Below are 54,355 nucleotides of genomic sequence, written 5' to 3'. Positions count from 1 at the left end.
TTTTCTCAAGGGTTCTACCAAGCCCTTGAGGCCGAAGGTTTTTCCTTCCGCATCGTAGATGACCTGTCGCCCGACCCGCGTAGGCGGGCGGGGTAGAATGGTCGTGAGAATGCCGAGCCCCGCAAGGCGGGCGGGCAGAACCTTCTCCGTTTTGCGCGTACGCTCCCTGTGATTTCCAAGAGCGTCTGAAAATGAGCGCCGAAAGGCCGCAAGACGGCTCCTGTTCCCGTCGCCGCGCGCGCCTTCCAACATGATTCGGATCTTCTCCGGCCTCCAAGATCCGCAGCGCGCTTTCGCCCAGACGGAACGTTGAGCGATGCGCGCTACCGGCTCCATGACGATCTTGCTACGACGATCCCAGCGCAATGGCAGCATTGTCGATCGGAGGTCGCTTGAGCATCCGTCGCCATCTCGGTTCCTGGGACTATGTCATCGTCGGCGCGGGGTCGGCGGGCTGCGTGCTCGCCAATCGCCTCAGCGCCGATCCGCGCAAGCGCGTGCTGCTGCTCGAGGCCGGCGGCTCGGATAATTACCACTGGATCCATATCCCGGTCGGCTATCTCTACTGCATGGGCAATCCCAGGACCGACTGGGGCTACAGCACGGCGCAGGAAAAGGGCCTCAACGGCCGCTCGCTCGCCTATCCGCGCGGCAAGGTCCTCGGCGGCTGCTCGTCGATCAACGGCATGATCTACATGCGCGGTCAGGCGGCCGACTATGACGGCTGGCGCCAGCTCGGCAATCCCGGCTGGGGCTGGGACGAGGTCCTGCCGCTGTTCCGAAAATCCGAGCGGCATCACAGCCTGGGCGGTGCGTTCCATGGCCAGGAGGGCGAGCTGCGGGTCGAGCGCCAGCGCCTGTCCTGGCCGATCCTCGATGCCGTGCGCGAGGCCGCCGAGGAAATCGGCGTGCCGAAGATCGACGATTTCAACGCCGGCGACAATTTCGGCTCGGCCTATTTCGAGGTGAACCAGAAGGCCGGCTTCCGCTTCAACGCGGTGCGCGCCTTCCTGAACCCGGTGCGCAAGCGCAGCAATCTGACGGTGCTGACGCAGGCGCAGGCCGAGCGCATCGTCTTCTCCGGCAAACGCGCGAGCGGGCTCGAGCTGCGCCTCAAGGGCGAGCCTGTCCAGGTCGATGCCGCCGGCGAGCTGATCCTCTCGGCCGGCGCGATCGGCACGCCGCAATTGCTGCAGCTCTCCGGCGTCGGGCCTGGCGCGCTGCTGTCGCAGCACGGCATCGCCGTCCAGCACGAGCTGGCTGGCGTCGGCGAGAACCTGCAGGACCATCTCCAGATCCGCACCGTCTTCAGGATCACGGGCGCGAAGACGCTGAACGAGCGTCAGGCGAGCCTGTTCGGCAAGGCCGGCATCGCTCTCGAATATGCCCTGCGCCGTTCGGGACCGATGGCGATGGCGCCGAGCCAGCTCGGCATCTTCATGCGCTCCGATGAGCGTTTCGCCACGCCCAACATCGAATTTCATGTCCAGCCGCTCTCGCTGGAACGCTTCGGCCAACCCCTCGACGCCTTTCCGGCGATCACGGTCTCGGTCTGCAATCTCCGGCCGGATTCGCGCGGCCATGTTCGGATCGCCTCGGCCGATCCGTTCGCGCATCCGAACATTGCGCCGAATTATCTCTCCGCCGACAGCGATCGCGAGGTGGCCGCCGCCTCGATCACAGCGGCGCGACGCCTGATGGCGACACAGCGGATGCAGGCGTTCAAGCCGGAAGAGCTCAAGCCCGGGATCGCCGTTCAGGAGCCCAATGAGCTCGCCCAGGCAGCAGGCGACATCGCCACCACCATCTTCCATCCGGTCGGAACCGCGAAAATGGGCACCGATGCGATGGCGGTGGTCGATCCTGAGCTGCGCGTGCACGGTCTCGAAGGCTTGCGCGTCGTCGATTGCTCGATCATGCCGACGATCGTCTCGGGCAACACCCACGCACCGGCAGTGATGATCGCCGAAAAGGCGGCGCAGCTCATGACTTCGCGTGCGTAGCAGCTCTGCGCCCGCGATTGCGGGGCGTCAAACTCACTTGCCCTGCCCGGTGTAAGCGCTATCATCGCTTCTCCGCATGGAGGCATTGGGGTGTGACACCGTTGAAAACCATTCGCGGCCCGGGCCTGTTCATTGCCCAATATCTTGGCCCGGCGCCTTTATTTTCCGATATAGACGGCGTTTCCCGCTTCGCGATACAGGAAGGCTTCAAGGCCCTGCAGGTGCCGGTCCACGACAGGGCAATCGTCGACACGGAGCGCTTGGAAGAGAGCGGTTACATCGACAGCTTGCGCGCGATCATCGAGCGCCGCGGCCTGGTGGTGAGCGAGATCGCGGCCCATCGCGCCGGCCAATTGCTGGCGGTCCATCCGGCCTATGATGGCGTCATGGACGCGTTCGCACCCGCCGACTTGCGCGGCAGTCCGGCGGCGCGCCAACAATGGGCCGAGCAGGAGTTGCAGCGCGCCATCACGCTCGCGGCACGCATCGGCGCCGGCAAGCTCGCGACCTTTTCGGGAAGCCTGCTCTGGCCGTTCTTCTATCCCTATCCGCCGACCCCGCCCGGCCTGATCGAGCGCGGCTTTGCGGCGCTGGCGGCGCGCTGGCGCCCGCTGCTCGATTACGCCGACAGCCTCGATGTCGACATCTGCTTCGAGCTGCATCCGGGGCAGGACCTGCATGACGGCGCGACCTTTGCCGCCTTCCTCGAGCGCGTCGACCATCATCCCCGCGCCAGGCTGCTCTACGATCCCAGTCATCTCAGGCTGCAGCATCTCGACTATCTCGGCTTCATCGACCGCTGGCACGCCCGCATCGCGGCCTTCCACGTCAAGGACGCCGAATTCCGCCCGAGCCCGGATCGTGGCGTCTATGGCGGCTATGGCGACTGGATCGACCGCCCCGGCCGTTTCCGCAGCCTGGGCGACGGCGACATCGACTTTGCCGGCATCTTCAGCAGCCTGACCCGCTACGGCTATGACGGCTGGGCCGTGCTCGAATGGGAGTGCTGCCTGAAGAACGCCTTCGACGGTGCCCGCGAAGGCGCGCGCTTCATCGCCGATCACATCATCCGGACCACACAGCGCGACTTCGACGCAGGCATGCGCCGCTCCGCGCCATCAGACGAGCTCGACCGCATTCTGGGGCTGAAACCATGAGCGAAGGCAATCCCGTCCTCACCGCCCTCGGGCGGCCGATCCGCCTCGGCATTCTCGGCGGCGCCCCGCCCTCGATGATCGGCCCGGCGCATCGCATGGCGGCTGCGCTCGACGGCCGCTTCAGCCTCGTCGCCGGCATGATGTCGTCGAAGCCCGAGCGCTCGCGTCGCGAAGGTCTCGCCATCGGCCTCCCCGAAGAGCGCTGCTATGGTTCGCTCGACGAGTTGCTGGCGCGGGAGAAAGCGCGCGCGGATGGCATCGAGGCCCTCGCCATCATCACGCCGAACGACAGCCACACCGCCTATTGCAAGGTCGCCTTCGCGGCCGGGCTCGACGTCATGGTCGAGAAGCCGCTGTGCAACGATCTCGCCGAGGCGCGCGAGCTTGCAGCGCTGGCGCGCCAGAGCGGCGTCGCGGTGGCGCTGACGCACACCTATTCCGGCTATCCGATGCTGCGCGAGATGCGCGCGCGCATCCTCGACGGGCAGATCGGAGCGGTGCGCCTCATCCAGATCGACTACCTCGCCGGCGGCAATGCCACACTGGTCGAGGCGACGCCCGAGGGCGCGGCACGCTGGCGCCTCAATCCCGAGATCAGCGGCCCCTCGCTCGTCCTCGGCGATATCGGCACCCATGCGCATCATCTTGTTAGCTTTGTCACCGGCGAGGCGATGGCAACGGTCTCGGCCGACGTCGGGACGCTGGTCCCCGGCCGCAAGGTCCACGACATCGCGCAGATCCGCTTCCGGCAGGCCGGCGGCGCTCGCGGCCGGATCGAAGTCAGTAATGCCGCCGCCGGCGCCTCCAACCTGTTCGTCATCAGGGTCTTCGGCGAGACCGGCCATCTCGCCTGGAGCCATGGCGCCCCCAATGAACTGCTGCTGGGCCGGCTCAACGGCGACATCGTCGTGACCGGCGCCGGCAGGCCCGATCTCTCGGCCGCAGCGCGGGACGCGACCCGGCTGTCGCGCCCCGGTCATCCTGAGGGGCTGATCGAGGCGATCGCCAATCTCTATTGCGGCTTCGCCGACCTCATCCTGGCGCGGCGCGGCCTCAAGCCCATCACGGACATGGCGAAGCTGACGCCCTCGATCGAGGACGGCGTTGCCGGCCTCGCCTTCATCATGGCCTGCCTCGAAAGCTCTGCCGCCGGCGGCGCCTCCACTCCCCTCGCCTCCAGCCTCTAGCGGACCTCACATGGCAACGATCGTCATCACCGGCTGCGACACCGGCCTCGGCGTCGAATTCGCCCGGCAATATGCGGCTGAGGGCCACAAGGTCTATGCGACCTGCCTCTCCCCCGAGACCGCGCATGAGACCCGCGCCATCGCGGGAGATGTCGAGGTCAAAAAACTCGACATGACCGATCATGCCGGCATCGCGGCCTTCGCCGCCTCGCTCGGCGGGCGCCCGGTCGACATCCTGCTCAACAATGCCGGCATCGGCCGGCCGCACCCGCCCTTCGGCGAGACCGACTACGCCAACTGGCGGCGCATTCTCGAAACCAACCTGATCGGCCCGATGAAGCTGGTCGAGACGTTGGTCGAGAACGTCGCGGCGAGCGAACTGAAGATCATGGCCTTCGTCTCCAGCCGCATGGGCTCGATCGCGCTGAACCAGAGCGGCGGCTCCTATGCCTACCGCTCGAGCAAGGCGGGCCTGAACATGGTGGTCAAGGGCCTCGCGATCGACCTGGCGCCGCGCCATATCAGTGTCATTGCCCTGCATCCGGGCTGGGCCGCGACCGAGCCGGGTGGGCGCGTGCCGGTCGAAGAGAGCGTCGCCGGCATGCGCGGCGTGATCCACCGCGCCGGACGGCACCACACCGGCATCTTCCAGACCTATCACGATCAGCCCCTGCCTTGGTGACGCCGATGAAGCCTGAGATCGAAACCATCCTGCCCGGCCCTTTCGCTCTAGGCGAAGGCCCGTGCTGGCATGGCGGTGAAGGCGCGCTCTATTTCGTCGACGCGCTCAGGCCGGCGATCCATCGCTGGCATCCGGCGGAGGGGCTCGCCAGCTGGGTGATGCCGGCGATCGTCGGCTCCTTCGCCATCCGGCGCGGCGGCGGGCTAATTGCCTCGCTGCAGACCGGCTTCGCTGCGGTCGATCTCGCAACCGGCGCGGTGACGCCGCTGGTCGATCCCGAACCGGAGAAGCCTGCCAACGTCCTCAATGACGGCAAATGCGACAGGCGCGGCCGCTTCTGGTGCGGCTCGCGTGACGGCGCGCTCAAGGACCCAAGCGGTGCGCTCTATCGGCTCGATCCCGACCTCCGCGCCCGCCGCATGGACCAGGGCTTCATCGTCTCCAACGGCATCGCCTTCTCGCCTGATGACCGCATCATGTACTTCGCGGATTCACGGGCCGAGACCGTCTTCGCCTATGACTTCGACATCGATAGCGGCGCCATCTCCAACCGCCGCGTCTTCTTCTCGACCCGCGAGATCGAAGGCCGCTGCGACGGTGCGACGGTCGATGCCGAAGGCTTCTACTGGTGCGCGCTGGTGCATGGCGGCAAGATCGCCCGGGTCGACCCGAAGGGTCGCTTCGACCGGCTGATCGACATGCCGGTCAAGCACCCGACCATGTGCACCTTCGGCGGCGACGGGCTCGATGTGCTCTACGTCACCAGCGCCGCCTCGATGCTGAGCGAGGAGGAGCAGGCGCAGGTTCCGCAGGCCGGAAACCTCTTCGCCATCCACGGCCTCGGCGTGAAGGGCCTGCCGGAACCGATGTTCGCGGGGTGAATCAACCCTTGCCCGACAACACGAGCGGGGCCGCGAGCTTGGTGTTCTGCGAGCGGAAATAGAGCCGGATCGGGATGCGTTGGGACGAGCCGACGCCGGGCTTCACCGCGCTGAGCTGGATATGGTGCGATGGGTTGCCGGTGATGCGGAAGCTGCCGTCCGCGCCCGTTTTCACGCTGCGGTTCTCGGCGAAAGTGGTGAAGCTGAAGACCCAGAGCGTGACGTCGGCCCCTTCGACCGGTTTGCCCTGCGCGTCCAGAACCTGCCCAACGACGAGGCCGTCATCATGCGTCGAGGCATAGAGATCCCAGGCACCGGCGATGGCGACGATGGCGGCTGGGACCAGGACGAAGCGGTTGAGCAGCCACTTCCTCCAGCCGCTCGAGCGATTGCCAGAATAAGCTTCCATCGCCTAACCCTTCGTCGCGCCGGAGGTGAGGCCCTGGATGAACTCCTTCTGCGCCAGCAGGAACAGGAGAATGCCGGGCGCCAGCACCATGATGCAGAAGGCATACAGCGCCCCGGTCGTATCCTCCTGATAGGACAGGAAGCGCGCAAGGCCGAGCGGCAGTGTCTGCATCTCCGGGGTCCGCGTCATGATCAGCGGCCAGAGGAAATTGTTCCAGGACCAGATGAAGGAGAGGATCACATTGGTTGCCATGGCGGACTTGGCCAGCGGCAGCATGATCGTCCAGACGATGCGCCATTCCGGCAGGCCATCGACCTTGGCCGCATCGATCAGCGAGCCCGGGATCGCATCGAAGCTCGCCTTGAACACGAAGATGCAGATGATCGTCGAGAACTGCGGCAGGGCGAGGCCGACATAGGAGTTCAGCAGCCCGAGCTGTCCGGTGATCAGATAGGCCGGGATGATCGTCGCCTGGAACGGCACCATCATGCAGGACAGGAACAGGATCAGGATGAAGCCCTTGCCCCGGAACTCGCGAGTCAGCGCATAGCCTGCCATCGCGTTGAAGACGATGTTGGCCGCGATCGTGATGGCCGAGACGATGACGCTGTTCAGGAAGTAGCGGGCGAACGGGATGGCGTACCAGACATCGACATAATAGAAGAGGTTCGGGTTCTGCGGGACGATGTTGGGCGGATAGGTGAAGATGTTCTCGCCCGAGACGGACGTCTTCATCACCCAGTAGAACGGCACCAGCATCACGAAGCACACCGCCATCAGGGCGAGGTGGATCGGCCAGGTCGGGGAACGGCGCATCATTCCATGTCCCTCGCGCCGGCATTGCCGCCGGAGAGCCGGTTCGCCGCCCAGGCGATCGTGATCAGGAAGACGAAGAACACGACCGTCACCGCAGCCGCATAGTCGAAGCGCGTCTGCACGAAGCCGAGCTTGTAGATGTAGGTGACGAGGATCTCGGTGGCGCGCCCGGGGCCTCCGCCGGTCATGACGTAGACCAGGTCGAAGCTGGTCACCGAGTTCAGCATGCCGATGACGAAGCACAGGAAGATCGAGGGGCGCAGCAGCGGCAGGATGATGCGCCAGAAGCGATCCCCGGCAGTGGCGCCGTCGATCTCGGCCGCCTCGAACAGCGAGCTCGGGATGTTCTGCAGCCCGGTCAAGAGGATGATCATGTAGAAGCCGAGCATCTGCCAGATATTGGCTGCGACGACCGAAGGCAGCGCCCAGAAGAACGAGTTCAGGAACGGAATCGGCGTATCCGTGAGGTGCAGCAGCCTTGCGACATAGTTCAAGAGGCCGACGCGCTCGTCATACATCCAGCGCCAGATGATCGCGACCGCGACCGTCATCAGCGGATAGGACAGGAAGATCAGCGTGCGATAGATGTTGCGGCCGCTGATGTTGGAGTTGACCAGCAAAGCGAGGCCGAGCGCCATCGCGATCCCGACCGGCGCCGACAGGATGATGAAGACGGTGTTCCAGAGCGATTGCCAGAACACCTCGTCCGTCAGCATCTCCTCGTAATTTTCGAGGCCGATGAAGACCGCCGGCTTCAGCGGCGACCAGGCCTGGAACGAGAGCACGATGTTCCAGGCCAGCGGCAGGATGCGATAGAGCAGGAAGATCAGCAGCGACGGCGCGAGGAAGCACCAGACCAGGATGGCCTGGCGCGTCGTCGCCCTGCGCAGGAACGAGATACGCCGCCGTTCGGGCGCGGCGGACATAGCCATTGCCATAACCGGCGCCGCTCCCCTCTCAGGACCGGCGCATGACGCGCGTCACGGCGCGCTCGGCGTCGGCCAGCGCCGTCTTGGCGTCCTTGCGGCCGAGCACCGCATTCTGGACCTCGGCCCAGAAGGCGTCCTTGACCTGCGCATCGTTGGGCAGGGGCCAGTTGCCGCACATCTTGTCGGTGTGTTCGAGCTGCGTCAGCAGCACGGCATGGGCCAGCGGGTCCTCGGCCTTGACCTTCTCCAGCCCGACCTTGTCCGCGGCGAGGTTGCCGGTGAGGATGCGGCGGCGCAGCGAGAACTCGGTCGCCCATTTATTGCCGGTCATATGCTTGACCAGCGCCCAGGCGAGATCGGGATTCTTCGACGATTTCGAGATAGCGAAGCCGTGATTGGTCGGGGTCGACCAGTTGCCGGGGTTCTGGGCCGCGCCAAGCGTGTCGGGATTGACCCAGGGCGCCTGGCCCTTGACGAAGAAATACGAGGCCGAATGGGCCTGCAGCATGCCGACATTGCCGGAAGCGAAGGCGCCGTTGGGCTCGACCCAGCGCCCGGTCCATGCGATCTTGTTGATCCCGCCCGAGGCCGTCGCCTTGGCCAGCTTCTCCAGCACCTCGATCGTCTTGGGGGTATTGAAGGCCGGCGCCTTCATGTCCGGCTTCAGCAGCTCGACGCCGTTCATCTGCATCAGCGGCCAATAGAGCCAGTCGAAATTGAGCGTCAGGAAGCCGGTCTTCTCACCCTTCGCCATCGCCTGGCTGAAATTGACGATCTCGTCGAAGGACTTGGGCGCATCCGTCAGACCCGCCTCCTTGAACATCGTCTTATTGTAGAACAGCAGCGTCTTGGCGATGTAGAAGGGCACGACATAGTTCTTCTTGTCGTAGACGAAGCTCCCCAGGTAATCCTGGTTGTAGAGCTTGGCGACGTCAGGCTCCTTCTGCATATACGGCGTCAGGTCGAGCAGCGCGCCATTCGCCGCCCACTCCACCCAGATCGCGCCCTGGAGATCGATGATGTCGGGTGCCGTCCCGGCGACGAGCTGCGTCTGGTAGAAGGCCGGCAGCTCAGGCCCCTTCTTGTCGAGCCACTCGATCTCGACGCCCGGATTCTGTGCCTTGAAGTCGGCGAACTCCTCTTTGAACAGCGCCTCCTGGTCGGCGATGTTCCAGGTCAGGATGCTGAGCTTGCGGTTCGACTGCGCCCGCAGATAGGCCGGCATCGCGACCGTTCCCGCCGCAGCTAGGCCGCTCTTGATGAGTGTTCTGCGGTCCATGCCGCCCTCCCTGAAATGATTTGGTACCTTGCCTCTCCGGGCAAGTTTCGATGGCGATGATAGCGGTTACATTCACTCGGTCAAGGCGGGTTCATGCCAGCACAAATTTCCCATTTTTATGCAACTTCCAGCGCATTTCGTTCGATTGACAGGGTTATGAAAGCGATGTCATCTAACGTGTCGCCCCGCCGAAGGAGTTCATGCCGTTGCCGTCCCGCCGCCCTGAAGAATTGCGCAGCGCGCGCTGGTATTCGGCTGAAGGCATGCGTGCCTTCGCCCATCGCCAGCGCATGCAGCAGATGGGCCTGCGCCGCGAGGAGTTCATGGGCCGGCCGGTGATCGCGATCCTCAACACCTGGAGCGATCTCTCGCCCTGCCACGCGCATCTGCGCGAGCGCGCCGAGGCGGTGAAGCGCGGTGTCATCCGCGCCGGCGGGCACCCGGTCGAATTGCCGGCCCTGTCGCTCGGCGAGGTCATGGTGAAGCCGACCACCATGCTCTACCGCAATCTCCTCGCCATGGAGGCGGAGGAGCTGCTGCGCCAGCACCCGATCGACGGCGCCATGCTGCTCGGCGGCTGCGACAAGACCACGCCCGGCCTGTTGATGGGCGCGCTCAGCATGGACCTGCCGGCGATCTTCTGCCCGGCGGGGCCGATGCTCAACAGCAGCTGGCAGGGCACACGCGTCGGCGCCGGCACGCACACCATGAAATACTGGAACGAGTACCGAGCCGGAAAGCTCAGCGAGACCGAGCTGGTCGAGATCGAGGGCATTTCGACGCGCTCGCCCGGCACCTGCAACACCATGGGCACGGCCTCGACGATGACCGCGATCGCCGATGCGCTCGGGCTGACGCTGCCCTTCGCCTCCAGCATCCCCGCCATGGACTCGGCCCATACCCGTATGGCTTCCGCCAGCGGCGAGCGGATCGTCGAGATGGTCTGGGAGGACCTCAAGCCCTCGCGGATCCTGACGCAGGGCTCGGTCCGCAACGCGCTGCATGTCGATGTCGCCCTGTCGGGCTCGACCAATGCGGCGATCCATCTCATCGCCATGGCGCGGCGTGCGGGTTTGTCGATCTCACTCGACGATTTCGATGCGATCGCCCGGCAGACGCCGATCCTCGCCAACATCTTCCCGGCCGGGTACTTCCTGATGGAGGATTTCTACTTCGCCGGCGGCCTTGGCGGGCTGATGTCACGGCTGACGGACCGGCTCGACCTTTCCGCCCGCAATGTGCTCGGGCAGACCTTGGGCGAGGCGCTGGAGCGGACGCGGATCGTCGATGAGGACATCATCCGGCCGCTCTCGAACCCGGTCAGCCAGGCGCCCGCCATCGCTGTGCTACGCGGCAATCTCGCGCCCGATGGCGCCGTCATCAAGCCGTCAGCCGCGACGCCGGAGCTGCTGGTCCATCGCGGTCGGGCGGTCGTCTTCGACGGCCCCGTCGCCCTCGCCAAGGGCGTCGAGGACCCCGACCTCGACGTCGACGAGAACAGCGTGCTCATCCTGCGCGGCGCCGGCCCGGTCGGTGCGCCCGGCATGCCGGAATGGGGCGCGCTCGCCCTGCCGAAGAAGCTGCTCGCCAAGGGCGTACGCGACATGGTCCGCATCTCCGATGCGCGCATGAGCGGCACCCATTATGGCACCTGCGTCCTGCATGTCGCGCCGGAATCGCATGTCGGCGGGCCGTTGGCGCTGGTCCAGACCGGCGACGAGATCGTGCTCGACGTGCCGAACCGGCGCCTCGACATGCTGGTCGACGAGGCCGAGCTCGCTCGGCGCCGGGCCGCCTGGAAAGAGCCGCCGCCGCTCTATGGCCGCGGCTACGGCATGCTGTTCCAGCGCACAGTGACCCAGGCCGACAAGGGCTGCGATTTCGACTTTCTCGAATACGGCCCGCCAACGGCCGAACCGGGCATCTTCTGATGAAGAGCGGCAAGAAAGCCGAGGGAACGAAGCCGGCGCCAGCTTTGCGTGAGCGCTCCGGCACGGCGCGCCCGCGCATGGCCGATGTCGCGCGCATCGCCGGCGTCTCGACCGCGACCGTCTCGCGCGCGCTGCGCCAGCCCGAGCTCGTCTCGCCGGAGGTCCGCGGCAAGATCGCGGCGGCGGTCGAGCACCTCTCCTATCGGCCGAACCTGATGGCCGGCGCACTCGCCAGCGCCCGCAGCAAGACGATCGGCGTGATCATCCCCTCGATGATCAACGCCTTCTTCTCGGTGACGCTGGAGGCCATCGAGGAAGGGCTGGCCGGCGCCGGCTACCAGCTTTTGATCGGCAACAGCCATTACGAGATGGAGACCGAGGAGCGGCTGATCGCCTCGATGCTGGCCTGGTCGCCAGCCGCGCTGGTCGTCACCGGCTGCCGGCACAGCCGCGGCGCGATGCGCGCTCTGCTCGACACCGATGTTCCGATCGTCGAGATGTGGGAGCTCACCGACAACCCGATCGACACCGCCATCGGTTTCTCCCAGCGCGACATCGGCGTCGCGGTCGCCCGACATTTCAAGGAGCGCGGCGCCAGGCGCCTCGGCTTCGTCGGTGCCATGCACCAGCGCGATTACCGCGCCGATTCCAGGCGCGCCGGCTTCTTCGAGACGGCGCTGAGCATCGGCTATGAGCCTCCGGCCGAAGTGCAGCTTCCCGGCCTGCCGACCTCCGTCAGAGGTGCCAAGGCCTTTGCCGAGCTGATGGCCGGCCATCCCGATGTCGACGCCGTGCTCTGTACCAACGATATCGTCGCGCTCGGCGCCCTGTTCGAGGCGCAGCGACTGGGCTGGTCGGTGCCCGACCGGCTGAAGATCTGCGGTGTCGGCGATGTCGACTTCGCCGCCGCCTGCGAGCCCGGCCTCAGCACGGTCAGCCTGCCGCGGCGGGCGATCGGCCTCAAGATCGCCGAGGTGCTGCGCGAGCGCATCGCCGGCCGCCTGCCGACCGGCGGCGTTCACGACCTCGGTTTCGAGCTGGTGAGGCGGGGCAGCACGTGAGCTTTCCCGCAAATGCTGTCGACGGTTGGCGCGGCGGATTCGGGCAAGCCGTCCTGCGTCATTCCGGGGCAGGCCAGAGGCCTGAGCCCGGAACCCAGAACCGATGCGGCTTCCAAGAAGAGCGCGGCAGCAGAAGCGGATTCCGAGCCGACGGCATCGGTTCTGGGTTCCGGGCTCGACGCTACGCGCCGCCCCGGAATGACGGCGGAGGTTCCATCGCCGACAAGAGCTGCGGTCTGCTCGCCCTACACCGCGCGCGCGACGATATCATCGAGATCGCCGGCCAGACCGATGCCCGGCCGCTCGCTCAGCGTCACCCGACCGGCCGAAAGCGGCATCAGGCCGGCGATGAGGTTGTCGCGCAGCGGGTTCGGGTTTGTGTCGATCTCCAGCAGGCCCTCGCCGCCCGCCGCCGCCAGCAGATGGGCCGAGGCAAGCAGGCCGATCCCGCCACCGAGATAATGCGGGCAGTAGACGAGGCCGACCGCGCGCGCGGCCCTGGCCACTGCCAGGCAACCGCTGAGGCCGCCCCATTTCGCCGCATCCGGCTGCAGGAAGCGGAAGAGCCCCGAGGCGATGGCTTCCTCGAATTCCGCGACCGCGTTCATGTTCTCGCCGGCCGCGATCGCGATCGGCATCGCCTCATACAGGGCGCGCCATTCCTCAAGCGGGCGGTCGGCCCGCAAGGGCTCCTCCAGCCAGTCCAGCCGGTAGTCGGCGAAGCGTCTGCCATGTGCGATAGCCTGGTCGAGGTTCCAGCCCTGATTGGCGTCGATCATCAGGCGGCGTTCGCCGATCGCGCCGCGGATCGCATCAAGGGAGCGCGTGTCGGTTTCCGTGCCGAAGCCGACCTTCAGCTTGAAGCACTCATGCCCGCGAGCAAGCTCGCGTACCGCGACATCCGCCGGCGCTTCCGGGCCGATACCGCTGGCATAGGCGCCGACCGAGCCCGAGGCCTGCCCGTCGAGATAGGCATAGAGCGGCAGCCCCGCGCGCCGGGCCGCCAGGTCATGGCAGGCGATGTCGAGCCCGGCACAGACCTGCCGCAGCGGCCCCCATTCGCCGGACTGGATGGCGAGGACATGCAACCTGTCCATCAGCCGCGCGAAGACCTCGCCGACCGGCAGTGGCGAGAGCTGCTGGAGCAGCGGCCCGGCCATCTCCAGCACGAGGCGGGCCCGGTGCTCGGCCCCGACCGAGGGGAAATTGCACCAGATCTCGCCGAGGCCGCGCTGGCCGCTGGAGTCCTCGACCTCGACGAAGACCGCGGGCCGGTCGCGCATGATGCCGAAGGAGGTCCGCACATGCGTCTCGATCGGCGCGCGCACCGCCACTGCCCTGACAGCAACGATGACGACCTCATCCGACGGGTAGGCCATGTCTTCAGCACTCCGGCTCGTCCTCGTGCCGGCTTAGACCGCGCCAAAGGCCGGGCGCCAGCTTTTTCACGCCCACCGATCAGACCTCGCCAGTTCCGGGAGAGACGCCTATGACCGCCAGCGACAGCCACGCCACCCGGCCCAACCCGTTCCGCAAGGCGATGCGCCAGGGCCGCCCGCTGGTCGGCATCTGGTCGATGCTGAACTCGGTCGATGCCACGGAAGCGCTCGGCTGGTCGGGCTATGACTGGTTGCTCGTCGACGGCGAGCATGCGCCGGTCTCGCTGCATGACGCGATGGCGCATTGCCGCGCCATCGCCGCGACGCCGACCGTGCCGATCGTGCGGCTGCTCTGGAACGATCCGCTGCTGATCAAGCAGCATCTCGACGCCGGCATCGCCACGCTGATGCTGCCCTTCGTGCAGACGCCGGAAGAGGCTGCCCGCGCCGTCCAGTCGCTGCGCTATCCACCGCACGGCATCCGCGGCATTGCGGCGATGCACCGAGCCAGCCGCTATACCCGCTTCAGGGACTATGCGGCGCAGGCGAGCCAGTCGCTCTTCCTGATCGTCCAGATCGAGACCAGGGAGGCGCTCGACCGCTGCGAGGAGATCGCGGCGGTGGACGGGGTCGATGCCGTCTTCTTCGGGCCGGGCGATCTTGCCGCCAGCATGGGCATGCCTGGACAGGCCGCCCATCCCGATGTCACGGCAGCGATCGAGGACGGGCTCAGGCGCTGCCGGCCCTCCGGCAAGGCGGTCGGCGCGCTCGCGCCCAATGACGAGATCGCCGAGCACCATATCCGCTCGGGCTTCGACTTCGTCTCGGTCGCCAACGACTTCTCGCTGCTCCTGCGCAATGCCGACGCTGCCGCGAACCGCTTCCGCAGCGTCGCCGACGGCATCACCACGAAGAAGGCTTGACCGTCATGCGGGTCGGGCTCGCAGGGTTCGGCGCCTGGGGGCGCCTGCATGCGCGGGTCTATGCGCAGCTGCCGGGCGCCGAGCTCGCAGCCATCTTCTGCCATGGCGATGCGACCGCCGAGGCTGCCGCGTCCGCTTATCCCGAGGCCCGCCTCGTCCGCAGCTTCGAGGACCTGATCACCCTGCCGCTCGACGTCGTCGCGATCGCCGTGCCGAACCATCTGCATGCGCGCCACGCCGTCGCGGCCCTGAGGGCCGGCAAGCATGTCATCCTGGAAAAGCCGCTCGGCGTCACTCTGGCCGAATGCGACGCGGTGCTCGCCGCGGCACAGGCGAGCGGCCGCAAGGTTGCGGTCAATCATGAATTGCGGGTGTCGCAGCAATGGCGGCAGGTGCGCGAGATCATCGCCGGTGGCGAGATCGGGCGCGTGACGCATCAGCACCTCTCGCTCTTCCGCCGCCCGTTTCGGCCGGGCTCGGGCGGCTGGCGGCAGGACGAGGCGCGGGTCGGCTCCTACAGCCTGGAGGAGCTCGTCCACTTCGTCGATCTCGTGATGTGGTACGCTAGGGAGAACGGCCTGCCCCACCGCGTCACGGCGCGCGCCAGCGACGGCTCGGCGATGCCGCAGACGCTCTCGGCCCTGCTCGACTGGCCGGATGGCTCGAGCGCGCTGGTGACGCAGTGCCTTGCCGGCTTCCAGCACCATTCCCTGCTCGAGATCGCCGGCAGCGCGGGCGCGATCCGCACCAGCTGGAGCGGCGCCTTCGACCGCGCCGAGCATCCGAGCTTCTCGCTCTGGGTCCAGGCGGCCGGCGAGAGCGATGCCGGCGAGCGCGCGATCGCCTTCTCGGGAGAGCTGTTCGAGCTCGAACAAAACCTTGCTTCGGCACTCGCCTCCTTCGCCGGCGAAGGCGAGCCATCGCTCAGCCTGATCGAAGCGCGCAACGCCGTGGCCCTCTGCCTCGCCATCCAGGAAGCCGGGCAAGCAGCGAGGCCGGTCTCGCTCGCCAACTACTGGACCGCGCCTGAATAGCAGCATCGCGACGGTGACACGGCCGCGCCGCTGTTCGAACGCTCGGATTGACAGCATCGCATGGCTTGCTAACCAAGCTCCCGAGGTAACGTCCTCGCTCCCCTCTAGGGGAGTTCAATGTCCGGGAACGGCCCGGCCCTTTTCGCTGGGGCCGGCCCATGACGATTGCCACGACCAGGACGGCAAGCTCAGTGCCGCTGATTCGCTGGTTCATCTCCTCCGCGACCCTGACCGTCCCGCAAGCCGCCGGGCCGGTCGCCTTTGCACTGGTCGCCTTGGCGCTGACGGGAGACACCAGCGGCGGGGCGGGGATGATCCTGGCGATGACGCTGGCCCAGGTCGCCGGTGCGATCCCGATTACCCGGGCAGGGCGGGGCCTGCCGCCAGCGAGCTTTCTGCGGCTGCTGATACTGTTCCGCACGGTGTCCCTCGGCGCCGTCGCCTTGCTGGCGTACTACTCGGCGCCCTTCGTCTGGCTGGTGGCGTTCTCGGCGCTGGCAGGGGCGGTGAACGGCGCGGCGTTCGGATATCTTCGGACCATCCTCAACCAGCTCACGCCGCCAACGAAGCTACCGAGGGCGCTCGGCATCGCGGCCACGCTGAACGAGGTGACGTTCGTCCTGGCTCCCGTAGCGGCTTCCGGACTGGGCACCATGTCCCCCGTATTCGCCGTTCTGGTCATCGCAGCCCTTGGCGCAATCCCGGCCCTGCTCGTTCCGACCGTGATGTCGACGCCGACGGAAGAGGTCCATCGGGCCGACGCCTCGGTCATCAGCCCGGCAATCCTGCTCTGGCTGGTCTGCGCCGCGGCAGGCAGCTCCACCGTGGCGGCATTGGAGATCGGCGCCGTCGCCCTGGCGCTGCATTTCGGCTACGCCCCTGCTCTGGCAATCCTCTTCACCGTCCCGCTCTGCATCGCCTCGGTGGCCGGCGGCATCTGGGTCAGCGTCCGCAACCGCATGGGAAGCCGCCGCGCCGTCCTGATCCAGTTGATGATCATGACGGCCGGGGCCATCCTCGGCGCGGCCCAGCTCTCGATGGCTGCGACAGTCCTTGGCGCCGTGTTGGTCGGAGCGGTTCTTGCTCCGTTAGGCACCCACTATTCGCTTGCCCTCGATTCCCTCGCACCGCCCGAAAAGCGGCCCGAAGTCTTCGCATTGCTGCGCACCGCAAATGCCACCGGGATCATCCTCGCCAGCGCGGTCATGACCGCCGTCTCGCTGGCAACGGCCCTGATCGTGGTGAGCTCGCTGATGGTCGCCGTCGTGATCGTCGTCGCCATGGCCTCGCGCCGGCATAGTCGCGCCTGATCGCAGCCGCTATCGCCCGGCCCTGATCCCGTCGAGCAGGGTCGCGATGGCCAGCGCCGCAACCTGGTCGCTGCTGGCGCCGCTGGCGCGCATCCATTCCGGCACGCGGTTTAGCCCGCCGAGGAAATACGGCACCAGCAGCTGCAGGTCGATGCTGGCATCGACCTCGCCACTGGCGACGCCGCCGGCGAAGAGATCGTGCCAGAGCTGGGCATAGGTTTCGCGCATCTTGCGGCTGCGCCGTTTGATGACTGGCGGCAGGTGCTCGTAGACGTGCATGTAGTTCTGGTCCTTGCCGACCAGACTCGAAATATGCACCCCGACCGCCGCGGACAGCCGGCCCGCGAACGGCGCGTCGGTCGGCAGGCTGCGGATCGCCTCCGCCACCCGGGCATGGAGCGTTTCGATGCCCTGGTTGAGGATCTCCTCGACGATCTCGTCCTTCGACTTGAAGTGATAATAGAGGCTGCCGGCCTTCATATCGATCAGCGCCGCCACCGCCCGCATCGTGCAGGCGCCATAGCCTTTGCGTACGATGATCTCGGCAGCGGCGGCGAGGATCTCGCCGCGCATCGGGCTTGGCTTCGTCACCTCCGCCGTCGCGGTCCGGGCCGGCTTTCTCGCGCTGCGTGCTCTCATGCCCTGCCTCGAGCGCCCTCGGCTCTCGCGGCGGCCGCATTCCGGCCGAATGCCCGTTCCGCGACGGGACGCAGGCTTTCGTCACTATCGCCCCTCGGGGCACTGATCAAGGCGACCCATCAAACGTTCGTTTCAGGTCGACTCACGCCACCGGCGCCGATCTTCTTGCCGTCCTTCACCGGGATCGTCCCCGGCACGGCGCGTCACTATCCCCAAGCCGATGGAACTTCTCCCACGGCGAAGTTCAGTGCTGGCTGCCCCTCCCTCAGAACAGGAAGTAGCGCTGCGTCATCGGCAGCGAGGTCGCGGGTTCGCAAGTGATCAGCTCGCCGTCGACGCGCACCTGGTAATTCTGCGGGTCGACCTCGATCTTCGGTGTCAGCGCGTTGTGGATCATGTCCTTCTTACGGACCCCACGCGTGCCCTTCACCGCCACCAGCTGCTTCTGCAGGCCGAGCCTGTCGCCGATCCCGTCATCGAGCGCCGCCTGCGAGACGAAGGTGACCCCGGTCTTGCCGCGGGCGCGCCCGAGCACGCCGAACATGGGCCGGTAATGGACCGGCTGCGGCGTCGAGATCGAGGCGTTCGGATCGCCCATCGGGGCGGTGGCGATCATCCCGCCCACCAGCACGAGCGACGGCTTGACGCCGAAGAAGGCCGGCTTCCAGAGCGCGAGGTCAGCACGCTTGCCGATCTCGATCGAGCCGACCTCATGGGCAAAGCCGTGGGTGATCGCCGGGTTGATCGTGTATTTGGCGACATAGCGCTTGCAGCGGAAATTGTCGTTGCGCGCGTTGTCTTCGGGCAGTGGCCCGCGCTGGACCTTCATCTTGTGGGCCGTCTGCCAGCAGCGCAGGATCGTCTCCCCAACGCGACCCATCGCCTGCGAATCCGACGACATCATCGAGAAGGCGCCGAGATCGTGGAGGATGTCCTCGGCTGCGATCGTCTCCTTGCGGATTCGCGATTCGGCGAAGGCCACGTCCTCGGGGATCCGCGGGCTGAGATGGTGGCACACCATCAGCATGTCCAGATGCTCGTCGATGGTGTTGACGGTGTAGGGGCGGGTCGGATTGGTCGAGGAGGGCAGGATGTTCTCCTGGCCGGCCGCTGTGATGATGTCCGGCGCATGGCCGCCGCCGGCTCCTTCCGTATGGAAGGAGTGGATCGCGCGGCCTTTCGTCGCCGCAAAGGTGTCACCGACGAAGCCGCTCTCGTTCAACGTGTCGGAATGCAGCCCGACCTGAACGTCCATCTCGTCGGCGACGGACAGACAATTGTCGATCGCCGCCGGAGTCGTGCCCCAGTCCTCATGCAGCTTGAGGCCGATGACGCCGGCCCGGACCTGCTCGCGCAACGGCTCGGGCAGGCTTGCATTACCCTTGCCGAGCAGGCCGATATTGAGCGGCAGGTCCTCGATCGCCTCGAGCATGCGGTGAATGTACCATGGGCCCGGCGTCACCGTGGTGGCGAGCGTACCGACGGAGGGGCCCGTGCCGCCGCCGACAAGCGTGGTCGTGCCGCTGGCAAGCGCCATCTCCGCCTGCTGCGGACAGATGAAATGGATATGGGCGTCGACGCCGCCGGCAGTCAGAATCTTGCCCTCGCCGGCGATCACGTCGGTGCCGGGACCGATGACGATGTCGACGCCGGGCTGGATGTCGGGATTGCCGGCCTTGCCGATCGCGGCGATGCGCCCGTCCTTGATCCCGACATCAGCCTTCACGATGCCCCAATGGTCGAGGATCACCGCATTGGTGATGACAAGGTCGGGCACCTCCGCGGCATTGCGCTGGCTCTGGCCCATGCCGTCGCGGATGACCTTGCCGCCGCCGAAGGTGACCTCCTCGCCGTAGATCGTGTGATCCGTCTCGATCTCGATCACGAGCTCGGTATCGGCGAGGCGGATGCGGTCGCCCTTGGTCGGACCGTAGAGCGAGGCATAGTTCTCGCGGGTGATGCGCGCCATCTCAGGCCTCCAGTCTGCCCATGACCCTGGCGTTGAAGCCGTAGACCACCCTGTCGCCGTCCAGCGCGACCAGCGCGACCGTGCGCGATTGTCCCGGCTCGAAGCGGACGGCCGTCCCCGCCGGAATGTCGAGCCGGAAGCCCCTCGCCGTCTCGCGCTCGAAACGCAGCGCCGCGTTGGTCTCGTAGAAATGGTAGTGCGAACCGACCTGGATCGGCCGGTCGCCGGAATTGGCGACCTCGATCGACCGCCGCTCGCGGCCGACATTGAGCTCGATCATGCCGTCCTCGATGAAGAACTCGCCCGGGATCATCTCGCCGCCTCACGGAATCGGGTTGTGGACGGTGACCAGCTTGGTTCCGTCCGGAAAGGTGGCTTCGACCTGCACGTCGTGAATCATCTCCGGGACGCCTTCCATGACATCCTCGCGCGTCAGCAGCGTCGCGCCATAGGACATCAGCTCCGCCACGGTACGCCCGTCGCGCGCGCCTTCCAGGATGGCCGCCGACAGATAGGCGACGGTCTCCGGATAGTTCAACTTGACGCCTCGTGCCTTGCGCCGCTCTGCCAGCAGCGCCGCGGTAAAGAGCAGAAGCTTGTCCTTCTCGCGCGGAAGCAGCTCCATCGCCTTCCCCCATCCTCGCAATCGATCGTTTCAGGTGGCCCAGATGCGCGGAATATCGGCCACCTTGCCCTGCCCCAGGCTCCGAAGCACGTTCCATGCCCGCACGAACAAGGCCTTGCCGTCCGCGACCCGCGGCCCGAGATAGCGGCAGACCACGGCCTCTTCGAGCTGGCTGACCGAGAAGACGCCGTCTCCCGCTGCGCCGATCGCGGCCCGCACCTGCTCCGCCGCATTCTCGGCGACCGTGCCGGCATAGACCATCGTTCCCCAGCTCGGCTGGCGGGCCAGGGAAAAGGCAGCCTCCAGCAGAGGCGAGCCGCCCCGCAGTTCCAGGCGCTCAAACCAGATCGGCCTGCCATTCCGGACGATCTCGATGCGCTGGCTGAGGCGCCCCGTCTCGAAGCGCTCGCCTGCAGCCGGGCGCCCAAGGCACAGGAAGTCCCAGCCGACATAGCTGGCGTCGGCGGCAAGCGACACCTTGGTCTCGATCCGCGCATCGGCCCCGTCGAAGACGATGGTTTCCTGCGGCAGGTATTCACAGACAGCGCCGGCGCCGACCGCGATATCGGCCGATTGCGTGCCGGCGCTGTGCTCGCTGCGGTAGAATTTCGTCGCGCCGGGGGTCGTCAGCAGCGCGCGCGCTCCGGCGTCGAGATGGAAGCGCAGATCGAGCCGGTCACCACCGGCGACACCGCCCGGCGGGTGCAACAGGTAGACATGGCAGGTCCCGTCCTTCTCCGGGTGGAACGGCCGCTGCACGACAAGCGGGCCGAAATGACGGCGGCGGACGAGGCGGGTCTTGCCGGCATTCAGCGCGAACCACAGCTCGAGCTCGGCAGGCCACGCGCTCGGTTGCGCCGCATACTGGGCGCGAGCCGGCGAAGCCACGGTCGAATGGGCCGGTTCGGAGGATCGAGTAGGCACAACTGCGTTCATGGACCGCGCTTCAGCCGGCGTAAGCCGCCCCATGCTTCAACCGAGAGCAATTTAGAGCCTGTATTATCAGCATTCGCCCATTGTTTGGGCAATTGAAGCAATTGATCCTCGATCGAGCGTTGACGAACATCCGGATCGAAGCTGTTCTGCAACCGGAGACTGACGCCCCGTCTCGCTTTGGGATAGTTCTCGGACTTTCATCCCAGCGCGAGCAGGACCGCGTCCGAAACGGGGTTCAGCATGTTGAAAGCGATAGCCGTCCGACGCGCGGGTGATGCGGCCACGCCGCATGAGCCTGTGCTCGGCCGCGCGGTCCTCGAGCACGACGCGCGGCATCTGCGCCGGCGCATGATCGAAACCATCGATGGCAACAAGGTTCTTGTCGACCTGCCCGAAACCGTCGTGCTGTCCGCCGGAGACGCCCTGGCGATCGAGGGCGGCGGCCTGGTCGAGATCGCCGCCGCCGACGAGCCGCTCTATGCGATCCGGGCCCGTGATCCGCTGCATCTTGCCGAACTCGCCTGGCACATCGGCAACCGTCATCTCGCCGCTTCCATCGCGACAAACCGCATCCTGATCCTGCGCGACCATGTCATCAAGGCCATGCTCGAAGGGCTCGGCGCCGAGGTCGAGGACATCGTCGCGCCCTTCGACCCGGTGCGCGGCGCCTATTCCGGCCATGGCCACAGCCACGCGCATGACCATGGACATGAACACGATCATGGCCACAGCCATGACCAAACGCATTCGCATGACCACGGGCACCATGATCACGGCCACGGGCATTCGCATCACCATGGGCATTCCCATGGCGACGGGAAGCACGATCACCATCACGGCTGAATCCGACGCGGGAAGCCTGTAGGCTGCATCACACGTCCATCGTTCGAGGCCCTGCGCTCATGATCTCGAAGAACGGCCCCCTCCGCGTCGGCATCGGCGGCCCCGTCGGCTCGGGCAAGACGATGCTCACGGAGAAATTGTGCAAGGCGATGCGGGAGGACTACTCCATCGCCGTCGTCACCAACGACATCTACACCAAGGAAGACGCCATGGTCCTGGTGCGTCGGCAGGCCCTGCCGGAGGAGCGCATCGTCGGCGTCGAGACCGGCGGCTGCCCGCATACGGCGATCCGGGAGGACGCCTCGATCAACCTGCAGGCCATCGCCGAGATCAACCGGCGGATCCCCGATCTCGACATCGTCTTCATCGAATCCGGCGGCGACAATCTGGCAGCGACCTTCTCGCCCGACCTCGCCGACCTGACGCTCTATGTCATCTCCGTGTGCCAGGGCGAGGATATCCCCCGCAAGGGCGGGCCGGGCATCACCCGCTCCGACTTCCTCGTCATCAACAAGAGCGACCTCGCCCCTTATGTGAACGCCGATCTCGACGTGATGCAGACGGATGCGGCCCGGATGCGCGGAAAGCGGCCCTTCGGCTTCACCGATCTCTCGCGCGGCAAGGGCCTCGACACGATCGTCGATTTCATCGTCGCGCATGGCGGCTTGCCGACGCAGCGCGCCAGCGAGGCCAGCCCGGCCGAGGCCTGAGAGATGGACGGCGCCCCAACCTCCGACGGCGACCGGGATTCGCTCCCGCTGCATCTGCTGCGCCTGGTGAGCCAAGGCCTGCCGGTCGGCGGCTTCTCCTATTCGCGCGGGCTCGAAGCGGCCGTCCATGCCGGTTGGGTCTCGGACGAAGTGAGCGCACGCGACTGGATCCTCGGCACGCTCAGGGCCAATGTCGCGCAGCTCGACGGCGCACTGTTCTGGCGCATGGCGACGGCGCTGGAGGAAGGCGACCAGGAGCGCTTCCTGATGGCCAATGCCTGGCTCGCGGCCGGGCGTGAAAGCCGGGAATTCCAGCGCGAGGACAGGCGGCAGGGCGAGGCGCTGCTGCGGCTGCTCGCCGATCTCGACGTCCCCGCCGCCCGACATCATGCTGGCGACACGCTGACCTACGCCGCCGCCTTCGCTCTCGCCGGCCAGCATTGGCGCATCGCCCCGGAAGCGGCCCTCAAAGGGTTTCTTTGGGTCTATGTCGAGGGGCAGGTGACCGCTGCGATCAAGCTCGTGCCGCTCGGCCATACCGCCGGCCAGCGCCTGCTCATCGAGGCCACCACGGCCATCGAGGAGGCTGCGGCCCAAGCCCGCTCGCTTGGCGACGATGAGATCGGTAACCTCGCTCCCGCTTTGGCGATGGCGAGCGCCTGGCACGAGACGCAGTACAGCCGCCTGTTCCAGTCCTGAAGCCGGACGACCGGCGCCTATCGCAGCGGCGGCGCGTAGAGCACGCCGCCCATGCTCCAGAGCTGGTTGAGGCCGCGCGGGATGCCGAGCTTCGAGCCGGTGCCGAGGTTGCGCTCATAGATTTCGGCATAGCTCCCGCCCGCCTTGACGGCGCGGACCGCCCAGTCCGCCTCGAGGCCGAGCGCCTTGCCGAAACCGCCCTCAGCACCGGTGAAGCGACGCACATCCGGCTTCTGCGACTTCAGTGCCTCATCGAGATTCGCAGCGGAGACACCGAGTTCCTCGGCATTGACCAGCGCAAAATTCACCCATTTCACCACCGTGAACCAGGGGAAGTCGTCGCTGCGCACCACCGGCCCGAGCGGCTCCTTCGAGATCACGTCCGGCAGCACGATCGCCTCGGCGGGCTTGGCCAGCCTGAGCCGCTCGCCGTGCAGCGCCGACTGGTCGCGGGTCAGCACGTCGCACTGCCCACCCTCGAAGGCGGCGAAGGCCTCGGCTGCGCTCGGATAGACCTTCTCCTCATAGGTCATCGAGTTGGCCTTGAAGAAATCGGCGAGGTTGAGCTGCGTGGTGGTGCCGGCCTCGACGCAGATCTTCGCCTTGTCGAGCGAGAGGGCTGAATCGACCTTGAGCGCGCGCTTCGCCAGGAAGCCCTGGCCGTCATGATAGGTGATGCCGGCGAACGCCAATCCGAGCTCGGCCTCGCGTCCCAGCGTCCAGGTCGAGTTGCGCGCCAAGAGATCGACCGTGCCGCCCTTCAGCGCATCGAAGCGCTGGCTCGCCGACAATGGGGTGAAGGCGACCTTGCCGGCATCGCCGAGCACGACCGCCGCGACGGCGCGGCAGAAATCGACATCGAAGCCACGCCAGGCGCCCTGGGCGTCCTTCTCCGAAAAGCCGACCACCCCTTCGCTGACCCCGCATTGCAACGCGCCGCGCTGCTTTACGGTGTCGAGCGTGCCGGCAGCGGCGGGAAGTGCGAAAGCCGCGAGGGCGGCGAGGCCGAGACCACAGCGGGCAATCCAGGAGACCTTCGACATGTCTGTCTGTTCCTTCTGCAGGTCGGCGGAGGCGGCGGGGCCGGTCACAGCGTCGCCTTGTGGCGGATGACGACCTTGGTACCGAGCGGCACGCGATCGTAGAGGTCGGCGATGTCGCCATTGGCGAGCCGGAAGCAGCCCGACGAGATCGCCTGCCCGATCGTCTCCGGCTGGTTGGTGCCGTGGATGCGGAAGACGGTCGAGCCGAGATAGAGCGCGCGCGCTCCCATCGGGTTGCCGGGGCCGCCGGCCATGAAGCGCGGCAGATAGGGCTGGCGCTGCAGCATCTCCGGCGGCGGGCGCCAGTCCGGCCATTCCGCCTTGCGGCTGACCTGGACCTGGCCGGACCAGGTGAAGCCCTCGCGGCCGACTCCAATGCCATAGCGCAAGGCCCGGCCATTGCCCTGCACCACATAAAGGAAGCGCTCGGCCGAATGGATCACCACGGTGCCGGGTGCCTCGTTCGAGCGATACAGCACCATCTGGCGGGCATAGGGCCCCTCGGTGATGCTGACCTCCTCGGTCGAGACACGGCCCGGCTCATCGCCGACGTCCATCGTCTCCTGGAGCGCCGCTGGCGGGCGCGGCTGCGCCGCCGCGACGCCCGGCAAGGCGAGAGCAGGCGCCAGCCCGAGCCCGGAGACGATCAGGCCGTGCAGGGCGGCGCGAATGATCTGGTTCATCTGATCGCCTCCGTTCAGCCGCAGCGGCTGTAGATGAAGGTGCCATAGCGGGCATGCACGTCGGGATCGACGAAGCGCGCCACGATTTCCTTCGGCTTCACCGACAGCAATTCACGGTCCTGCGGATCGCCGGCCGGCGCCTCGAAGCCGAGATAGGTCTTGCCCCCGGCTCCGGCCTTCAGCCTGAGCTCATAGAGCTTGGGATCGTCGGCGGCGTGCATCATCACGCCGTCGCCGGGGCCCTGCGCGATGACATAGGGCTGCTTGCACTGCGCCCGCGCCTCGGCTTCCGTGCGCTTGCGGTCCTTTTCCGTGTGAAAGGATGCGACACCCCAGCGCCCGATCAGGGCATTGCGCGAGATCCCGGCCGGGGCCGGCGCGCTTGCAGCACTATTCGAGGACGACGACAGCCCCTCGCCGCCACCGCAGCCAGCCAGCAGGAGCGGCAACGCGATGCCGCATGCCACGGCGCCCGCGGATCGCCGCATCGTGTCTCGAGCACGTCCGAGTTCGATCGTCATCGTTCCTCCTTGCAGCACGATAATCCATGCCGCGCCGCCGTCTCGGCTCCGTCATGCTCGTCCGTTCCCGGACGACTGCGGACCCTGGATTGTCGGGACTCCCGGCAAATTCGACACCGATCATCCAGCTTTCCCGAAAGCGAACCGGGAAACCGCATGAGAGCCGCAAAGGCAGCCGCGATCAAGCCGTCCATGACCTGCAGCCGAATGAACCGCGACGATCGGCTCCCAGGCGCCAGCTCCGGCGAGCACGCGGCAGCTGAACGAGCCGACGTCGAAGGCAGGCCGATCAGCACCAAGCGCAGTTATGGAAATATCAGATTGCGTGATTGATACATCAGTTGTAAGCAACCCTATCCGGGTGGACGCTCCGCCCGCCGGCAGCAGCTCCCGGTAGCGCTGCTTCGCGGGAAGTCGGTGGCGGCCTCGTCAGGCCCTGGAACCGACGGGCCACATTGGCGTATGGAGCCGCGCATGCCTTCAATCAGCCGTCGTGATCTCATGGCAGCTGCGGCCGCCACCGCCCTCGCTCCCGCCTTTGCCTCGACAGCCCGGGCCCAGAAGCTGCCCAAGGTCGAGTTCCTCTATTCGCCCTTCGCCGACTACGCGCCGTTCTTCGTCGCCAGGGAGCTCGGCTTCTTCAGGGAATTCGGCGTCGAGGTGACGCTCCAACCGAAGGGCGGCACGGCCGAGACCATCCAGCTGCTCGCCTCCGGCAACATCGAGGCGGGCGCCGCGACCTGGGGCGCCGGCCTGTTCAACGCGCTCGACCGCGGCGCCACCGTCGCGATCATCGCGACCTCGGCCCGGATGCCGGCGACGGTGCCCTCGCCCTCGCCCTTCATGATCTCGCAGAAGGCCTGGGACGCCGGCATCCGCAGCGTCGCCGGTCTCAAGGGCAAGCGCGTCGGCATTCCCGGGCCGAGCGGCTTCGGCATGTTCTCGGTCGCCAAGGCGCTGGAAAAGGGCGGGCTGACGATCGAGAACATCGAGCCGGTCTACCTGCCGCCGCCGGCCACGGCCGCTGCCTTCGCCAATGGCGGGCTTGAGGCCGGCTGGAGCATCGAGCCCTTTGCCCGGCAGCTCGAAAAGCAAGGCCTCGGCCGCCGGCTGGTCGAGGACCACACCTTCGGCACCGAGCTCGGGCTGATCGCCTTCAACCAGGACTTCGTCGCCAAGAACGAGGATGCAGTGGTGCGCTTCATGGCGGGCTATCTCAAGGCTGCCCGCCTGCTCGACAAGGGCGGCTGGCAGGACGACAAGATCCTCGACATCGTCGCGAAGTACACCGGGACCGAGCGCGACGCCCTGCGCGGCATCCCCTACACCGTCCGCTCCGAGGATGGCGCCATCGACATGGCTTCGGTGCGCGAGCAGGAGGAGTTCTTCCGCAAGCGCGGCGCGCTCGAATACAAGGGCCCGGCCAAGATCGATGCCGTCTACCGCCTCGATCTGCTGAAGCGCGCCAACGAGCTCGCCGCGAGCAAGCCCTGATGGCGCCGGCGCTCAAGCTCGTGAGCCCTGCTCCCCCCGAAGTGACCCGGCCCGCCATCGAGGTCGCCCATCTGACCAAGGCGTTCTACGACAGCGAGGGCGACCGGGTGACCGTCGCCGTCTCCGATGTCAGCTTCTCCGTGGCACCAGGCGAGTTCGTCTGCATCGTCGGGCCGAGCGGCTGTGGCAAGACCACGGTGTTGCGCATCCTCGCCGATCTCGAGCAGACGCTCAGCGGTACGATCAAGTTGCACAGCACGACCCCGCCGGCCATGGTCTTCCAGGAAGCCTCGGTCCTGCCCTGGCTGACCGTCTCGGAGAACATCGCCTTTCCACTCTGCCTCAAGGGCGTCTCGCGCGCTCAGCAGGACAAGCGGGTCGCCGAACTGCTGGCGCTCACCGGCCTCGCCGATTTCGCCGGGGCCCGGCCGCACCAGCTCTCCGGCGGCATGAAGCAGCGCGTCTCGGTGGCACGCGCGCTCGTCGACGACCGCGACATCCTCCTGATGGACGAGCCCTTCGGCGCGCTCGACGAGCAGACCCGCCTCACCCTGCAGCAGGAGCTGCTGCGCATCTGGGAGACGACCGGCAAGACCGTGGTCTTCATCACCCACAGCGTCGACGAGGCGCTGACGCTGGCCGACCGTGTGCTCGTGATGTCGCCGCGCCCCGGCACGCTGGTCGCCGACCTCAAAGTGCCGTTCGAGCGCCCGCGCGACGTCGTCGAGATGCGGCGCGACAAGCGCTTCTGGGATCTGACCTACGAGGTCTGGCATTTGCTGGCCTCCCCGGCGAGGGCCTGAGATGAGCGCCATCCCTGCGACCCTGACGGAAGACGAGCTGCGCCGGCTCAAGGCGCCCGCCCGGCGCGAGCAATGGTTCCGGCTCGCCTCCTATTTCAGCCCGCTGCTCCTGCTGCTGCTCTGGGAAGTGTCCAGCCAGCTCAACCTGATCGACCGGCGCTTCTTTCCAGCGCCGAGCGCGATCGCGCAGACTGCCTGGCGGATGGTGCTGAGCTTCGAGCTCTTCGACCATATCGGCGCCACGCTGCAGCGCGTCGGCGTCGGCTACGCCATGGGCGCGGTACCGGGCATCGTCATGGGGTTGATCCTCGGCCTGTCGCGGCCCACCCGGCGGGTGCTCGGGCCGATCTTCTCGGCGCTCTATCCCGTGCCGAAGATCGCCATCCTGCCGCTGATCCTGCTGATCTTCGGCGTCGGCGATGCCTCGAAATTCGTGGTCATCGCCATCGGCGTCTTCTTCCTCATGCTCTACAACACCATGAGCGGGGTAATGCAGACGCCGCAGATCTACATGGATGTCGCCAAGAATGCCGGCGCGAGCCGCCTCCAGACCTTCCGACGCATCGCCTTCCCAGCTGCATTGCCGAACATCTTCACCGGGCTGAAGCTCGCCGCCGGCTCCTCCTACATCATCATCGCCGCCGCCGAGTTCCTCGGCGCTCGCAGCGGCGTCGGCTTCTTCATCTGGGCGTCCTGGCAGACCTTCGCGGTCTCCCGGATGTTCGTCGGCATCGTGGTGATCTCGGCCATGGGCTACCTCACCATCCTCGCGCTGGAGGCGCTGGAGCGGCGCTTCGTGCCCTGGGCCAAGCACTGACGACGCTGGAGATCGAAGACTCATGAGCCTCGACACCAGCCCAGCCGCCACCGCCCATACCCCCGTTTCGGAGCGCATCTACCTCGCGCTCCGGCGGGAGATCATGCGCTGCGAGATCGCGCCGGGTACGACGCTCGACGCCGCCGCCATCGCCGATCGCTACGAGGTCTCGAAGACGCCGGTGCGCGACGCCATGCAGAAGCTCGCCGCCGACGGGCTGATCGCGATCCTGCCCCGCAGCGGCTATCGCGTCGCCGCCATCACCTTCCAGGCGGTCCACGAGATCCTCGATTTGCGCGCCGCCATCGGCCCGCACGCCGCCCGGCAGGCAGCGCGCTATGCCACCGCCGCTGAGATCGCCGAATTGCGCGGGATCGTCGCGGAATATGCCGCGCCGCTCGATGTCGGCGCCATGCAGCAGGTGGCGCGGCGCTTCCATGTCGCCATCGCCCGCTGCAGCCGCAACAAGCGCGTCATCGCTCTGTCGGAAAGCCTGTTCGACGAGCTCGAACGGCTGCTGCGCTTCGCCATCGACTTCACCGTCAAGGCCGGGCAGCATTCCGACGAGCATACGGCGCTGGTCGATGCGATCGAGGTCGGCGACGGCGAGCGCGCCGCCGCGATCGAGACCGCCCATATCCGGCATGCCCGCGAGTTCCTGATCGAGCGCCTGATGACGCTGGGCTATCTCTCGGAAAACGAAATCAGGATCGGCGGCGCCACGCGGAGCACCGGCCCATGATCGCGGGCCCCGATGCAGTAGCAAAGCTGTCGGCCGCGCTCGGCGACAGCCCGGCGGCAAGGCTCGCTGCTTCCGCTCTGGTGGAGGCCGACGCGCTCGGCCTGCCGCGCTTTGGCATCGCCATGCTCGACGAGTGGACCGCCGACGCCGCGCCTCTCCCGACGACGTACGAGCCGCAGGCCATAAGCTGGCACGACAGCTCCTCTTGTTTCGCGCCGCTCGCCGTCGCGGCCGCCACGCTCGATCTCGAAGTCGCCGCCCAGCAGTTCGGCCTCGCCGCCATCTTCCTGCGCGGCGTCCGCGGTTTTGGCCGGCTCGCCCCCTTCGTCCGCCATATCGCCGATGCCGGGCTCGTTGGCCTTGCTGGCGCCGAAGGCCCGCCCTTCGTCGCCCCGCATGGCGGCACGCAGGCCGTGATCGGCACCAATCCGCTCGCTATCGCCATGGGCCGGAGCGAGGAGCGCGTTCTCATCGACGTCGCGAGCAGCAGCGCCACCATGGCCGATATCCGTACCGCCCGTGCCACCGGCAGGCCTTTGCCGGAGGGAATCGCGCTCGATGGCGATGGCCGCCCGACGAGCGTCGCCGCCGAAGTCGCGGCGCTGCTGCCGCGCGGGGGCCAGGTCGGCTCGCTGCTCGGGCTCGTGGTCGAACTCATGGCGGGGATCGCCGGCGGCGGCCGCGGCGATCCGAAAGGGCGCGGCGTCTTCCTCCTCGCCTTCGATCCTGCGGCCGCGGAGGAGTCCACTGACTGGCAGGCCAAGCTCGCCAGATTGAAGAGTGATTGGACGACTGGCGGCGGCCACTGGCCACGCGGTGGCGGTCTGCCGGCGGGAGCCACGCTGGATGCGGAGTTCGCCCAGCGTCTCGATGCCTATCTCGACCGCATGACAGGCCAGGGAAACCGGTGATGCAACGGACACTAGCCTAGATGACGACGCCCTCCACCTCCCGGCCCGTTCTCACGGTCACGCCTGCCGACGGCCAGATCGACGAACCGCGCCGGATCACCGTCACTGGCCTAGCTCCCGATGAGCTCGTCGCCGTCTCCGCCCGGACGCTGCGCTCGCGCGGCGTCGTCTGGGACAGCCAGGCGACCTTCATGGCCGACGCCGATGGCGTGGTCGACCTCAGCCGCGACGCGCCGGTCGGCGGCGACTATGCCGAGGTCTCGGCGATGGGCCTGCTCTGGGGCCAGCACCCGGCTGAAGGCACGAGCCAGGAGCTTTTCGCCGACGACGTCATGCAGCCCTTGTGGACGGCGCTGACCGCCGAGACCGCTAACGGCGCCCGCGCCGAGGTCGAGCTTCTCCAGCGCTTCGCCGCGCCGGGGGTAACGCGCCGGGAAATCCGCGAGGACGGACTCGTCGGCACGCTGTTCACGCCGGCAGGTCCGGGCCCGCACCCCGTGGTGGTCGTGCTCAACGGCTCGGGCGGCGGCACCAACGAGCCGCGCGGCGCGCTCTACGCCTCGCATGGCTACCAGGCCTTTGCGCTCGGCTATTTCAAGGCGCCCGGCCTCTCGCCCTTCATCACGGAGACGCCGCTCGAATATCTCGAAACCGGCCTGCGCTGGGCGCACCGCGAGCTCCAGCCGCGGGACGGTTTCGTCGCGGTCAGCGGCCAGTCGCGCGGCGGCGAGCTCGCTCTCCTGCTGGGCGCAACCTTCCCGGAGCTCGTCTCGGCCGTGATCGCCTATGTGCCTGGCGCCATGGTCCATGGCGCCCAGGGCGCCGGCGATCCGGCGCGCGGCGGCTGGCAGGGCGTGACCTGGACCAGGGGCGGCGTGCCCCTACCCCATCTCTGGCAGGACAATGCCGCCGTGCACTGGCATCCCTGGGCCGGCGATGCCCCGCCCAGCCGGCACCATTCCGTCTTCTTCGAGGGGCTGAAGGATCGCGCCCTGGCCGAACGTTCCCGCATCCCGGTGGAGCAGATCGCCGGCCCGGTGCTGCTGGTCTCGGGCCGCGACGACCGTGCCTGGCCCTCCAGCCTCTATTCGCGGATGGTGGTCTCCACCTTGAGCCGGCACGGCCACCGCCACCTCGTCCGCCATCTCGACTTCGACGATGCCGGCCACGCCATCAACCTGCCCTTCGTGCCGACGACGCAGCTCAGCCGCGAGCACCCGGTCTCGAAGGTGCCCTACACCAGCGGCGGCACGCCCTCCGGCAATGCCAAGGCCGATGACGGCTCCTGGCGCGGCGTCCTCGCCTTCCTGGCCGAGGTCACCGGCCGCTAGGCCGGCACTCGGCCCCAAGCAGACATTCAAAGCCTTCGAAGGACAACGACCATGCCGACGCGAGAACATCTGGAAGGCCAGTGGCGCGAATGGCGCCATGCCCATGTCGCCACCATGTTCCGCCCCTATGGCTGGACCGCGCTCGTCGCCCAGTACTGGCTTGAAGACAGCGACCGCGACGTCGCCTTCGAGCTGCTTCCCGGTCGTTGGTCGATCGAGAACGGCCGGGTCATCTTCACCCCGCCCGCCTCGGGGCCGACCCTGTCGGTGAATGGCGAATACCCGGCGGGCCCGGTCGAGATCATCCCAGGGCGCAACCAGACCTATGGCCATGGCAAGAGCGTGCCGGTCTATTTCGGCGTGAACGAGGTCGAGACCATCGTCCGCACCAAGCATGACGGCAGCCGGCTCTACGGTGTCCGCGTGCGCGACCCGCGCCAGGCGACGCGCCTGGAGGATGCCGGCGTCACCGCCTTCGACTACGATCCCGCCTGGCGCCTTCCCGGCGTCTACACCCCGGCCGAGCGCGTCGAGTTCGAGGCCGAGACGGTGGAGGCGGGCGTGCGCGAGACGACGCCGCGCATGGGCACCTTCACCTTCAAGCGCGACGGCAAGAGCCACACGGTCGCGCTCATCGGCAAAGACACGCCGACCGGCGTGCAGCCCGTCGCCCATGTCCGCGACAAGACCAGCGGCCCGATCACCTATGGCGCCGGCCGCGTCATCGAATTGCAGTTCACTGATGCGGCGAACACCCGCATCGACTGGATCGACTTCAACTATGCGGTGGCGCTGCCCTGCGCCTTCACCAATTTCGTCACCTGCCCGCTGGTCCCGCCCGAGAACCATCTCGACTTCGAGGTACTGGCCGGCGAGAAGCGCCCGGCGCAGAGCGTGGCGCGGACGATGACCTATCAGCCCAAGGCAGGCATTGCCCGGTAGAACAGCTTCGAGCGAAAGCGCGCCTACAACTGGCCCATCGCAATAACATCCAACTGGACGTTTTGCCCGGGCCAGCTCTGCGCCTATGTCACAACTAGACTGGCCACGCATACGGAAGATGATGCTTCGCCCATGCCAGTTTCTGGCTGCCGCGACGGGCGCCGACGGGGATTGGAACGTTGACTGCTGCAGAGTTCGACCAGCCCCCGACCGACACATCGCTCTCCGCCGCTGATATCGAGCACTTCGGCCCAGATCCGGTCGGCACGTTCCGCGCCAATCTCGCCGCCGTGGAGGAGCGCATCGCCCGGGCCTGCGCGCGCGCCGGGCGGGACTGCGCCTCGGTGCGGTTGCTGCCGATCACCAAGACCGTGCCGGCACAGGTTCTGCGCTGCGCCTTCGCGGCGGGCATCATCGCCTTCGGAGAGAACAAGATCCAGGAGGCGATGGGCAAGCGCGAGGCGCTGGGCGATCTTGCCATCGACTGGAGCATCGTCGGCCATCTCCAGAGCAACAAGGTCAAGTATCTCACCCGCTTCGCCCGGGAGTTCCATGCGCTCGACAGCCTGAAGCTCGCCGAATTGCTCGACCGGCAACTGGAGCGCGATGGCCGCAGCCTCGACGTCTACCTGCAGGTCAACACCTCCGACGAGGACAGCAAGTTCGGCCTGCATCCGGATGCGCTGCTGCCCTTCGTCGACCGGCTCGGCGAATTCCCGCAGCTGCGACCGCGCGGCTTGATGACGCTCGCTCTGTTCAGCTCCGACATGGCGCGGGTGCGCCCCTGCTTTGCCCTGCTGCGCCGCCTGCGTGACGAGGCCGCTACCCGCCATCCCGACCTGACCGGCCTGTCCATGGGCATGACCGGCGATTTCGAGGAAGCGATCGCGGAAGGGGCGACCGTGGTCCGGGTCGGCCAGGCGATCTTCGGCAAGCGCCCCACCCCGGACGGGCATTACTGGCCGGGCTTCGCGAAGTCTGGCTGACTTCTCGCATCGGTTCCGACCGCTGAACAGCGGTCGGAAGGACCGCAGGGGTTCCCGTCAGGACGACCAGGCAGCGCCGCCTATTTCAGCACCGCCCGCCCCTCGACCTTGGCTTCGACCGTGCCGAGGCGGCGGATATAGACCATCACCTCGTTCGCCATCAGCTTGCCGTCGGTCAGGCCGATCAACGTCTTGCCGCGGCCGAGCGCGGTATAGCCGTCGCCGCCCGTCAGCATGAAATTGTTGGTGGCGACGGTGTATTTGCCGGTCGGATCGATCTCCTTGCCGTCGACCTTCACGGAGGTGACGCGCGAGCCCTGCGGCTGCTTGAGGTCGGCCTCGAAGATAAGACCGGACACCACCGGGAAGCGGCCGGAGCCCTGAGGGGCATCGCGCAGGCCGTTCTCGATCGCGTCCTTCACGTCCTTGCCGGTGATCTCGACCATGGAGGTCGCATTGCCGAAGGGCAGTTCGCTCAAGACGTCGCGCCGCGTCAGCTTGTGGCCGGCGGGATATTGCTTGTTGGCGCGGATGCCGCCGGCATTGGTGATGGCGAGCTGCGCGCCGGTCGCGGCCCTGATCGCGTCGGCGATCAGATTGCCGATCGCGGTCTCCTGCGTGCGGATCACCCCGGTGCGCGAATCGAGCGGGGCGCCCAGTGTCGCGATCTCGATATCGAGTTCCTTCGACAACTCGGTCTCGTAGCCCTTGACGATGGCGGCGACCTCGGGATCGGGTGTCGCGGCGCGGCTGTCGTTGACGCGGAAAGTCGGCGTCCACTCGACCTTGCGATTGGCGCCCTCGCCCGAAGCCTTGGCGGCGATGTCGATCGCGGTGACGTAATTGCCCTCCTCGTTCGATTCGACCATTACGACCTTGCCGTCATAGGCGATGGCAAGGTCGTGGTCGTGGCCGGTCAGCAGGATGTCGACGACCCGCGAGCGCACGATCTCGTAGTCCATCGCCCGGTCGGCATGCACGACTGCGACGAGGATGTCGGCGCCCTCGCTTTTCAGCTTGCGCGCCTCGCGCCGCAGCGCCTCCATGGTCGAGGAGAATTTCAGGTCGCCGGGATTGGAGAGCTGCGGCGTCGGGTCGAAGGTCGTGCCGATCACCCCGACCTTGATGCCGCCGAGCTCGAAGATCTGGGAATCCTTGTGGCCCGGCAGCGGGTTGCCGGCAGCATCGCGCAGATTCGCCGCGAAGGTCGGATAGGTCTGTGCGGCAGCGAGCTTGAGATAATTCTCCTTGCCGAAGTCGAATTCGTGATTGCCGGGCACGAAGACGTCGATGCCCATCTTGTTCTGCATCGCGACGATATGGGCGCCCTGGTCGAAGCCCGACATCAGCGAGGGCGAGTAGCAGTCGCCGGCATGGCAGAACAGGACCGGCACGCCGCGCGCCCGTTCGGCCTTGGCGATGCCGGAGGCCCGGGCGAAGCCGCCTTTGCCCTTGTCGTCGCTCATCTTGTAGATGTCGTTGACCAGCAGCAGCGTGAAGCTCGCAGGCGGCGTCTGCGCTTTCGCGACCGGCGTGGTGGCGGCAAGGGCTGCGGGTGCGCCGAGAACGCGAAGCGCGTGGCGGCGGGTCATCTTGGTCATCGGCGTGAACCCCTGCGGTTTTGATTTCGATAAAGACTAGCAAGAGCCTAGCCGGCTTGCGAGACCCCTGCTTACGCAGTGTCGCACCCCATGCGGCCCGACTGGACGAAAACCGTAACTCGTCTAAATCACAGCCGAACGAAAGCGGATGTGATGAGCCTCAAGCCGAGTTTGCCTCCCGACCACGCCACCATCAAAAGCGGCCGCATCGGTGTGCTCTTGATGAACCTCGGCACGCCCGAGGGCACGAGCTACCGGCCGATGCGGGCCTATCTCAAGGAATTCCTCTCGGACCGCCGCGTCATCGAGGAACCGCGCTGGAAATGGTGGCCGATCCTCAACCTGATCATCCTGTCGACGCGCCCAGGCCGGAAGGGCAAGGACTACGCCTCGATCTGGAACAATGAGCGCAATGAGGGTCCGCTCAAGACGATCACGCGCTCGCAGACGGAGAAGCTCGCCGAACGACTGGTGGGGGCTGCCGATGGCCGCATCACCGTCGATTGGGCGATGCGCTACGGCCTGCCCGATGTGAAGAGCCGCCTGAAGGCCCTAATCGCGCAGGGCTGCGACCGCATCCTCCTGGTGCCGCTCTACCCGCAATACGCCGCGCCGACCTCGGCGACTGCCTGCGACCAGGCCTTTCGCGCCCTGATGGAAATGCGCTGGCAGCCGACAGTACGGGTCGCCCATCCCTATTATGCCGACCCGACCTACATCGACGCGCTCGCCAGCTCGATCCGCGCCTCGCTCGGCAAGCTCTCCTTCGAGCCGGAAGTGATCCTCTGCTCGCTGCACGGCATGCCCAAGGAATACCTGCTCAAGGGCGATCCCTATTACTGCCAGTGCGCCGTCACCGCCCGGCTGCTGCGCGAGAAGCTCGGCCTCTCCGAGGAGCGCTTCCGCCTGACTTTCCAGTCGCGCTTCGGCCCCGATGAGTGGCTGCAGCCCTACACCGACGAAACCGTGAAGGCGCTGGCGCAGGGTGGGACGAAATCGCTGGCGATCGTCGCGCCCGGCTTCTCGGCCGATTGCCTGGAGACGCTGGAAGAACTCGATGTCGAGAACCGCGAGATCTTCCTGCACAATGGCGGCAAGGAGTTCGCCTATCTGCCCTGCCTCAACGATTCCGAAGAGGGCATGCAGGTGATCGAGGCGGTGGTCCGCCGGGAGTTGATGGGCTGGGTGTGAGGTAGGACGCTACCCCACCACGAAGCGCGTCACGCTCTCCACAACCTGCTTGGCCTGCAGGATGCGCCGGTGGCCCAGCCCGCTCGTCTCCTGCAGCGCCACGAACGGCCCTGCCGCCGCCAGCGCCTGCGCGTGGTGGAAATCCAGTTCCCGGTCCTGCCGGTCATGGATCACCAAAGTCGGCAGGCCGATCGCCTCCAGCTGATCACGTCCCTCGAAGGCTTCGACCGGATTGCCGGCGACGCTGTGGATGCGACGCTCCAGCGCCGCCTGGCCGCGGCGGCCGAGCCCGATCGTCGCACCGAAATTACGGGTGATCGTCGTCACCGACGAGGGCGCCGCAACCAGCGCGAGCCGGTTCGACTTGACCCGCGGCTGCCCCGGCACGCTGCGGGCCAGCGCCGCCAATGCGATCGCCCCGCCGAAGGAATGCGCCACGATCGCATGCACCGGTGAAAAGACGCGCGCCACGGCGGCGAGCGCGCCGACCCCGAGCGGGATGTTGAGCTCGGCCCCGGTCGAGGTGCCATGCGCCGGCATGTCGAAGGCGACGACGCGGAAGCCCTGCGCGAGCAATGGCTGCACGAAAGCGGTCATGAACGCCGCCTCGCTGTTCCAGCCATGCAGCAGGATCACTGTCGGCGCCGGAGCATCGCCATCTTGCAAGCGGGGCTCAGGTTCGAACAGATAGGTGCTGACCGTCCCGCACGGGTAGGATACCGCCTGCCGGATCGCCGGCGCGAGCCGGCCGCGGGCGGCGATGATCGCCTTGCCGGTCCGGCTCTGTGGGCCGGGCGGGCGCGGCGGGGTACAGAAGAGTTTGAAGGCGGCGCGCCCGGCCGTATGCGGAGCGATGAAACTGCCGATGCGGACGAGAGGACGAATGACGCGAAGCGCTGTGCCGGGCATGATCGGAAACCTTGTTCGTTCAGCCTTGAACTATTATGTTCAGCGATGAACAAAATGCAAGAGCCAATTTCCGCACCGGCAAGTGAGCCGAGTAGCACCGTGAAGTCGGGGCTTCCGTGGGACCTGCCGCGTTTCAAGAACTGGCTCGCGGTCGCGCGCATGCACCAGCTCTGGAAAAAGGTCTTCTCCGAGGCGCTGGCGCCGCTCGGCATCCAGCTGGCGCATTACGATGTGCTCGCCAACGTCTTCCGTACCCCCGGTCTGACCCAGCAGCAGCTCGCCGAGAAGCTCCTGGTCGGCCGCAGCGCCATGAGCATGCTCCTCCCCGAGCTCGAGCGGCGCGGCCTGATCGAGCGCCGCAATGACGAGGCCGACCGGCGCGTGCGCCGGCTCTGGCTGACCGGGGATGGCGAGGTCCTGACCCGCAAGGCGCTGGCGATCCACGCCGCCCGGATCGAGGCGATGATGGGCGTGCTCAGCGACGAGGAATGCAATGCCGTCGGTACGATGATGTGGCGGGTCGTCGGCTACCTCGAAGGCAAGCCGCCGCGCGAGCCGTCATCAGACGCTCGCAAAGCCGCGCTTGAACGAAATTCCCCGATTGAGCCGGAGAGCTGAGATGAATCCCACTGGCTTCGACATCGTCGTCGTCGCACTGGTCGCACTGGTCATCCTGACGATCGCGCTCGGGGTCCGCACCATCCCGCAGGGCTTCAATTATACGGTCGAGCGCTTCGGCCGCTATTCGCGCACGCTGGGGGCGGGCCTCGGGCTGATCATCCCCTATATCGAGCGCATCGGCCACAAGGTGAATGTGATGGAGCAGGTGCTCGACATTCCCTCGCAGGAAGCGATCACCAAGGACAATGCCGGCGTGCGCATCGACGCCGCCGCCTTCTACCAGGTGCTCGACGCCGCCAAGGCCTGCTACGAGGTCTCCCATCTCGGCCAGGCGCTGATGGTCCTGACCATGACCAATATCCGCACCGTGGTCGGCTCGATGGACCTCGACCAGTTGCTCTCGCATCGTGACGAGATCAATGAGCGGCTGCTGCGGGTGATGGACGCCGCCGCCTCGCCCTGGGGCGTCAAGGTCACCCGCATCGAGATCAGGGACATCCTGCCGCCGGCCGACATCGCCGGCGCGATGAACCGGCAGATGAAGGCCGAGCGCGAGAAGCGCGCCGCCGTGCTCGAGGCCGAAGGTCAGCGCCAGGCCGAGATCCTCAAGGCGGAAGGGCAGAAGCAATCGCAGATCCTCGCGGCCGAAGGCCGCAAGGAAGCGGCCTTCCGCGACGCAGAGGCGCGCGAGCGCTCGGCCCAGGCCGAGGCAGCCGCGACCGCCATGGTCAGCGAGGCGATCAGCCGGGGCGACATCCAGGCCGCGAACTTTCTGATCGCCGAGCGCTATACCGAGGCGCTGAAGGCGATCGCGAGCGCCCATAACAGCAAGGTGGTGATCGTGCCGATTGAAGCTGCGGCGCTTGCTGGCACCGTCGGCGGCATTGCCCAGCTGACCAGGGCCGTGTTCGGCGAGGATGCGGTGGCGAACCGGCGCTCCGGCTCCGTCCCGGCGGCAGGCCGCACGGAGGGCTGAGCATGCTCGACTGGTTTGCCTCCTTCGGCGGCTGGGGCTGGATCGTCCTCGGGCTCGTCATGGTCGGTGGCGAGATGCTGGCACCCGGCGTCTTCCTGCTCTGGCTCGGGCTCGCCGCGCTGTTGACCGGCGCCGTGGTCGGGCTGACCGGCCTCGCCTGGCAAGGCGCCTGGCTGGTCTTCGCAGGCCTCGCCGTCGCCTCCGTCGTCATCGGTCGCGCCATCACGCGCCACCGCAGCGACGAGCCTGACACCGCGAGCGGCCTGAATGATCGCGGCCGCCAGCTGATCGGCAAGGTCTTCAGGCTGGAGGCGACGATGACCGGCGGCGAAGGCCGCATCCGCATCGGCGATTCCTCCTGGCGCGTCACCGGCCCCGAACTGCTCGCCGGCACCGAAATCCGCGTCGTGCGGGTCGATGGCGCGACGCTCGTTGTCGAGAAGGCCTGAGCGCCGACCTGCGGCAGGCATTCGCCTGGCACGGGATTAAGCCCGGATTCATGCTGAATCGAGGGTTCACCATGCTGCTGAACCGTCGATTCACCGGCAGCCCGTCCAAATCCGCTCCCGAAGTACTCAGCTGCGCAGGGAGAAGGCCATGGCGGGCCGGCACGGACCGATCGATTTCATCGTCGCAGCGGCGCTCTCGCTGCTGATGCTGCTGGCGGTGCGTCCCGCCCAGGCACGCGAGGTCGTCGACTTCCCTGACTATCGTTACCAGCCCGGCACGATCCTGATCCGCACCGCCGAGCGCAAGCTCTACTACATCGCCGCGCCCGGCCAGGCGCTGCGCTACACCATCGCCGTCGGCAAGGCCGGCAAGCAGTGGCGGGGCGTCAAATATGTCGAGGAGCTCCAGGTCGATCCGGCCTGGAGCCCGCCGGCCGAGGTCAAGCGCGACAATCCGCGCCTGCCGGACGTGATCCCGGGCGGCGCGTCCAACAACCCGATGGGCGCACGCGTCATCGGTCTCGGCCCCGGTGGCCAATACGCCATCCATGGCACCAACAACCCGCGCTCGGTCGGCACCGCCGCCTCCTATGGCTGCTTCCGGATGCACAACAGCGACGTCATCGATCTCTACGCCCGAGTCCGCATGGGGACGCCCGTCGTCGTGACGCCCTGACGGCTGGCGCGAGCGCCTAGATCGCAACCGGCGACAGCAGCGGCCGGCCGGCGAAGAATGCTTCCAGATTGGCGAGCAGCAGCTCTTGCTGCGCGACCTGGGCCGATTCCGCGTTGGCGGCGATATGCGGCGTCAGCACGACATTCTCGAGCGCTTTGAGCCGGTCCGGAATAGCGGGCTCGTGCTCGTAGACATCGAGCCCCGCGCCCGCGATTGTTCCGTTTTCCAGCGCCTCGATCAGCGCGGCCTCGTCGACCGCGATGCCGCGCGATATGTTGATAAGATGGCCTCCTGGACCGAGCGCGAGCAGGATCTGCGCATCGATCGCATGCCGTGTCTCGCCGCTCGCACGGACCGAAACCATCAGGATATCGGCCCACTCTGCGAGTCCGAGCAGGCTGGCGTGATATTGATAGGGCAACTCCGGACGCGGCGAACGGTTATGATAGCCGATCGTCATGTCGAAAGCGGCAGCGCGCGCCGCAATGCGCTGACCGATGGCGCCAAGCCCGAAAATGCCCAGTTTGCGGCCAGCCAGGCCCGGCACCGTTGCCATGCGCTCGATCGCATTGCCCTGCCAGCGGCCGGCCCGCACGAAGCGTTCGGCAGCTCCGATCTGCCGGGCGCTCGCCAGCATCAGCGCCATGGCGAACTCGGCGACACTCGTCGCATTGGCATCGGCCGCGTTGCTGACCAGAATGCCGCGCGCCTTGGCAGCGGCCCGCTCGACGCCTTCATTGCCCGTGCCGTAGCAAGCAATGAGGCCGAGATTGGGCAGGGCCTCGATCAGGGCCGCGTCCGTTTTCCAGGTTCCGACTGTCAGGAGCACGCGCGCAGCCTCCGCTCCGGATGGCAATGCCTCCGGCCCGGGATGGCTCATCGGCCCGAGCACCTCGTACTGTTCCTGCAAGTGCGCCACCAGGCGGGCCGGCATGCGCGGGGCCATCAGGATCGTTGGCTTCATGGCTGAAAGGTCCCCGGGTCGATTGCTGCATCGCAGCACTTGCCGCCCCCTGCTTCAACAACCCCTGGCGCCGATCGGCCATCTCGCACATGCAATACGAAAACACCGGGCGATCGACGGGATTTTCCCGAACCCCTCCTCTCGCCTGCGACAAAAAAGCCGGATATCGTTTCCGAAGGCGTAACGCTGAGTCCAGCGCGCCTTCGAACCGATGTGTCTTCAGAGGGGTACTCGATGGATCATCTCGCCGACGTCAAGAAGTTCGCCAAGAAGCCTGTCAACGAGGCCGCCTTTGCCGGCATGAGCAAGTCCTATGCATTGGTGATGAGCAAGCCCGACACCCGCTATGTCGCCTGCTCCGACCCCGCAGAACTCGACCGCGTCCGCGAGAATTTCCTGAAGAAGAAGCTGGGCTTGAAGAGCGCCGACCTCGACGCCTCCATCAAGGCGACCTGCGATCACATGAAGGCCGACAAGACCAAGTCGCGCCTGACCTTCTACTATCTGCTGGCCGAACATTACGGCAAGCTCGACGCCTTCGTGAAGAAATAGGTCTGACAGCCTGGCCTGACCTGATGGCGCCCCTTCGGGCGCCATTCGCATTTTCACAGCCTGCCGCGAAAACTGCGCAGAGCGCCGCAAGACCGGGACATCAACGCTCCACCCTTGGGGGTTTCGATGTTCACGCTGTCCCGCTCCGTCCTCTCCGGCCACGCCCAGACGCTCTTCGCCGTCGCCGAAGCCAGCTTCGCCTCGATGATCGTCTTCGGTGCGGGCCTCGCCTTCGGCGCCACGATCGGCTTCTTTTGAGGCGGCCATGCCGACCGCCGCCGCCTCAGCCACCCGCCCGCATTTCAAGATCGGGCGCGACCGCGAGGGCCATTGGATCGCGGTAGAGACCCATGGACGCGGCGGCGGGTATTTCCGCAGCCGGGACGATGCCCTGCACTATGCCCGCGCCGAAGCGGGCACAGGCGCCGTGACCTTCAGCGCTCGGCCGCTCGCACTGCGCCTGTCGTAACCGCGCTCAGCGATAGAGATCGACCCGCGTCAGCGGCAGGCCGGACGGGCCCTTGCGCCGCTTCGAGACCAGCGTCTGGTTGACCAGCGCCCCGCCGCGCTCGAAGGCGAGCGAGCACCCGGCGAGATAGATCAGCCACATCCGCGTCCGCTCCGGGCCGATCTCGGCCTCGGCCTGCGCCTTGTTGGCATTCAGCTTCTCCCACCACAGCCGGGTCGTGCGCTGATAGTGCTCGCGCCAGCCTTCGACGTCATGGACCTCGAAGCCATGGCGCTCGAGATTGGCGATCGACATGCCCAGATGGTCGAGCTCGCCGCCGGGGAAGATGTAGCGCACCAGAGCGCGATACTCGGCCGGCATCCTGTTGAAGGCCTTCTCGGTCTTCTTGGCGCGCCGCGAAATCGTATGGTGCAGGTACAGGCCGCGCGGCTTGAGCAGCCGGTTCACCGCCTGGAAGTAAGTCGGGTGGTTGCGGATGCCGACCTGCTCGAACATGCCGATCGAGGAGATCTTGTCGAACTCCCCTTCCATCTGGGTGAAATCCTTGAGATGCAGCGTGACCTTGCCTGAGAGCCCAAGCCGTTCGACCTTCTCCCGCGCGAACTTCAGCTGCTCCTCGGCCAGGGTCACGCCATGCGCCTCGACGCCGTAATGCTGCGCGGCATGGCAGATGAGGGCGCCCCAGCCGCAGCCGATGTCGAGCAGCTTGTCACCCGGCTTCAGCCGCAGCTTGCGGCAGATCATGTCGAGCTTGTCGCGCTGGGCGCGGCCAATATCGCCATGGTCTTCGGTGAAGTAGGCGCAGGTGTAGACCATCTCCTCGTCGAGGAAGAGCCGATAGAACGCGTTCGAGACGTCGTAGTGATAGGCGACATTGGCCTTGTTGGTCGCCGGGTCGCCATCTCGGGCGATCTCGTCGCCGCGCCGGTGGGTCACCGCCGCCTGCGCCTGTCCCGGCGCAAAGATGAAGCGCCGGACCACGTTGAACACCGCCGCCTTGGAGATGCCGCGCGCCAGCCGGCCAACCTTGCCGTCGGGCCGCGCCGCGGCAAGATCAAAGATCGAGCCGTTCTCGATCGAAATCCGATCGGCGATATAAAGGTGCAGCAGCGTATCGAGCTTGGGCTTGCGCAGCAGCGCCGCGACGACGCCGGCATCGCGAAGCGCGATCATCAGCCCGTCTGCAGGCCAGTCAGCCGGCACGCGCGAGCCGTCCCAGAGAGAGAAGCCGAGCTTGAGCCCGAGCTTTCGATGGGCTTCCGCCAGGAGCCGCCGCAGCGCCTCGATCCTCTTGCCGTCGCTGCTCATGCCGTGCCTGTTCCAATCATCATGCGCCGCCCTCTTAGCGCGGTTTGCGGCAGATCGGAATTCAGGCTGTCACGGCAGGGGGCTGCGACACGAGCCTCGCAATCGATGGCAACGGCTCTCGCTAAGCAACGCGTAAAACGTGCATGACGCCGACTAAGCAACCGTTATCCGTTTCTTAACCATACTTTGTTCTGTTTCCAAAGTGGCCAACGGGCGTCACGCATCGTGATTGGGGGATCACATCATGTCGTCAGGGGATCAGCTCGACAGACGGCTGGATTTCATGCAGCTCGATCACGAGGCGCGCGGGCGCATCGCCGGGATGGAAAAGAGCATCCTCGGCGCTTTGCCCGGCGCGCTCGATGCCTTCTACGCCCAGGTCGCTGCCTTCCCGGAGACCAGGGCCTTCTTCAGCAATACCGCCCATATGGACGGCGCAAAGAGCCGCCAGATCTCACATTGGAACCGCATCGCCAAGGGCCAGTTCGACCAGGATTATGTCCGCGCCGTCACGACCGTCGGCGAGATCCACGCCCGCATCGGACTGGAGCCGCGCTGGTATATCGGCGGCTATGCCCTGCTGCTCGAAAACCTGCTCGCCAAGGTGCTGGAGGAGCGCTGGCCGAAGAGCCGTTTCGGCGGCAAGTTCCCCGGCGCGGCCGAGCGCGGCGCCGAGATCGGCGCCATCGTCAAGGCCGCCCTGCTCGACATGGACTATGCCATCTCGGTCTATCTCGAAGCCTCGGAGGCCGCCCGGCTGAAGATCGAGGCCGAGGCCCGTTCCGTAGAGGAAGCCAAGGCCAAGGAGCGCGACAAGGCGATCGGCTATGTCAGCAACGGCATGGCGGCTCTCGCCCGCGGCGACTTGACCCATCGCATGGCCGACGACATGCCGGCCGAATACGCCAGTATCCGCGACCACTTCAACGACGCCATGGCCAAGCTCGGCGAGATGGTCGCGAGCATCAAGACCAGCTCCTCTGCCATCGCCGCCTCCTCGCAGGAGATCAACAGCGGCGCCAACGACCTGTCCTCGCGCACCGAGCAGCAGGCGTCGGCCCTGCAGCAAACCGCGGCGACCACCGAAGAGCTCACCGCCTCGGTCAAGAACTCGGCGCAGTCCTCGCGCCAGTCGGTGACGCTGGCGGACAACGCCTCGGCCGTGGCCCGCACCGGCGGCGAGATCGTCAAGGACGCGATCGAGGCGATGGCGCGGATCGAGGGCGCCTCCAAGAAGATCTCCGAGATCACCAGCGTGATCGACGGCATCGCCTTCCAGACCAATCTGCTCGCGCTCAACGCCGCGGTCGAAGCTGCGCGCGCCGGCGATGCCGGGCGTGGCTTTGCCGTCGTCGCCGCCGAGGTGCGCGCCCTCGCGCAACGTTCGGCCGAAGCCGCCAAGGACATCACCGGCCTGATCGGCTCCTCCGACACCGAGGTCGTCGAGGGCGTGCGCCTGGTCCGGCAGGCCGGCGAGACGCTGGAGAAGATCGTCGAGGCCTCGATGCAGGTCTCGGCCACGGTCAACGAGATCGCCGCCGCCGCCGGCGAGCAGGCCAACGGCATCGACGAGATGGCGCGCACCGTCAGCCATATGGACGAGATGACCCAGAGCAACGCCGCTTTGGCTGAGGAGAGCGCCGCTTCGGCGCGCGCCTTGCTCGATCAGATCGAGCGCCTCAATCGCTTCGTCAGCACCTTCCGGACCACGGAAGGTCAGGACGCGGCGGTGCCGGCGCGGCGCAGCAGGGCGGCCTGAGCAGCACTCCATTCCGCGGCGCCTTCGGGCGCCGCGTATCCGCCAGCTCAAAAATCGCTGGCGATGCCCTTCACTTCCCAGTCGTCATAGCGCACCGGCTCGAGCCCGCCGCGGCCGTCGACCTCCCTCTGCTGCCTGAGTTCGGCAGCCTTGGCGTCGATCGCCGCGCGGCGCGCCTGCGCTTCCGCCAGCGCCCGTTGCGCCGCCGGCGACAACGCCTTTGCCGGAGCGTTGGTCTCAGCTTCATCCATCTTCGTCTGCGCGCTCATGATCGGCCATTCTCTTGCAGGATCGGCATCGCCCCCACCACATAGAGCAGGATGCGAAAAAGTGGGAACCGGTTTTTCGCTGTAATCCTGCTCTAACTCTTTGATGAGAGACGGATTCAGACTTCAGATGCAACCGCCTTGCGGTTCCATCCGAGATCATCCGGCTCTAAGGACGAAACCGCGTTCCGGCGAGCCTTTCCGCACCGGGCGGCGCCGCAAGAAAGGGTTCCTGCATGAACTATGTCCGTACCGGCATGCTGATGGCGGCGCTCACCGCGCTGTTCGGCGTGGTCGGCTATCTGCTCGCCGGCGCCGGCGGCATGCTGATCGCGCTCGGCATCGCGGTCGCGACCAATCTGTTCAGCTACTGGAACTCGGACAAGCTGGCGCTCGCCGCCTACAACGCCCAGCAGGTCGATGCTGCGACCGCGCCCGAGCTCTACGGCATGGTCCAGGGCCTCGCCCAACGCGCGGGCATGCCGATGCCACGCGTCTATATCATCCAGGAAGACCAGCCGAACGCCTTCGCCACCGGCCGCAATCCGCAGAACGCCGCCGTCGCCGCGACGACCGGCATCATCCGCACGCTGAGCTATGACGAGCTTGCCGGCGTGATGGCGCATGAGCTCGCCCATATCAAGAATCACGACACGCTGACCATGACGATCAGCGCCACCATGGCCGGCGCGATCTCGTCCCTTGCCTCCTTCGGCATGTTCTTCGGCTCGCGCGACAACCGTCCCAACGCCATCGTCCAGATCGCGCTGATGATCCTCGCCCCGCTGGCGGCGACCATCGTCCAGATGGCGATCTCGCGCTCGCGCGAATATGAGGCCGACCGGATCGGCGCCGAGATCTGCGGCAATCCGGTGGCGCTCGCCGACGCGCTTGCCAAGATCGCCGGCGGCGTTTCCCACATCCCGAACGAGACGGCCGAGGCGAAGCCTGCTACGGCGCATATGTTCATCATCAACCCGCTCTCAGGCCGCGGCATGGATTCATTGTTCTCGACCCACCCCGATACCGGCAACCGCATCGCCGCACTGATGGAGCAGGCGCGCGCCATGGGCGCCGGCGCGAGCCGGAACCCCTTCGCCGGCGGCCGCGAGCCCGGGCCCTGGGGCTGAGATGGCAGCTCCTCACGAAAACCGCGCGCCGGCTGACGATGCCCCCGGCCTCGCCGCGCGCCGCCTCGCCGCAACGCTGATCGACGAGGTGCTGCGCGCCGGCACCGCGCTCGACGAAACCTTCGAGCGGATGGTAGCGACGGCAGGGCTCGAGCCCGCCGATGCCGGGCTGGCGCGCGCGATCGCGACCGTCGCCTTCCGCCGCCTCGGCACGATCCGCCAGGTGGTCGGCGCCCGCCTCGAACGCGGCAGCCCGCGCAAATCCGGCCCGTTCGAGCCGATCATGGTCGCCGCTGCCGCGCAATTGCTCTTCCTCGACGTGCCCGACCACGCAGCGGTCGACCTCGCCATCCGCCAACTACACGAAGACGCCCGGTCCTCTCGCTACGTCTCGCTCGGCAATGCCGTGCTGCGACGGCTGGCGCGGGAGCGCGAGGCGATTCTCGCCGATCTCGAACCGCTCACGGATACGCCCGATTGGCTGCGCGAGAGCTGGACGCAGACTTACGGCCCCGATGTCGCGATGGCGATCGCCGCGGCTCATGCCGAGGAGCCGCCGCTCGACCTGACCGTCAAATCCGATCCGGCCGGCTGGGCCGCCAAGCTCGACGGCATCGTCCTGCCGACCGGCTCGGTACGCCTGCGCGGGCGCGAGGCGGTCACCGGCCTGCCAGGCTTCGCTGAGGGCGCATGGTGGGTGCAGGATGCCGCCGCCGCGCTTCCTGCCCGGCTCCTCAATGTCCAGCCAGGCGAGCGCATTGCCGATCTTTGCGCCGCGCCCGGCGGCAAGACCGTGCAGCTCGCGCAATCGGGCGCAAAAGTCGTTGCCGTCGATCGCTCCGGCCCGCGCCTGCGCCGGCTCAACGCCAATCTCGACCGGCTCGGGCTGAGCGCAGAGGTCGTCACCGCCGATGTCGCGACCTTCGAGGCCGAGCCCTTCGACGCCGTCCTGCTCGACGCACCCTGCAGCGCAACCGGCACGATCCGCCGCCATCCCGACGTCGCCTGGGCGAAGCAGCCCGAGGATGTCGCCAAGCTCGCAGCACTGCAGGCGCGCCTGCTCGACCAGGCGGCGCGGCTCACCAAATCAGGCGGGCGCCTGATCTACTGCACCTGCTCGCTCGAACGCGCGGAAGGCGAGGCGCAGATCGAGGCCTTCCTGGCGCGAAACGCCGACTTCGCGCGCGATGCGATCAAGCCGGCGGAGATCGGCGGCCAGGTTGAGGCGCTGACGGCGCAGGGCGACTTGCGCACGCTGCCGCACCAGCTCGCCGGCGAGACGCCGCGCCTCTCAGGATGGGCGGGATTTTACGCTTGTCGCCTGATAAGATCATGACTCGATCGGGGATTCGCCTTCGCAGGGAGGCGGCGGGACGGCGAGGCAGCGGGATTCATTGAACGGCTGGTCGGAGCGCGGAGGCCTGGCACGGGCAGCCATCGGCAGGGCGGCGCGGCGCACGCGCGGCCAGGTCGTCGGCGCCAAGCGCGCGCTCTGGCCGTTCGGCCGCCTGCGCGCCAGCCGCCTGCTCTTCGCCCCGCACGACCTGCGCACCGCCGACCCGACCACGGCGAGCGACATCTATGCCGGGTACTTCGCGCTCGCCGGCCGCACCGTGAACTGCCATGGCGAATCGCCTTTCCTGGTCGCGCCGCCGAGCGAAGCCTGGTCCGAGGCGCTGAACGGCTTCGTCTGGCTGCGCCACTTACGGGCCGCCGACACCGCGATCGCCCGCGCCAACGCCCGCGCCCTCGTCGACGAGTTCATCACCCGCCGGCATGATCGCGACGAGATCGCCCGCCGCCCGGCCGTGATCGCCCGCCGGCTGATGTCTTTCCTGTCGCATTCGCCGCTCCTGCTCGAAGGCGCCGACCACGCCTTCTACGAGCGCTTCATCCGCCATGTCGCGCAGACGGCAGAGCGCCTCCAGCTCGCGCTCGCCGGCGCCGTCGAAGGCGCGGCGCGGCTGCAATGCCTGATCGCAATCTGCTTCGCCGCTATCTGTCTCGACGGCCAGGAGCGACGGCTGCGCCGCTATGAGATTGCACTCTCCGACGAGCTGGAGCAGCAGATCCTGCCGGATGGCGGTCATCTCAGCCGCAATCCCCGTATCCTGATCGACCTCCTGCTCGATCTCCTGCCACTGCGCGAGACCTTCACCGCGCGCGGGCTCGAACCACCCCGCGCCGTCATCATGGGGATCGACCGGATGATGCCGCATCTCAAGCTGTTCCGGCATGGCGACGGCGCGCTCGCTCTGTTCAATGGCATGAACGCGACGCCGCCCGATCTGATGGCGACGCTCGCCGCCTATGACGATGTCCGCGCCCGGCCGATCGAGCACGCCGCCTATTCCGGTTATGACCGGCTCAGCGCCGGCACCAGCATCGTCGTGGTCGAGGCCGGGCCGCCGCCGCGCGGCGCCAACTCGATCGAGGCCCATGCCGGCTGCCTCTCCTTTGAATTGTCGACGGGCTCGCAGCGCATCGTGGTCAATTGCGGCGCCAGCCGCTTCGGCACGTCCGAGCTCAAGCTCGCCGCCCGCGCCACCGCCGCCCATTCGACCGTGACGCTGAACGACCGCTCCAGCGCCGTCTTCGGCCTGGTGCTCGGGGAGCGGCGGATCACCGCCGGCCCGGTCGATGTCCGCGTCGCTCGCCAGGATGGCGAGGACGGACATGAATGGGTCGGCAGCCATGACGGCTACCGGCGCGCTTTCGGCACCGTCCATACCCGCCGCCTGCTGTTGTCCCGCAATGGCAGCGAGCTCGTCGGCGAGGATGCGCTGAGCCCGCCGGCCGCGCTGGCGAGCCTGCCGGCCGCCGCGCGCTTCCATCTGCACCCCAACGTCAAACCAAGTCTGATCCGCGACGGCGAGGGTGCGTTGCTGGCACTGCCTTCGGGCGAGATCTGGGCCTTCGAGGCCTCCGGCCTGCGGGTCGGGCTGGAAGAAAGCATCTTCTTCGCCGCCGCCGATGGCCGCCACAAGACCGCGCAGCTCGTCGTCGAGTTCGACGCCGTGGCGACACCACAGGTCATCTGGCGCTTCGCCCGCCTCGGCACGCCGGCGCAACGCAAGACCAGACCCGAAGAGGCCCGGCAGGAACAGGCCGAAGCGGAGCCCGACCTGCCGCTCTGACCTCTCCGCAGGGCAAGGCTGCGGCGCCTTGTGCTTTGCAGCAAAGCCCGGGCGTGATAGGGCGCGCGCGAGTATTCCGCGCTTCGCGCTCATCAACCCGGACCTGATTTTCCCATGCCGAACGAACTCCGCCGCGTCGAACGCGCGCTGCTTTCCGTTTCCGACAAGACCGGGCTGATCGATTTCGCCCGCGCCCTCTCCCGCCTGGGCATCGCCCTGGTCTCCACCGGCGGCACCGCCAAGGCGATCGCCGAGGCCGGCCTTGCCGTCACCGACGTCTCGGACCTGACCGGCTTCCCCGAGATGATGGACGGCCGCGTCAAGACGCTGCATCCCAAGGTCCATGGCGGCCTGCTCGCCGTCCGCTCGCATCCCGAGCACCAGGCCTCGATGCTCGGCCACGGCATCGCGCCGATCGATCTGCTCGTCGTCAACCTCTATCCCTTCGAGGCGACGGTCGCCGCCGGCAAGCCCTATGACGACTGCATCGAGAACATCGATATCGGCGGCCCGGCGATGATCCGCGCCGCCGCCAAAAACCACAACGACGTCGCCGTCGTGGTCGAAGCCTCCGACTATGCCGCCGTGCTGGCCGATCTCGAGACGCACAAGGGCGCGACCACGCTGACTTTGCGCCGCAAGCTGGCGCAGAAGGCCTATTCGCGTACCGCTGCCTATGACGCCGCGATCTCGAACTGGTTCGCTGGTGAGCTCGGCGATACCTCGCCGGCCTTCCGGGCGCTGGGCGGCCGCCTCGCCGAGACGATGCGCTATGGCGAGAACCCGCACCAATGGGCCGCCTTCTATCGCACGCCGGAGCAGCGTCCGGGCGTCGCCACCGCCCGCCAGGTCCAGGGCAAGCAGCTCTCCTACAACAACATCAACGACACCGACGCCGCCTTCGAATGCGTCGCCGAGTTCGATCCCAACCGCACCGCCGCCTGCGTCATCGTCAAGCATGCCAATCCCTGCGGCGTCGCCGAAGGCGGCTCGCTGCTCGAGGCCTATGAGCGGGCCCTCGCCTGCGACCCCGTCTCGGCCTTCGGCGGCATCGTCGCGCTGAACCGCAAGCTCGACGCGGAGGCCGCCAGGAAGATCGTCGAGATCTTCACCGAGGTGATCATCGCCCCCGATGCCGACGAGGAGGCGATCGCGCTCGTCGCCGCCAAGAAGAACCTGCGCCTGTTGCTGACCGGCGGTCTGCCGGATGTCCGCAAGTCCGGCCTTTCCCTGCGCACTGTCGCCGGCGGCTTCCTGGCGCAGGCGCGCGACAATGCCGTCGTCGACGACATGGAGCTCAAGGTCGTGACCAAGCGCCAGCCGAGCGAAACCGAGCTCGCCGATCTGCGCTTCGCTTTCCGCGTCGCCAAGCACGTCAAGTCGAACGCGATCGTCTACGCCAAGGGCCTCGCCACGGTCGGCGTCGGCGCCGGCCAGATGAGCCGCGTCGATTCCTCGCGCATCGCCGCCTGGAAGGCCGGTGAAGCCGCCAAGGCGGCCGGCGCGGTGGAGAGCCTGGCCAAGGGCGCGGTCGTCGCCTCCGACGCTTTCTTCCCCTTCGCCGACGGCCTGCTCGCCGCGGCCGAGGCCGGCGCCACCGCGGTGATCCAGCCCGGCGGCTCGATGCGCGACGACGAGGTGATCAAGGCGGCCGACGAGGCCGGCCTCGCCATGGTCTTCACCGGCCATCGCCATTTCCGGCACTGAGACCGGCAAAGCCGCTTTTATGAACCTTGGCTAAGTTTTCCGTCATTCCGGACAAGCCGCGAAGCGGAGCGCCGGAATGACGAGGCTTGATCCAAGCCTTGCCCGCGGTTCCTGACAACCTCTAGGATTTCGCAGGATAGAGAGCGTGGGGGCGGGATGAGCGGCAACAGCGCTAGACGACATGTGCTGCGCCCGCGTGCGGAGCACACGCACAACAAGGTCAGCTTCGTCGAGCTCTTCTTCGACTTGGTCTTCGTCTTCGCGATCACCCAGATCTCGCACACGCTGCTCGAGCACTTCTCGGCGCTCGGGCTCGCCCAGGCAGCGCTGCTGCTCGGCGCGGTCTGGTGGGTCTGGATCTATACGAGCTGGGTGACCAACTGGCTCGATCCCGACCATATCGCCGTGCGGCTGATGCTGTTCGCGCTGATGTTCGGCGGGCTCCTGCTCTCGACCTCGCTGCCCGAGGCCTTCGGCGAAAAGGGCCTGATCTTCGCCGGCGCCTATACAGCGATGCAGATCGGCCGCTCGCTCTTCACCATGCTGAGCCTGAAGCCGCACAGCCCCGGAAACTACCGCAATTTCCAGCGCATCACCGCCTGGCTCGTCCTGTCCGGCATCTTCTGGATCGCCGGCGGCCTCGCCGAGGGCAACAGTCGCTTCGCCTTCTGGGCGCTGGCGCTCGGCCTCGAATACGTCTCACCCTCGCTCGGCTTCTATGTCCCCGGCCTTGGCCGTTCGACCACTGCCGACTGGACCATCGAGGGCGGCCATTTCTCCGAGCGCTGCGCTCTGTTCGTCATCATCGCGCTCGGCGAATCCGTGCTCGTCACCGGCGCGACCTTCGCCAAGCTGGCGATGACGCCGGTCATCGTGCTCGCCTTCGCCAACAGTTTCGTCAGCTCGGTGGCGATGTGGTGGATCTATTTCAACATCGGTGCCGAGCGCGCCAGCGAGCAGATCGCGCGCTCCGACGATCCCGGCCGGCTGGCCCGCATCGCCTATACCTATATCCACCTGCTGCTCGTCGCCGGCATCATCCTGGTTGCGGTCGGCGACGAATTCGTGCTCGCCCATCCCGGCGGCCATACCGACATGAAAACGGCGATCGCGATCATCGCCGGGCCGGCGCTCTACCTCCTCGGCAACCTGTTCTTCAAGAAGGTCACCGCCGGCTGGCATCCATTGTCTCATCTGGTCGGGCTCGGCCTGCTCGCCCTGCTCACGCCGCTGGCTGGCAGCTTGCCGCCGCTCGGGTTCAGCATGGGCGCGACCGCGATCCTCATTCTCGTCGCAGCTTGGGAAACCTTGTCCCTGCGTCCGAAGGAACCGTGACATGCATACCGTCAAGGTCATCGCCGCGGGCTTTGCCCTGCTCGGCGTGCTGCTCCTGATCGCGCCGCGACTGAACACGGGCGGGCGCCATCCGATCGTCTTCGCGATGAAACTGTTCATTCCGCTGTGGTTCGCCGCCTCGGTGATCAATCTGATCGTCGGCATCACCCGGGCCGGCTACAGCTTCCTGCAGGAGGCCCCGATCCTGCTCGTCGTCTTCGGCGTGCCGGCGCTGGTGGCATCCCTGATCTGGTGGCGCTTCGGAAGGAATGTGTCGTGAGCCTTGAATCCGTCCGCGCCTTCTTCGCCGAACATGCCCCCGATATCGCGATCCTCGAAACCGACGGCAGCAGCGCCACGGTGACGCTGGCGGCGGCGGCTTTCGGCGTCGAGCCGGCCCGCATCGCCAAGACCCTGTCCTTCCGCCTTGGCGAGCGCGTTGTGCTGCTGGTGACACGCGGCGATGCCCGCCTCGACAACAAGAAGACCAAGGCCGCCTTCGGCGCCAAGCCGCGCATGCTCGACCTTGACGAGGTCGTCGCCATCACCGGCCATCCGGTCGGCGGCGTCTGCCCGTTCGGGCTACCGACGCCGCTGCCGGTCTATTGCGACATCTCGCTGAAGATCTTCGACGAGGTCGTGCCGGCCGCCGGCTCGACGCAGACCGCGGTGTGCATCAGCCCCGACCGCATGGCCGCGCTGACCGGCGCAGAATGGGTCGATGTCTGCCAGGAGCCAGCGGCGCAGGCCGCGGAGTAGGCCTCAGCCGCGCACGCGCTCGATCAGCGCCATCGCCGCAGCGGGATTGCGGACCTTGTCGCCGCTGATGACATAGAGAAAGACGTCGCGTGGCGTCTTCTCCGCCGCAGGCGCGACCAGCTCCAGATCATCCGGCGCGCCCCCCTTGGCCCAGTCCCTGGCGCGGCCAGCCCAGGCGTCGAGCTGCTTGGCCGGATAGCCCTGCGCCTCCGCCTCCTTGGTGCCCATGATCCGCGCATAGACGAAGGGCGCCGTCACGTCGGCGACCTGCGGGAAATCGGAATCGCCGGCGGTGATCGCCGCCACGCCATACTTCCGCAGCAGTGCGACGAAGTCGGGCGAACGGAAGCTCGGATGACGCACTTCCACGGCATGGCGCAGCCTGATGCCGTCGACCTCCTTCGGCAGCAGCTTCAGGAAGGCCTCGAAATCGACGGGGTCGAAGGCCTTGGTTGCCATGAATTGCCAGTTGATCGGGCCGAGCTTTTCCTTGAGCTCGCTGAGGCCGGAGGTCACGAACTTCTCGACCGAAGGCCCGGCCTCGGCCAAAATGCGGCGATTGGTGCAGAAGCGCGAGCCCTTCAGCGCGAAGACGAAGCCGTCAGGCGTCTCCGCCCGCCATTTCGCAAAGCTCTCCGGCTTTTGCGAACCGTAATAGGTGCCGTTGACCTCGATCGACGTCAGCTTGCTCGAGGCATATTCGAGCTCGCGCTTCTGCGAGAGCTTGTCGGGGTAGAAGGTTCCACGCCAAGGCTCGAACACCCAGCCGCCAATGCCGATATGGACCTGTCCGGCTGTTTTGGTGGCCATGGCTCGCATCCTCGACCGCGTCGCTCAATCTGAAGCGAAGAGTAGTACGCTGCGGCCCCTG

The 54,355-nt window shown here is 67.0% G+C and carries 56 protein-coding genes; 37 read left to right on the top strand and 19 right to left on the bottom strand.

Features of this window, described 5'->3' with window-relative positions:
• Positions 1 to 398: 398 nt before the first annotated feature.
• The 5 genes from AC1DS0_RS19200 to AC1DS0_RS19180 all read left to right on the top strand — a co-directional run bounded on the left by AC1DS0_RS19200 (position 399) and on the right by AC1DS0_RS19180 (position 5,910).
• Positions 399 to 2,003 (top strand): GMC family oxidoreductase, encoded by a 1,605-nt coding sequence (locus AC1DS0_RS19200; protein ID WP_476816064.1) that lies wholly within the window; start codon positions 399 to 401, stop codon positions 2,001 to 2,003.
• A gap of 101 nt (positions 2,004 to 2,104) precedes the next feature.
• On the top strand, positions 2,105 to 3,160 hold the full coding sequence (locus AC1DS0_RS19195; protein ID WP_476816063.1) for a sugar phosphate isomerase/epimerase family protein: 1,056 nt from the start codon (positions 2,105 to 2,107) through the stop codon (positions 3,158 to 3,160).
• On the top strand, positions 3,157 to 4,347 hold the full coding sequence (locus AC1DS0_RS19190) for a Gfo/Idh/MocA family protein (RefSeq protein ID WP_476815881.1): 1,191 nt from the start codon (positions 3,157 to 3,159) through the stop codon (positions 4,345 to 4,347). The genes AC1DS0_RS19195 and AC1DS0_RS19190 overlap by 4 nt, the downstream gene beginning before the upstream one ends.
• 10 nt (positions 4,348 to 4,357) lie before the next feature.
• A complete protein-coding gene (locus AC1DS0_RS19185) occupies positions 4,358 to 5,029 on the top strand; it encodes an SDR family oxidoreductase (protein WP_476815880.1) in 672 nt (223 codons plus the stop codon).
• 5 nt (positions 5,030 to 5,034) lie between these two features.
• Entirely contained in the window at positions 5,035 to 5,910 is an 876-nt protein-coding gene (locus tag AC1DS0_RS19180; RefSeq protein WP_476815879.1) for an SMP-30/gluconolactonase/LRE family protein, read from the top strand.
• A gap of 1 nt (position 5,911) precedes the next feature.
• Here AC1DS0_RS19180 and AC1DS0_RS19175 read toward each other — a convergent pair whose 3' ends face one another.
• Genes AC1DS0_RS19175 through AC1DS0_RS19160 form a run of 4 tightly spaced genes read right to left on the bottom strand, consistent with a single transcriptional unit; the run spans position 5,912 to position 9,343 of the window.
• A complete protein-coding gene (locus AC1DS0_RS19175; protein ID WP_476815878.1) occupies positions 5,912 to 6,319 on the bottom strand; it encodes a carboxypeptidase-like regulatory domain-containing protein in 408 nt (135 codons plus the stop codon).
• A gap of 3 nt (positions 6,320 to 6,322) precedes the next feature.
• Positions 6,323 to 7,135, bottom strand: coding sequence for a carbohydrate ABC transporter permease (locus AC1DS0_RS19170; RefSeq protein ID WP_476815877.1), 813 nt, complete (start codon positions 7,133 to 7,135; stop codon positions 6,323 to 6,325).
• Entirely contained in the window at positions 7,135 to 8,067 is a 933-nt protein-coding gene (locus AC1DS0_RS19165) for a carbohydrate ABC transporter permease (RefSeq protein ID WP_476815876.1), read from the bottom strand. Before AC1DS0_RS19165 ends, AC1DS0_RS19170 begins: the two co-directional genes overlap by 1 nt.
• 25 nt (positions 8,068 to 8,092) lie before the next feature.
• Positions 8,093 to 9,343 carry an ABC transporter substrate-binding protein gene (locus AC1DS0_RS19160; protein ID WP_476815875.1) on the bottom strand — a complete coding sequence of 417 codons (1,251 nt, stop codon included), beginning with the start codon at positions 9,341 to 9,343 and terminating at the stop codon, positions 8,093 to 8,095.
• Positions 9,344 to 9,543: 200 nt separating this feature from the next.
• Between AC1DS0_RS19160 and araD the strand changes: the two genes are divergently transcribed.
• The gene (araD, locus tag AC1DS0_RS19155) at positions 9,544 to 11,274 is read left to right on the top strand and encodes an L-arabinonate dehydratase (RefSeq protein WP_476815874.1); all 1,731 of its coding nucleotides are present in this window, start codon (positions 9,544 to 9,546) and stop codon (positions 11,272 to 11,274) included.
• On the top strand, positions 11,274 to 12,335 hold the full coding sequence (locus AC1DS0_RS19150; protein WP_476815873.1) for a LacI family DNA-binding transcriptional regulator: 1,062 nt from the start codon (positions 11,274 to 11,276) through the stop codon (positions 12,333 to 12,335). The genes araD and AC1DS0_RS19150 overlap by 1 nt, the downstream gene beginning before the upstream one ends.
• 245 nt (positions 12,336 to 12,580) lie before the next feature.
• Here the strand turns inward: AC1DS0_RS19150 and AC1DS0_RS19145 are convergent, their stop codons facing one another.
• Entirely contained in the window at positions 12,581 to 13,714 is a 1,134-nt protein-coding gene (locus AC1DS0_RS19145) for a mandelate racemase/muconate lactonizing enzyme family protein (RefSeq protein WP_476815872.1), read from the bottom strand.
• A gap of 110 nt (positions 13,715 to 13,824) precedes the next feature.
• Here AC1DS0_RS19145 and AC1DS0_RS19140 point away from each other — a divergent pair, with 110 nt between their 5' ends.
• The 3 genes from AC1DS0_RS19140 to AC1DS0_RS19130 all read left to right on the top strand — a co-directional run bounded on the left by AC1DS0_RS19140 (position 13,825) and on the right by AC1DS0_RS19130 (position 16,981).
• Complete coding sequence (locus tag AC1DS0_RS19140; RefSeq protein ID WP_476815871.1) at positions 13,825 to 14,637, top strand: HpcH/HpaI aldolase family protein; 813 nt, start codon at positions 13,825 to 13,827, stop codon at positions 14,635 to 14,637.
• Between the two features lie 5 nt (positions 14,638 to 14,642).
• Entirely contained in the window at positions 14,643 to 15,671 is a 1,029-nt protein-coding gene (locus AC1DS0_RS19135) for a Gfo/Idh/MocA family protein (RefSeq protein ID WP_476816062.1), read from the top strand.
• A 158-nt stretch (positions 15,672 to 15,829) separates the two neighbouring features.
• Positions 15,830 to 16,981: an MFS transporter gene (locus AC1DS0_RS19130; RefSeq protein ID WP_476815870.1), complete on the top strand. Its 1,152-nt coding sequence runs from the start codon at positions 15,830 to 15,832 to the stop codon at positions 16,979 to 16,981.
• Between the two features lie 9 nt (positions 16,982 to 16,990).
• On the opposite strand, the gene AC1DS0_RS19125 is transcribed toward AC1DS0_RS19130, so the two are convergent.
• The 5 genes from AC1DS0_RS19125 to AC1DS0_RS19105 form a co-directional block, all read right to left on the bottom strand.
• Positions 16,991 to 17,620 carry a TetR/AcrR family transcriptional regulator gene (locus AC1DS0_RS19125; RefSeq protein WP_476815869.1) on the bottom strand — a complete coding sequence of 210 codons (630 nt, stop codon included), beginning with the start codon at positions 17,618 to 17,620 and terminating at the stop codon, positions 16,991 to 16,993.
• A gap of 265 nt (positions 17,621 to 17,885) precedes the next feature.
• Positions 17,886 to 19,589, bottom strand: a complete 1,704-nt coding sequence (ureC, locus tag AC1DS0_RS19120; protein WP_476815868.1) for an urease subunit alpha — start codon at positions 19,587 to 19,589, stop codon at positions 17,886 to 17,888.
• A 1-nt stretch (position 19,590) separates the two neighbouring features.
• Positions 19,591 to 19,902, bottom strand: a complete 312-nt coding sequence (locus AC1DS0_RS19115; RefSeq protein ID WP_476815867.1) for an urease subunit beta — start codon at positions 19,900 to 19,902, stop codon at positions 19,591 to 19,593.
• A 9-nt stretch (positions 19,903 to 19,911) separates the two neighbouring features.
• Positions 19,912 to 20,214, bottom strand: a complete 303-nt coding sequence (gene ureA / locus AC1DS0_RS19110; protein ID WP_476815866.1) for an urease subunit gamma — start codon at positions 20,212 to 20,214, stop codon at positions 19,912 to 19,914.
• A gap of 30 nt (positions 20,215 to 20,244) precedes the next feature.
• Positions 20,245 to 21,150: an urease accessory protein UreD gene (locus AC1DS0_RS19105; RefSeq protein WP_476815865.1), complete on the bottom strand. Its 906-nt coding sequence runs from the start codon at positions 21,148 to 21,150 to the stop codon at positions 20,245 to 20,247.
• Between the two features lie 240 nt (positions 21,151 to 21,390).
• Here AC1DS0_RS19105 and AC1DS0_RS19100 point away from each other — a divergent pair, with 240 nt between their 5' ends.
• The 3 genes from AC1DS0_RS19100 to AC1DS0_RS19090 are packed head-to-tail and all read left to right on the top strand — an operon-like array spanning position 21,391 to position 23,402.
• Positions 21,391 to 21,993, top strand: coding sequence for an urease accessory protein UreE (locus AC1DS0_RS19100; protein ID WP_476815864.1), 603 nt, complete (start codon positions 21,391 to 21,393; stop codon positions 21,991 to 21,993).
• A 59-nt stretch (positions 21,994 to 22,052) separates the two neighbouring features.
• Positions 22,053 to 22,703 (top strand): urease accessory protein UreG, encoded by a 651-nt coding sequence (gene ureG, locus AC1DS0_RS19095; RefSeq protein WP_476815863.1) that lies wholly within the window; start codon positions 22,053 to 22,055, stop codon positions 22,701 to 22,703.
• A gap of 3 nt (positions 22,704 to 22,706) precedes the next feature.
• Positions 22,707 to 23,402: an urease accessory protein UreF gene (locus tag AC1DS0_RS19090; RefSeq protein WP_476815862.1), complete on the top strand. Its 696-nt coding sequence runs from the start codon at positions 22,707 to 22,709 to the stop codon at positions 23,400 to 23,402.
• Positions 23,403 to 23,419: 17 nt separating this feature from the next.
• Here the strand turns inward: AC1DS0_RS19090 and AC1DS0_RS19085 are convergent, their stop codons facing one another.
• Genes AC1DS0_RS19085 through AC1DS0_RS19075 form a run of 3 tightly spaced genes read right to left on the bottom strand, consistent with a single transcriptional unit; the run spans position 23,420 to position 25,649 of the window.
• Positions 23,420 to 24,445, bottom strand: coding sequence for an amino acid ABC transporter substrate-binding protein (locus AC1DS0_RS19085; RefSeq protein ID WP_476815861.1), 1,026 nt, complete (start codon positions 24,443 to 24,445; stop codon positions 23,420 to 23,422).
• Positions 24,446 to 24,489: 44 nt separating this feature from the next.
• Positions 24,490 to 25,128 carry a L,D-transpeptidase gene (locus tag AC1DS0_RS19080; protein WP_476815860.1) on the bottom strand — a complete coding sequence of 213 codons (639 nt, stop codon included), beginning with the start codon at positions 25,126 to 25,128 and terminating at the stop codon, positions 24,490 to 24,492.
• 14 nt (positions 25,129 to 25,142) lie between these two features.
• Positions 25,143 to 25,649, bottom strand: a complete 507-nt coding sequence (locus AC1DS0_RS19075; RefSeq protein ID WP_476815859.1) for a hypothetical protein — start codon at positions 25,647 to 25,649, stop codon at positions 25,143 to 25,145.
• Positions 25,650 to 26,123: 474 nt separating this feature from the next.
• Between AC1DS0_RS19075 and AC1DS0_RS19070 the strand changes: the two genes are divergently transcribed.
• The 8 genes from AC1DS0_RS19070 (at position 26,124) to AC1DS0_RS19035 (ending at position 33,675) form a co-directional block, all read left to right on the top strand.
• Positions 26,124 to 27,143: an ABC transporter substrate-binding protein gene (locus AC1DS0_RS19070; protein ID WP_476815858.1), complete on the top strand. Its 1,020-nt coding sequence runs from the start codon at positions 26,124 to 26,126 to the stop codon at positions 27,141 to 27,143.
• 20 nt (positions 27,144 to 27,163) lie between these two features.
• Complete coding sequence (locus tag AC1DS0_RS19065; RefSeq protein WP_476815857.1) at positions 27,164 to 27,946, top strand: ABC transporter ATP-binding protein; 783 nt, start codon at positions 27,164 to 27,166, stop codon at positions 27,944 to 27,946.
• A gap of 1 nt (position 27,947) precedes the next feature.
• The gene (locus AC1DS0_RS19060) at positions 27,948 to 28,763 is read left to right on the top strand and encodes an ABC transporter permease (protein WP_476815856.1); all 816 of its coding nucleotides are present in this window, start codon (positions 27,948 to 27,950) and stop codon (positions 28,761 to 28,763) included.
• A 22-nt stretch (positions 28,764 to 28,785) separates the two neighbouring features.
• Positions 28,786 to 29,505: a GntR family transcriptional regulator gene (locus tag AC1DS0_RS19055; RefSeq protein ID WP_476815855.1), complete on the top strand. Its 720-nt coding sequence runs from the start codon at positions 28,786 to 28,788 to the stop codon at positions 29,503 to 29,505.
• Entirely contained in the window at positions 29,502 to 30,416 is a 915-nt protein-coding gene (locus AC1DS0_RS19050; RefSeq protein WP_476815854.1) for an Ldh family oxidoreductase, read from the top strand. Before AC1DS0_RS19055 ends, AC1DS0_RS19050 begins: the two co-directional genes overlap by 4 nt.
• 20 nt (positions 30,417 to 30,436) lie before the next feature.
• Positions 30,437 to 31,747 (top strand): acyl-CoA thioesterase/BAAT N-terminal domain-containing protein, encoded by a 1,311-nt coding sequence (locus AC1DS0_RS19045; RefSeq protein ID WP_476815853.1) that lies wholly within the window; start codon positions 30,437 to 30,439, stop codon positions 31,745 to 31,747.
• A gap of 51 nt (positions 31,748 to 31,798) precedes the next feature.
• Positions 31,799 to 32,689, top strand: a complete 891-nt coding sequence (locus AC1DS0_RS19040) for a DUF1684 domain-containing protein (RefSeq protein WP_476815852.1) — start codon at positions 31,799 to 31,801, stop codon at positions 32,687 to 32,689.
• Positions 32,690 to 32,868: 179 nt separating this feature from the next.
• Positions 32,869 to 33,675, top strand: coding sequence for a YggS family pyridoxal phosphate-dependent enzyme (locus tag AC1DS0_RS19035; protein WP_476815851.1), 807 nt, complete (start codon positions 32,869 to 32,871; stop codon positions 33,673 to 33,675).
• Between the two features lie 80 nt (positions 33,676 to 33,755).
• Here AC1DS0_RS19035 and AC1DS0_RS19030 read toward each other — a convergent pair whose 3' ends face one another.
• Positions 33,756 to 35,276, bottom strand: a complete 1,521-nt coding sequence (locus AC1DS0_RS19030; RefSeq protein ID WP_476815850.1) for a bifunctional metallophosphatase/5'-nucleotidase — start codon at positions 35,274 to 35,276, stop codon at positions 33,756 to 33,758.
• A gap of 153 nt (positions 35,277 to 35,429) precedes the next feature.
• On the opposite strand from AC1DS0_RS19030, the gene hemH reads away from it, so the two are divergent.
• The gene (hemH, locus tag AC1DS0_RS19025; protein WP_476815849.1) at positions 35,430 to 36,467 is read left to right on the top strand and encodes a ferrochelatase; all 1,038 of its coding nucleotides are present in this window, start codon (positions 35,430 to 35,432) and stop codon (positions 36,465 to 36,467) included.
• A gap of 9 nt (positions 36,468 to 36,476) precedes the next feature.
• Here the strand turns inward: hemH and AC1DS0_RS19020 are convergent, their stop codons facing one another.
• Entirely contained in the window at positions 36,477 to 37,376 is a 900-nt protein-coding gene (locus AC1DS0_RS19020) for an alpha/beta fold hydrolase (protein WP_476815848.1), read from the bottom strand.
• 54 nt (positions 37,377 to 37,430) lie between these two features.
• On the opposite strand from AC1DS0_RS19020, the gene AC1DS0_RS19015 reads away from it, so the two are divergent.
• The 4 genes from AC1DS0_RS19015 (at position 37,431) to AC1DS0_RS19000 (ending at position 40,098) form a co-directional block, all read left to right on the top strand.
• A complete protein-coding gene (locus AC1DS0_RS19015; RefSeq protein ID WP_476815847.1) occupies positions 37,431 to 37,994 on the top strand; it encodes a MarR family winged helix-turn-helix transcriptional regulator in 564 nt (187 codons plus the stop codon).
• A gap of 1 nt (position 37,995) precedes the next feature.
• On the top strand, positions 37,996 to 38,973 hold the full coding sequence (locus AC1DS0_RS19010) for an SPFH domain-containing protein (RefSeq protein ID WP_476815846.1): 978 nt from the start codon (positions 37,996 to 37,998) through the stop codon (positions 38,971 to 38,973).
• Positions 38,974 to 38,975: 2 nt separating this feature from the next.
• A complete protein-coding gene (locus AC1DS0_RS19005) occupies positions 38,976 to 39,422 on the top strand; it encodes an NfeD family protein (protein ID WP_476815845.1) in 447 nt (148 codons plus the stop codon).
• Between the two features lie 148 nt (positions 39,423 to 39,570).
• A complete protein-coding gene (locus AC1DS0_RS19000; RefSeq protein ID WP_476815844.1) occupies positions 39,571 to 40,098 on the top strand; it encodes a L,D-transpeptidase in 528 nt (175 codons plus the stop codon).
• Positions 40,099 to 40,114: 16 nt separating this feature from the next.
• Here AC1DS0_RS19000 and AC1DS0_RS18995 read toward each other — a convergent pair whose 3' ends face one another.
• On the bottom strand, positions 40,115 to 41,062 hold the full coding sequence (locus AC1DS0_RS18995; RefSeq protein WP_476815843.1) for a 2-hydroxyacid dehydrogenase: 948 nt from the start codon (positions 41,060 to 41,062) through the stop codon (positions 40,115 to 40,117).
• Positions 41,063 to 41,296: 234 nt separating this feature from the next.
• Here AC1DS0_RS18995 and AC1DS0_RS18990 point away from each other — a divergent pair, with 234 nt between their 5' ends.
• The 3 genes from AC1DS0_RS18990 (at position 41,297) to AC1DS0_RS18980 (ending at position 42,083) form a co-directional block, all read left to right on the top strand.
• On the top strand, positions 41,297 to 41,614 hold the full coding sequence (locus tag AC1DS0_RS18990; protein WP_152015020.1) for a DUF2853 family protein: 318 nt from the start codon (positions 41,297 to 41,299) through the stop codon (positions 41,612 to 41,614).
• Positions 41,615 to 41,740: 126 nt separating this feature from the next.
• Positions 41,741 to 41,872: a hypothetical protein gene (locus AC1DS0_RS18985; RefSeq protein ID WP_476815842.1), complete on the top strand. Its 132-nt coding sequence runs from the start codon at positions 41,741 to 41,743 to the stop codon at positions 41,870 to 41,872.
• Positions 41,873 to 41,879: 7 nt separating this feature from the next.
• Positions 41,880 to 42,083, top strand: coding sequence for a hypothetical protein (locus tag AC1DS0_RS18980; protein WP_476815841.1), 204 nt, complete (start codon positions 41,880 to 41,882; stop codon positions 42,081 to 42,083).
• 6 nt (positions 42,084 to 42,089) lie between these two features.
• Here the strand turns inward: AC1DS0_RS18980 and AC1DS0_RS18975 are convergent, their stop codons facing one another.
• Positions 42,090 to 43,391 carry a class I SAM-dependent methyltransferase gene (locus AC1DS0_RS18975; protein WP_476815840.1) on the bottom strand — a complete coding sequence of 434 codons (1,302 nt, stop codon included), beginning with the start codon at positions 43,389 to 43,391 and terminating at the stop codon, positions 42,090 to 42,092.
• A gap of 244 nt (positions 43,392 to 43,635) precedes the next feature.
• On the opposite strand from AC1DS0_RS18975, the gene AC1DS0_RS18970 reads away from it, so the two are divergent.
• The gene (locus AC1DS0_RS18970) at positions 43,636 to 45,150 is read left to right on the top strand and encodes a methyl-accepting chemotaxis protein (protein ID WP_476815839.1); all 1,515 of its coding nucleotides are present in this window, start codon (positions 43,636 to 43,638) and stop codon (positions 45,148 to 45,150) included.
• A 47-nt stretch (positions 45,151 to 45,197) separates the two neighbouring features.
• On the opposite strand, the gene AC1DS0_RS18965 is transcribed toward AC1DS0_RS18970, so the two are convergent.
• A complete protein-coding gene (locus AC1DS0_RS18965; protein WP_476815838.1) occupies positions 45,198 to 45,419 on the bottom strand; it encodes a DUF1674 domain-containing protein in 222 nt (73 codons plus the stop codon).
• 233 nt (positions 45,420 to 45,652) lie between these two features.
• Here AC1DS0_RS18965 and htpX point away from each other — a divergent pair, with 233 nt between their 5' ends.
• The 7 genes from htpX (at position 45,653) to AC1DS0_RS18930 (ending at position 53,484) form a co-directional block, all read left to right on the top strand.
• Positions 45,653 to 46,546 (top strand): zinc metalloprotease HtpX, encoded by an 894-nt coding sequence (gene htpX / locus AC1DS0_RS18960; protein ID WP_476815837.1) that lies wholly within the window; start codon positions 45,653 to 45,655, stop codon positions 46,544 to 46,546.
• A gap of 1 nt (position 46,547) precedes the next feature.
• Positions 46,548 to 47,882: an RsmB/NOP family class I SAM-dependent RNA methyltransferase gene (locus AC1DS0_RS18955; protein ID WP_476815836.1), complete on the top strand. Its 1,335-nt coding sequence runs from the start codon at positions 46,548 to 46,550 to the stop codon at positions 47,880 to 47,882.
• 58 nt (positions 47,883 to 47,940) lie between these two features.
• Positions 47,941 to 49,683: a heparinase II/III family protein gene (locus AC1DS0_RS18950; protein WP_476815835.1), complete on the top strand. Its 1,743-nt coding sequence runs from the start codon at positions 47,941 to 47,943 to the stop codon at positions 49,681 to 49,683.
• A gap of 114 nt (positions 49,684 to 49,797) precedes the next feature.
• Positions 49,798 to 51,390, top strand: a complete 1,593-nt coding sequence (gene purH / locus AC1DS0_RS18945; RefSeq protein ID WP_476815834.1) for a bifunctional phosphoribosylaminoimidazolecarboxamide formyltransferase/IMP cyclohydrolase — start codon at positions 49,798 to 49,800, stop codon at positions 51,388 to 51,390.
• Between the two features lie 156 nt (positions 51,391 to 51,546).
• Entirely contained in the window at positions 51,547 to 52,725 is a 1,179-nt protein-coding gene (locus AC1DS0_RS18940) for a low temperature requirement protein A (protein ID WP_476815833.1), read from the top strand.
• Between the two features lies 1 nt (position 52,726).
• Positions 52,727 to 53,005, top strand: coding sequence for a hypothetical protein (locus AC1DS0_RS18935; protein WP_152015011.1), 279 nt, complete (start codon positions 52,727 to 52,729; stop codon positions 53,003 to 53,005).
• The gene (locus AC1DS0_RS18930; protein ID WP_476815832.1) at positions 53,002 to 53,484 is read left to right on the top strand and encodes a YbaK/EbsC family protein; all 483 of its coding nucleotides are present in this window, start codon (positions 53,002 to 53,004) and stop codon (positions 53,482 to 53,484) included. Before AC1DS0_RS18935 ends, AC1DS0_RS18930 begins: the two co-directional genes overlap by 4 nt.
• A 3-nt stretch (positions 53,485 to 53,487) precedes the next feature.
• Here the strand turns inward: AC1DS0_RS18930 and AC1DS0_RS18925 are convergent, their stop codons facing one another.
• The gene (locus AC1DS0_RS18925) at positions 53,488 to 54,294 is read right to left on the bottom strand and encodes a DUF72 domain-containing protein (RefSeq protein ID WP_476815831.1); all 807 of its coding nucleotides are present in this window, start codon (positions 54,292 to 54,294) and stop codon (positions 53,488 to 53,490) included.
• Positions 54,295 to 54,355: the final 61 nt, after the last annotated feature.

This window comes from Allobosea sp. P4_H5 (assembly GCF_056400825.1).
This window is presented reverse-complemented; position numbering and strand designations above follow the sequence as displayed.

Excerpts from the sequence above, each read along its gene's own strand:
- AC1DS0_RS18995 (WP_476815843.1), bottom strand. The coding sequence starts at position 41,062 with ATGAAGCCAACGATCCTGATGGCCCCGCGCATGCCGGCCCGCCTGGTG.
- AC1DS0_RS19040 (WP_476815852.1), top strand. The coding sequence starts at position 31,799 with ATGCCGACGCGAGAACATCTGGAAGGCCAGTGGCGCGAATGGCGCCAT.
- AC1DS0_RS19150 (WP_476815873.1), top strand. The coding sequence starts at position 11,274 with ATGAAGAGCGGCAAGAAAGCCGAGGGAACGAAGCCGGCGCCAGCTTTG.
- AC1DS0_RS19140 (WP_476815871.1), top strand. The coding sequence starts at position 13,825 with ATGACCGCCAGCGACAGCCACGCCACCCGGCCCAACCCGTTCCGCAAG.
- AC1DS0_RS18935 (WP_152015011.1), top strand. The coding sequence starts at position 52,727 with ATGCATACCGTCAAGGTCATCGCCGCGGGCTTTGCCCTGCTCGGCGTG.
- AC1DS0_RS19000 (WP_476815844.1), top strand. The coding sequence starts at position 39,571 with ATGGCGGGCCGGCACGGACCGATCGATTTCATCGTCGCAGCGGCGCTC.
- AC1DS0_RS19070 (WP_476815858.1), top strand. The coding sequence starts at position 26,124 with ATGCCTTCAATCAGCCGTCGTGATCTCATGGCAGCTGCGGCCGCCACC.
- AC1DS0_RS19015 (WP_476815847.1), top strand. The coding sequence starts at position 37,431 with ATGCAAGAGCCAATTTCCGCACCGGCAAGTGAGCCGAGTAGCACCGTG.
- AC1DS0_RS18940 (WP_476815833.1), top strand. The coding sequence starts at position 51,547 with ATGAGCGGCAACAGCGCTAGACGACATGTGCTGCGCCCGCGTGCGGAG.
- AC1DS0_RS19050 (WP_476815854.1), top strand. The coding sequence starts at position 29,502 with ATGATCGCGGGCCCCGATGCAGTAGCAAAGCTGTCGGCCGCGCTCGGC.
- AC1DS0_RS19130 (WP_476815870.1), top strand. The coding sequence starts at position 15,830 with ATGACGATTGCCACGACCAGGACGGCAAGCTCAGTGCCGCTGATTCGC.
- AC1DS0_RS18955 (WP_476815836.1), top strand. The coding sequence starts at position 46,548 with ATGGCAGCTCCTCACGAAAACCGCGCGCCGGCTGACGATGCCCCCGGC.
- AC1DS0_RS19175 (WP_476815878.1), bottom strand. The coding sequence starts at position 6,319 with ATGGAAGCTTATTCTGGCAATCGCTCGAGCGGCTGGAGGAAGTGGCTG.
- ureA (WP_476815866.1), bottom strand. The coding sequence starts at position 20,214 with ATGGAGCTGCTTCCGCGCGAGAAGGACAAGCTTCTGCTCTTTACCGCG.
- AC1DS0_RS18990 (WP_152015020.1), top strand. The coding sequence starts at position 41,297 with ATGGATCATCTCGCCGACGTCAAGAAGTTCGCCAAGAAGCCTGTCAAC.
- AC1DS0_RS19080 (WP_476815860.1), bottom strand. The coding sequence starts at position 25,128 with ATGAACCAGATCATTCGCGCCGCCCTGCACGGCCTGATCGTCTCCGGG.
- AC1DS0_RS18985 (WP_476815842.1), top strand. The coding sequence starts at position 41,741 with ATGTTCACGCTGTCCCGCTCCGTCCTCTCCGGCCACGCCCAGACGCTC.
- AC1DS0_RS19045 (WP_476815853.1), top strand. The coding sequence starts at position 30,437 with ATGACGACGCCCTCCACCTCCCGGCCCGTTCTCACGGTCACGCCTGCC.
- AC1DS0_RS19055 (WP_476815855.1), top strand. The coding sequence starts at position 28,786 with ATGAGCCTCGACACCAGCCCAGCCGCCACCGCCCATACCCCCGTTTCG.
- AC1DS0_RS18965 (WP_476815838.1), bottom strand. The coding sequence starts at position 45,419 with ATGAGCGCGCAGACGAAGATGGATGAAGCTGAGACCAACGCTCCGGCA.
- AC1DS0_RS19115 (WP_476815867.1), bottom strand. The coding sequence starts at position 19,902 with ATGATCCCGGGCGAGTTCTTCATCGAGGACGGCATGATCGAGCTCAAT.
- AC1DS0_RS19085 (WP_476815861.1), bottom strand. The coding sequence starts at position 24,445 with ATGTCGAAGGTCTCCTGGATTGCCCGCTGTGGTCTCGGCCTCGCCGCC.
- AC1DS0_RS19135 (WP_476816062.1), top strand. The coding sequence starts at position 14,643 with ATGCGGGTCGGGCTCGCAGGGTTCGGCGCCTGGGGGCGCCTGCATGCG.
- AC1DS0_RS19165 (WP_476815876.1), bottom strand. The coding sequence starts at position 8,067 with ATGGCTATGTCCGCCGCGCCCGAACGGCGGCGTATCTCGTTCCTGCGC.
- AC1DS0_RS19030 (WP_476815850.1), bottom strand. The coding sequence starts at position 35,276 with ATGACCAAGATGACCCGCCGCCACGCGCTTCGCGTTCTCGGCGCACCC.
- AC1DS0_RS19170 (WP_476815877.1), bottom strand. The coding sequence starts at position 7,135 with ATGCGCCGTTCCCCGACCTGGCCGATCCACCTCGCCCTGATGGCGGTG.
- araD (WP_476815874.1), top strand. The coding sequence starts at position 9,544 with ATGCCGTTGCCGTCCCGCCGCCCTGAAGAATTGCGCAGCGCGCGCTGG.
- AC1DS0_RS19010 (WP_476815846.1), top strand. The coding sequence starts at position 37,996 with ATGAATCCCACTGGCTTCGACATCGTCGTCGTCGCACTGGTCGCACTG.
- hemH (WP_476815849.1), top strand. The coding sequence starts at position 35,430 with ATGAGCCTCAAGCCGAGTTTGCCTCCCGACCACGCCACCATCAAAAGC.
- AC1DS0_RS18975 (WP_476815840.1), bottom strand. The coding sequence starts at position 43,391 with ATGAGCAGCGACGGCAAGAGGATCGAGGCGCTGCGGCGGCTCCTGGCG.
- AC1DS0_RS19060 (WP_476815856.1), top strand. The coding sequence starts at position 27,948 with ATGAGCGCCATCCCTGCGACCCTGACGGAAGACGAGCTGCGCCGGCTC.
- AC1DS0_RS18970 (WP_476815839.1), top strand. The coding sequence starts at position 43,636 with ATGTCGTCAGGGGATCAGCTCGACAGACGGCTGGATTTCATGCAGCTC.
- AC1DS0_RS19145 (WP_476815872.1), bottom strand. The coding sequence starts at position 13,714 with ATGGCCTACCCGTCGGATGAGGTCGTCATCGTTGCTGTCAGGGCAGTG.
- AC1DS0_RS19180 (WP_476815879.1), top strand. The coding sequence starts at position 5,035 with ATGAAGCCTGAGATCGAAACCATCCTGCCCGGCCCTTTCGCTCTAGGC.
- AC1DS0_RS18980 (WP_476815841.1), top strand. The coding sequence starts at position 41,880 with ATGCCGACCGCCGCCGCCTCAGCCACCCGCCCGCATTTCAAGATCGGG.
- AC1DS0_RS19160 (WP_476815875.1), bottom strand. The coding sequence starts at position 9,343 with ATGGACCGCAGAACACTCATCAAGAGCGGCCTAGCTGCGGCGGGAACG.
- AC1DS0_RS19090 (WP_476815862.1), top strand. The coding sequence starts at position 22,707 with ATGGACGGCGCCCCAACCTCCGACGGCGACCGGGATTCGCTCCCGCTG.
- AC1DS0_RS19105 (WP_476815865.1), bottom strand. The coding sequence starts at position 21,150 with ATGAACGCAGTTGTGCCTACTCGATCCTCCGAACCGGCCCATTCGACC.
- AC1DS0_RS19075 (WP_476815859.1), bottom strand. The coding sequence starts at position 25,649 with ATGACGATCGAACTCGGACGTGCTCGAGACACGATGCGGCGATCCGCG.
- AC1DS0_RS19020 (WP_476815848.1), bottom strand. The coding sequence starts at position 37,376 with ATGCCCGGCACAGCGCTTCGCGTCATTCGTCCTCTCGTCCGCATCGGC.
- ureC (WP_476815868.1), bottom strand. The coding sequence starts at position 19,589 with ATGGCGCGCATCACCCGCGAGAACTATGCCTCGCTCTACGGTCCGACC.
- htpX (WP_476815837.1), top strand. The coding sequence starts at position 45,653 with ATGAACTATGTCCGTACCGGCATGCTGATGGCGGCGCTCACCGCGCTG.
- AC1DS0_RS19185 (WP_476815880.1), top strand. The coding sequence starts at position 4,358 with ATGGCAACGATCGTCATCACCGGCTGCGACACCGGCCTCGGCGTCGAA.
- AC1DS0_RS18925 (WP_476815831.1), bottom strand. The coding sequence starts at position 54,294 with ATGGCCACCAAAACAGCCGGACAGGTCCATATCGGCATTGGCGGCTGG.
- AC1DS0_RS19005 (WP_476815845.1), top strand. The coding sequence starts at position 38,976 with ATGCTCGACTGGTTTGCCTCCTTCGGCGGCTGGGGCTGGATCGTCCTC.
- AC1DS0_RS19190 (WP_476815881.1), top strand. The coding sequence starts at position 3,157 with ATGAGCGAAGGCAATCCCGTCCTCACCGCCCTCGGGCGGCCGATCCGC.
- purH (WP_476815834.1), top strand. The coding sequence starts at position 49,798 with ATGCCGAACGAACTCCGCCGCGTCGAACGCGCGCTGCTTTCCGTTTCC.
- ureG (WP_476815863.1), top strand. The coding sequence starts at position 22,053 with ATGATCTCGAAGAACGGCCCCCTCCGCGTCGGCATCGGCGGCCCCGTC.
- AC1DS0_RS19125 (WP_476815869.1), bottom strand. The coding sequence starts at position 17,620 with ATGAGAGCACGCAGCGCGAGAAAGCCGGCCCGGACCGCGACGGCGGAG.
- AC1DS0_RS19100 (WP_476815864.1), top strand. The coding sequence starts at position 21,391 with ATGTTGAAAGCGATAGCCGTCCGACGCGCGGGTGATGCGGCCACGCCG.